This window comes from Variovorax sp. F042 (genome assembly GCF_057814215.1).
The window spans coordinates 227675-282971 of sequence record NZ_JBVASX010000003.1; the positions used below are offsets into that span (position 1 = coordinate 227675).

The 55297-nt window shown below is 67.2% G+C and carries 55 protein-coding genes (2 of these 55 cut by a window edge); 18 read left to right on the forward strand and 37 right to left on the reverse strand.

Annotated features, from left to right (window positions below; translation table 11 throughout):
* From ACZYSP_RS13880 to ACZYSP_RS13895, 4 genes are all read right to left on the reverse strand, one after another.
* Positions 1-311, reverse strand: partial view of an ExbD/TolR family protein gene (locus ACZYSP_RS13880; protein WP_093076949.1) — the 5' portion only. It extends 160 nt beyond the left edge of the window; 311 of the gene's 471 nt are visible here — the first part of the coding sequence; it begins with the start codon at positions 309-311; its stop codon lies off the left edge, out of view.
* A gap of 12 nt (positions 312-323) precedes the next feature.
* Positions 324-1019: a MotA/TolQ/ExbB proton channel family protein gene (locus ACZYSP_RS13885; RefSeq protein WP_093076948.1), complete on the reverse strand. Its 696-nt coding sequence runs from the start codon at positions 1017-1019 to the stop codon at positions 324-326.
* A 15-nt stretch (positions 1020-1034) separates the two neighbouring features.
* Entirely contained in the window at positions 1035-1877 is an 843-nt protein-coding gene (dapB, locus tag ACZYSP_RS13890) for a 4-hydroxy-tetrahydrodipicolinate reductase (RefSeq protein ID WP_093076946.1), read from the reverse strand.
* A gap of 104 nt (positions 1878-1981) precedes the next feature.
* A complete protein-coding gene (locus ACZYSP_RS13895) occupies positions 1982-2545 on the reverse strand; it encodes an outer membrane protein assembly factor BamE (RefSeq protein ID WP_093053987.1) in 564 nt (187 codons plus the stop codon).
* Between the two features lie 94 nt (positions 2546-2639).
* On the opposite strand from ACZYSP_RS13895, the gene fur reads away from it, so the two are divergent.
* Positions 2640-3059, forward strand: coding sequence for a ferric iron uptake transcriptional regulator (fur, locus tag ACZYSP_RS13900; RefSeq protein WP_019655576.1), 420 nt, complete (start codon positions 2640-2642; stop codon positions 3057-3059).
* Positions 3060-3075: 16 nt separating this feature from the next.
* Here the strand turns inward: fur and hprK are convergent, their stop codons facing one another.
* The 4 genes from hprK to ACZYSP_RS13920 all read right to left on the reverse strand — a co-directional run bounded on the left by hprK (position 3076) and on the right by ACZYSP_RS13920 (position 7565).
* The gene (gene hprK / locus ACZYSP_RS13905; protein ID WP_093053985.1) at positions 3076-4035 is read right to left on the reverse strand and encodes an HPr(Ser) kinase/phosphatase; all 960 of its coding nucleotides are present in this window, start codon (positions 4033-4035) and stop codon (positions 3076-3078) included.
* Between the two features lie 95 nt (positions 4036-4130).
* Positions 4131-4598: a PTS sugar transporter subunit IIA gene (locus tag ACZYSP_RS13910; RefSeq protein WP_093053983.1), complete on the reverse strand. Its 468-nt coding sequence runs from the start codon at positions 4596-4598 to the stop codon at positions 4131-4133.
* A gap of 185 nt (positions 4599-4783) precedes the next feature.
* On the reverse strand, positions 4784-5113 hold the full coding sequence (gene hpf / locus ACZYSP_RS13915; RefSeq protein WP_056515121.1) for a ribosome hibernation-promoting factor, HPF/YfiA family: 330 nt from the start codon (positions 5111-5113) through the stop codon (positions 4784-4786).
* Positions 5114-5444: 331 nt separating this feature from the next.
* Positions 5445-7565, reverse strand: coding sequence for an ATP-dependent helicase (locus ACZYSP_RS13920; RefSeq protein WP_093076945.1), 2121 nt, complete (start codon positions 7563-7565; stop codon positions 5445-5447).
* Positions 7566-7792: 227 nt separating this feature from the next.
* Here ACZYSP_RS13920 and corA point away from each other — a divergent pair, with 227 nt between their 5' ends.
* The 3 genes from corA to ACZYSP_RS13935 all read left to right on the forward strand — a co-directional run bounded on the left by corA (position 7793) and on the right by ACZYSP_RS13935 (position 12065).
* Positions 7793-8779, forward strand: coding sequence for a magnesium/cobalt transporter CorA (corA, locus tag ACZYSP_RS13925; protein WP_093053979.1), 987 nt, complete (start codon positions 7793-7795; stop codon positions 8777-8779).
* Positions 8780-8899: 120 nt separating this feature from the next.
* The gene (locus tag ACZYSP_RS13930) at positions 8900-11272 is read left to right on the forward strand and encodes a phosphoketolase family protein (RefSeq protein ID WP_093076943.1); all 2373 of its coding nucleotides are present in this window, start codon (positions 8900-8902) and stop codon (positions 11270-11272) included.
* Between the two features lie 40 nt (positions 11273-11312).
* Positions 11313-12065: a YoaK family protein gene (locus ACZYSP_RS13935; protein WP_093076942.1), complete on the forward strand. Its 753-nt coding sequence runs from the start codon at positions 11313-11315 to the stop codon at positions 12063-12065.
* A gap of 1 nt (position 12066) precedes the next feature.
* Here the strand turns inward: ACZYSP_RS13935 and ACZYSP_RS13940 are convergent, their stop codons facing one another.
* From ACZYSP_RS13940 to ACZYSP_RS13985, 10 genes are all read right to left on the reverse strand, one after another.
* Positions 12067-12837 (reverse strand): 5'-methylthioadenosine/adenosylhomocysteine nucleosidase, encoded by a 771-nt coding sequence (locus ACZYSP_RS13940; RefSeq protein WP_093076940.1) that lies wholly within the window; start codon positions 12835-12837, stop codon positions 12067-12069.
* 3 nt (positions 12838-12840) lie between these two features.
* On the reverse strand, positions 12841-14472 hold the full coding sequence (locus ACZYSP_RS13945; RefSeq protein WP_093076939.1) for an ABC transporter substrate-binding protein: 1632 nt from the start codon (positions 14470-14472) through the stop codon (positions 12841-12843).
* A 35-nt stretch (positions 14473-14507) separates the two neighbouring features.
* Entirely contained in the window at positions 14508-15545 is a 1038-nt protein-coding gene (locus tag ACZYSP_RS13950) for a dipeptide ABC transporter ATP-binding protein (RefSeq protein WP_093053969.1), read from the reverse strand.
* Entirely contained in the window at positions 15542-16567 is a 1026-nt protein-coding gene (locus tag ACZYSP_RS13955; protein WP_093076937.1) for an ABC transporter ATP-binding protein, read from the reverse strand. The genes ACZYSP_RS13950 and ACZYSP_RS13955 overlap by 4 nt, the downstream gene beginning before the upstream one ends.
* A gap of 17 nt (positions 16568-16584) precedes the next feature.
* Entirely contained in the window at positions 16585-17490 is a 906-nt protein-coding gene (locus ACZYSP_RS13960) for an ABC transporter permease subunit (protein WP_093053965.1), read from the reverse strand.
* 4 nt (positions 17491-17494) lie between these two features.
* Entirely contained in the window at positions 17495-18499 is a 1005-nt protein-coding gene (locus ACZYSP_RS13965; RefSeq protein ID WP_093053963.1) for an ABC transporter permease subunit, read from the reverse strand.
* 63 nt (positions 18500-18562) lie between these two features.
* Positions 18563-20242, reverse strand: coding sequence for a long-chain-fatty-acid--CoA ligase (locus ACZYSP_RS13970; protein WP_093076935.1), 1680 nt, complete (start codon positions 20240-20242; stop codon positions 18563-18565).
* Between the two features lie 102 nt (positions 20243-20344).
* A complete protein-coding gene (locus tag ACZYSP_RS13975; protein WP_093076933.1) occupies positions 20345-21769 on the reverse strand; it encodes an NAD(P)(+) transhydrogenase (Re/Si-specific) subunit beta in 1425 nt (474 codons plus the stop codon).
* Complete coding sequence (locus ACZYSP_RS13980; RefSeq protein ID WP_093053957.1) at positions 21766-22098, reverse strand: NAD(P) transhydrogenase subunit alpha part 2; 333 nt, start codon at positions 22096-22098, stop codon at positions 21766-21768. The genes ACZYSP_RS13975 and ACZYSP_RS13980 overlap by 4 nt, the downstream gene beginning before the upstream one ends.
* A gap of 20 nt (positions 22099-22118) precedes the next feature.
* Positions 22119-23249 (reverse strand): Re/Si-specific NAD(P)(+) transhydrogenase subunit alpha, encoded by a 1131-nt coding sequence (locus tag ACZYSP_RS13985; protein ID WP_093076932.1) that lies wholly within the window; start codon positions 23247-23249, stop codon positions 22119-22121.
* Positions 23250-23690: 441 nt separating this feature from the next.
* On the opposite strand from ACZYSP_RS13985, the gene ACZYSP_RS13990 reads away from it, so the two are divergent.
* The 3 genes from ACZYSP_RS13990 (at position 23691) to ACZYSP_RS14000 (ending at position 25427) form a co-directional block, all read left to right on the forward strand.
* Entirely contained in the window at positions 23691-24404 is a 714-nt protein-coding gene (locus ACZYSP_RS13990; protein WP_093053953.1) for a response regulator transcription factor, read from the forward strand.
* Between the two features lie 76 nt (positions 24405-24480).
* Positions 24481-24915 carry a DUF4019 domain-containing protein gene (locus ACZYSP_RS13995; protein WP_093076930.1) on the forward strand — a complete coding sequence of 145 codons (435 nt, stop codon included), beginning with the start codon at positions 24481-24483 and terminating at the stop codon, positions 24913-24915.
* A 23-nt stretch (positions 24916-24938) separates the two neighbouring features.
* Positions 24939-25427, forward strand: a complete 489-nt coding sequence (locus ACZYSP_RS14000; protein WP_093076929.1) for an NUDIX hydrolase — start codon at positions 24939-24941, stop codon at positions 25425-25427.
* Positions 25428-25431: 4 nt separating this feature from the next.
* Here the strand turns inward: ACZYSP_RS14000 and mnmA are convergent, their stop codons facing one another.
* Complete coding sequence (gene mnmA / locus ACZYSP_RS14005; RefSeq protein ID WP_093076927.1) at positions 25432-26532, reverse strand: tRNA 2-thiouridine(34) synthase MnmA; 1101 nt, start codon at positions 26530-26532, stop codon at positions 25432-25434.
* A gap of 145 nt (positions 26533-26677) precedes the next feature.
* Between mnmA and ACZYSP_RS14010 the strand changes: the two genes are divergently transcribed.
* Positions 26678-28405, forward strand: a complete 1728-nt coding sequence (locus ACZYSP_RS14010) for a long-chain-fatty-acid--CoA ligase (protein ID WP_093076926.1) — start codon at positions 26678-26680, stop codon at positions 28403-28405.
* 3 nt (positions 28406-28408) lie between these two features.
* Here the strand turns inward: ACZYSP_RS14010 and ACZYSP_RS14015 are convergent, their stop codons facing one another.
* From ACZYSP_RS14015 to ACZYSP_RS14035, 5 genes are read right to left on the reverse strand one after another with little or no spacing between them, the layout of a single operon-like run.
* Entirely contained in the window at positions 28409-29404 is a 996-nt protein-coding gene (locus tag ACZYSP_RS14015) for an LLM class flavin-dependent oxidoreductase (protein WP_093054262.1), read from the reverse strand.
* A gap of 45 nt (positions 29405-29449) precedes the next feature.
* Positions 29450-31132: an FxLYD domain-containing protein gene (locus tag ACZYSP_RS14020; protein WP_093076924.1), complete on the reverse strand. Its 1683-nt coding sequence runs from the start codon at positions 31130-31132 to the stop codon at positions 29450-29452.
* 45 nt (positions 31133-31177) lie between these two features.
* Positions 31178-31774 carry a hypothetical protein gene (locus tag ACZYSP_RS14025; protein ID WP_093076923.1) on the reverse strand — a complete coding sequence of 199 codons (597 nt, stop codon included), beginning with the start codon at positions 31772-31774 and terminating at the stop codon, positions 31178-31180.
* A gap of 13 nt (positions 31775-31787) precedes the next feature.
* Positions 31788-33581 (reverse strand): VanW family protein, encoded by a 1794-nt coding sequence (locus ACZYSP_RS14030; RefSeq protein ID WP_256216759.1) that lies wholly within the window; start codon positions 33579-33581, stop codon positions 31788-31790.
* Positions 33578-34183 (reverse strand): DUF6891 domain-containing protein, encoded by a 606-nt coding sequence (locus ACZYSP_RS14035; RefSeq protein ID WP_093053937.1) that lies wholly within the window; start codon positions 34181-34183, stop codon positions 33578-33580. Before ACZYSP_RS14035 ends, ACZYSP_RS14030 begins: the two co-directional genes overlap by 4 nt.
* Positions 34184-34389: 206 nt before the next feature.
* On the opposite strand from ACZYSP_RS14035, the gene ACZYSP_RS14040 reads away from it, so the two are divergent.
* Positions 34390-35151, forward strand: a complete 762-nt coding sequence (locus ACZYSP_RS14040; RefSeq protein ID WP_256216758.1) for a hypothetical protein — start codon at positions 34390-34392, stop codon at positions 35149-35151.
* Positions 35152-35236: 85 nt separating this feature from the next.
* On the opposite strand, the gene ACZYSP_RS14045 is transcribed toward ACZYSP_RS14040, so the two are convergent.
* Positions 35237-35617: a helicase SNF2 gene (locus ACZYSP_RS14045; RefSeq protein ID WP_093076920.1), complete on the reverse strand. Its 381-nt coding sequence runs from the start codon at positions 35615-35617 to the stop codon at positions 35237-35239.
* Between the two features lie 251 nt (positions 35618-35868).
* Between ACZYSP_RS14045 and ACZYSP_RS14050 the strand changes: the two genes are divergently transcribed.
* Positions 35869-36345, forward strand: coding sequence for a DUF6314 family protein (locus ACZYSP_RS14050; RefSeq protein WP_093076918.1), 477 nt, complete (start codon positions 35869-35871; stop codon positions 36343-36345).
* Between the two features lies 1 nt (position 36346).
* Here the strand turns inward: ACZYSP_RS14050 and ACZYSP_RS14055 are convergent, their stop codons facing one another.
* From ACZYSP_RS14055 to ACZYSP_RS14075, 5 genes are all read right to left on the reverse strand, one after another.
* Positions 36347-36940, reverse strand: coding sequence for a biotin transporter BioY (locus ACZYSP_RS14055; protein WP_093076917.1), 594 nt, complete (start codon positions 36938-36940; stop codon positions 36347-36349).
* Between the two features lie 31 nt (positions 36941-36971).
* Positions 36972-37565: an energy-coupling factor transporter transmembrane component T family protein gene (locus ACZYSP_RS14060; protein WP_093076915.1), complete on the reverse strand. Its 594-nt coding sequence runs from the start codon at positions 37563-37565 to the stop codon at positions 36972-36974.
* Complete coding sequence (locus ACZYSP_RS14065) at positions 37558-38304, reverse strand: energy-coupling factor ABC transporter ATP-binding protein (RefSeq protein WP_093076914.1); 747 nt, start codon at positions 38302-38304, stop codon at positions 37558-37560. Before ACZYSP_RS14065 ends, ACZYSP_RS14060 begins: the two co-directional genes overlap by 8 nt.
* Before the next feature lie 42 nt (positions 38305-38346).
* Positions 38347-39183, reverse strand: a complete 837-nt coding sequence (locus ACZYSP_RS14070) for an isocitrate lyase/PEP mutase family protein (RefSeq protein WP_093076912.1) — start codon at positions 39181-39183, stop codon at positions 38347-38349.
* A gap of 95 nt (positions 39184-39278) precedes the next feature.
* On the reverse strand, positions 39279-40982 hold the full coding sequence (locus ACZYSP_RS14075; protein WP_093076911.1) for a M14 family zinc carboxypeptidase: 1704 nt from the start codon (positions 40980-40982) through the stop codon (positions 39279-39281).
* 112 nt (positions 40983-41094) lie between these two features.
* Here ACZYSP_RS14075 and ACZYSP_RS14080 point away from each other — a divergent pair, with 112 nt between their 5' ends.
* The 4 genes from ACZYSP_RS14080 to ACZYSP_RS14095 all read left to right on the forward strand — a co-directional run bounded on the left by ACZYSP_RS14080 (position 41095) and on the right by ACZYSP_RS14095 (position 43425).
* The gene (locus ACZYSP_RS14080) at positions 41095-41808 is read left to right on the forward strand and encodes a YebC/PmpR family DNA-binding transcriptional regulator (protein WP_093076909.1); all 714 of its coding nucleotides are present in this window, start codon (positions 41095-41097) and stop codon (positions 41806-41808) included.
* Between the two features lie 21 nt (positions 41809-41829).
* Positions 41830-42228, forward strand: a complete 399-nt coding sequence (locus tag ACZYSP_RS14085; protein ID WP_093076908.1) for a GFA family protein — start codon at positions 41830-41832, stop codon at positions 42226-42228.
* 139 nt (positions 42229-42367) lie between these two features.
* Positions 42368-43066, forward strand: coding sequence for an HAD-IA family hydrolase (locus ACZYSP_RS14090; protein WP_093076906.1), 699 nt, complete (start codon positions 42368-42370; stop codon positions 43064-43066).
* 5 nt (positions 43067-43071) lie between these two features.
* The gene (locus tag ACZYSP_RS14095) at positions 43072-43425 is read left to right on the forward strand and encodes a cupin domain-containing protein (RefSeq protein ID WP_093076905.1); all 354 of its coding nucleotides are present in this window, start codon (positions 43072-43074) and stop codon (positions 43423-43425) included.
* Positions 43426-43440: 15 nt separating this feature from the next.
* Here the strand turns inward: ACZYSP_RS14095 and ACZYSP_RS14100 are convergent, their stop codons facing one another.
* The 7 genes from ACZYSP_RS14100 to ACZYSP_RS14130 form a co-directional block, all read right to left on the reverse strand.
* On the reverse strand, positions 43441-44598 hold the full coding sequence (locus ACZYSP_RS14100; RefSeq protein ID WP_093076903.1) for an NAD(P)/FAD-dependent oxidoreductase: 1158 nt from the start codon (positions 44596-44598) through the stop codon (positions 43441-43443).
* A complete protein-coding gene (locus tag ACZYSP_RS14105) occupies positions 44595-46010 on the reverse strand; it encodes an FAD/NAD(P)-dependent oxidoreductase (RefSeq protein WP_489014730.1) in 1416 nt (471 codons plus the stop codon). The genes ACZYSP_RS14100 and ACZYSP_RS14105 overlap by 4 nt, the downstream gene beginning before the upstream one ends.
* Complete coding sequence (locus ACZYSP_RS14110) at positions 46007-46387, reverse strand: (2Fe-2S)-binding protein (protein WP_093076901.1); 381 nt, start codon at positions 46385-46387, stop codon at positions 46007-46009. Before ACZYSP_RS14110 ends, ACZYSP_RS14105 begins: the two co-directional genes overlap by 4 nt.
* A gap of 19 nt (positions 46388-46406) precedes the next feature.
* Positions 46407-46901, reverse strand: a complete 495-nt coding sequence (locus ACZYSP_RS14115) for an Lrp/AsnC family transcriptional regulator (RefSeq protein WP_007828485.1) — start codon at positions 46899-46901, stop codon at positions 46407-46409.
* Positions 46902-46979: 78 nt separating this feature from the next.
* The gene (locus tag ACZYSP_RS14120) at positions 46980-48383 is read right to left on the reverse strand and encodes an aspartate aminotransferase family protein (protein ID WP_093076900.1); all 1404 of its coding nucleotides are present in this window, start codon (positions 48381-48383) and stop codon (positions 46980-46982) included.
* Positions 48384-48545: 162 nt separating this feature from the next.
* On the reverse strand, positions 48546-49478 hold the full coding sequence (locus ACZYSP_RS14125) for a 2-hydroxyacid dehydrogenase (RefSeq protein ID WP_093076898.1): 933 nt from the start codon (positions 49476-49478) through the stop codon (positions 48546-48548).
* Positions 49479-49571: 93 nt separating this feature from the next.
* Positions 49572-50450, reverse strand: a complete 879-nt coding sequence (locus ACZYSP_RS14130) for a GNAT family N-acetyltransferase (protein ID WP_093076896.1) — start codon at positions 50448-50450, stop codon at positions 49572-49574.
* Between the two features lie 222 nt (positions 50451-50672).
* On the opposite strand from ACZYSP_RS14130, the gene ACZYSP_RS14135 reads away from it, so the two are divergent.
* From ACZYSP_RS14135 to ACZYSP_RS14150, 4 genes are all read left to right on the forward strand, one after another.
* On the forward strand, positions 50673-52154 hold the full coding sequence (locus ACZYSP_RS14135; protein WP_093076895.1) for an aldehyde dehydrogenase family protein: 1482 nt from the start codon (positions 50673-50675) through the stop codon (positions 52152-52154).
* 216 nt (positions 52155-52370) lie between these two features.
* Positions 52371-53036, forward strand: a complete 666-nt coding sequence (locus tag ACZYSP_RS14140; RefSeq protein ID WP_093076893.1) for a haloacid dehalogenase type II — start codon at positions 52371-52373, stop codon at positions 53034-53036.
* Positions 53037-53067: 31 nt separating this feature from the next.
* Positions 53068-54360 carry an NAD(P)/FAD-dependent oxidoreductase gene (locus ACZYSP_RS14145; RefSeq protein WP_093076892.1) on the forward strand — a complete coding sequence of 431 codons (1293 nt, stop codon included), beginning with the start codon at positions 53068-53070 and terminating at the stop codon, positions 54358-54360.
* 71 nt (positions 54361-54431) lie between these two features.
* On the forward strand, positions 54432-55297 hold the 5' portion of the coding sequence (locus tag ACZYSP_RS14150) for an ABC transporter substrate-binding protein (RefSeq protein WP_093076890.1). It continues 757 nt past the right edge of the window; the window shows 866 of its 1623 coding nt (coding positions 1-866); its start codon is at positions 54432-54434; the stop codon falls past the right edge of the window.

The following is a 55297-nucleotide window of genomic DNA, read 5'->3' on the forward strand; positions in this document are numbered from 1 at the left end:
TTTTCGAGGCGGGTGGCCAGTTCTTCGTCGGTCACGGCCTGGTCGTTCAGGAAGACCTTGCCCGAGGCATCGACGGACAGGCTCACGAACTTGGGCGCGTCGTTGGGCTGGCCGGCGTCGGTCTGCGGCAGGTCGAGCTTGATCGAGCTGGCCATCAGCGGCGCGGTGATGATGAAGATCACCAGCAGCACCAGCATCACGTCGACCAGCGGCGTGACGTTGATGTCGGACAGCGGCCGCTGCGCGCCCGCTCCCATGGCACGTCCACCGCCGCCGGCGCTGCTACCCAGTGAAGTGCGACCGAAGGCCATGGTGCTGAGTGCTCAGACCGGCAGTGGCCGCGCGGGCGGCGGTGCAGCGGGCTCGGGCGGGGCGCCGAAGCTGCCCAGCAGGTCATGCGCGAAGCCTTCGAGCTCGGCCTCGATGCGGCCGATGACGCGGCCGAAGACGTTGTAGGCCAGCACGGCCGGAATGGCCACGGCCAGGCCGAAGGCCGTCATGATGAGCGCCTCACCGACCGGTCCGGCCACCTTGTCGATGGTGAAGCCGCCGGTCTGGCCGGCAATGCCCGTCAACGCGCCGTAAATGCCCCAGACCGTGCCCAGCAATCCGACGAAGGGCGCGGTGGCGCCGACCGTGGCGAGCAGGATCTGCCCCGCCTGCAGCCGGCGCAGCGCGCCGTGCAGGGCGTCGCGCAGAACGCGCGTGAGCCGCTGGTTGCGGTCGACCGTGGCGCCCAGCGTGCCGGCCGGCGCACCGGCGGCCACGCTCTTGATGGCCGACACGGCGGGCGACACGAGCGTCGCGCGGTCGAAGGCTTTGAGCTTCTGCTCGGCGTCGACCAGCGTGGACGACTGCCAGAACGCCGCGATGCTGCGCAGCACGTCGCGCGTGCCGCCGCGCAGCAGCCACGCCTTCCAGAGAATGATGACCCAGCTCGCGATCGACATCGCCAGCAGCAGCGCCGCCACCGAACGGCTGACGCCGTCGCCATGGGTCAGCAGATCGAGCACGCTCATCGGCGGTCCTTTTGGTTAGCGCAAGCCCAGCACGTCGTACATGTCGAACAAGCCGGCGCGCTGTTCGGCCAGGAAGCGCACCGCGCGCAGGCTGCCCTGGGCGTAGGTGGTGCGGCTCGACGACTTGTGGGTGATCTCGATGCGCTCGCCGGTGCCCGCGAACAGCACGGTGTGGTCGCCCACGATGTCGCCGCCGCGGATGGCCGAGAAGCCGATGGTGGAAGGGTCGCGCTCGCCGGTGATGCCTTCGCGGGCGTACACGGCGCAGTCCTTGAGGTCGCGGCCCAGCGCATCGGCAATCACTTCGCCCATCTTGAGCGCGGTGCCCGAGGGCGCGTCGACCTTGTGGCGGTGGTGCGCCTCGATGATTTCGATGTCGTAGCCCGTCGACATGGCCTTGGCCGCCATTTCGAGCAGCTTGAAGGTGACGTTGACGCCCACGCTCATGTTGGGCGCCATCATGATCGCGATGTCTTTCGCAATCTCGGCGATCTCGGCCTTCTGCTCGTCGCTGAAGCCGGTGGTGCCGATGACGGCCTGCACGCCAAGTTCGCGGCAGACCGCGAGGTGCGCGAGCGTGCCTTCGGGGCGGGTGAAGTCGATGAGCACCTGCGCGTCCTTCAGGCCAGTGCGCAGGTCGGACACGATGGACACGCCGCTGTCGAAGCCCAGGAAGGCGCCGGCATCGGTGCCGAGGGCCGGGCTGCCCGCGATGTCGAGTGCGCCGGCCAGTCGCAGGTCGGGCGCGTTGCGCACGGCCTCGATCAGCATGTGGCCCATGCGGCCCGACGCCCCGGCGACGGCGACACGGCGCGGCGCAGTGGAGGAACTGGAAGGAGTGGTGGTGGATTCAGTCACGCGGATTCAGTCTTCGAAATTTCGAAACGGCCAATGGCATGCATGGACACGGGACGGACGCCGCCTGACTCGGCGGGCGCCGCCCGCTGCTGCTTGTGCTGCGCTCAGCGCGCGGCTTCGAGCGGGGGGTAGGCGGCCGGCAGCGGCGGCAGGGAGGCCGACGTGCCTGCGGCGGCGTCGGCTTTTTTATCGTCCTTGGCGGGTGCGAATTTCTTGAGCTCGTCTTCCGAGGCCTCGAGCGTCGGCACCTTGCCCGATTTCTTGCGGGTGTCGAGCGTGGCGACGAATTCCTCTTCGCTGGGCATTTCATCGCCCTCGAAGCGGTCCAAGAGCTCGCCATTGAAGAACACGGTCAGGTGGCGCTCCTGCGGATCGACGCCCTGGCGGCGGATCGTGAACACGTAGTCCCAGCGGTTGGCGTGGAATACGTCGTTCAGCAGCGAGGTGCCGAGGATTTCACGCACCTGCTGGCGCGACATGCCCGGCTTGAGCGCCGCGACTTGTTCCTTCGACACGAAATTGCCCTGCACCACTTCGACTTTGTAAGGTGTAACAGCGGCCAGCGCGCCACGCGTGCGATCGCTGAAACCGCTGCAGGCACCAAGGCAGAGCGTTGCGGCAACGGCAGCAACCAGCAGCCAGGGACGGCGTTGGAGAATGGCAGGCATGGGAGGAAAAAGGGGGTAGCGATATGATCGGCCATTGTAGCGGCTGGCCTTTTTCGGGGCCTTTTTGCCGCAGCCCCAGGGCGCAGGAACCAACATGGCCAACATCGACGAACTGAAGAACACCGGCCTCAAGGCCACTCTACCGCGCCTGAAGATCCTCGAGATCTTCCAGACCGGCAGCCAACGGCACATGACGGCGGAAGACGTGTTTCGCGTGCTGCTGAACGAACATTCCGACATCGGCCTGGCCACCGTCTACCGGGTGCTGACGCAGTTCGAGCAGGCCGGCATCCTCGAGCGCAGCCACTTCGAAAGCGGCAAGGCCGTATACGAGCTGAACGAAGGCACGCACCACGATCACCTGATCTGCACCTCCTGCGGCAAGGTCGAGGAGTTCTACGACGCCGAGATCGAACGCCGCCAGCAGATGATCGCCAAGGACAAGGGCTGGATCCTGCAGGACCACGCCATGTCGCTCTACGGCCTGTGCGGAGACTGCGCAAAGAAGCGCTGATCCGTCTCCCTCGTTTTCAGTCCCCGTCGCGGGAGTTTTCCATCGCCTTGTGGTGTCGCGCCACGAAGTCGGCGTACGTGTCGATGCCGCGCAGCTGCAGGATCGAATTGCGCACCGCCGCTTCCACCAGCACGGCGATATTGCGCCCCGCCACCACCTGGATGATGACCTTGCGCACCGGGATGCCCAGCACGTCCTGCGTGAGCGGCGCCGAGGGCATGCGCTCGTAGTCGCGCTCGAAGCTGTCGCGCCGCACGAGGTGCACGATGAGCTTCAGCCGCATCTTCCGGCGCACCGCCGTCTCACCGAAGATCGCGCGGATGTCCAGCAGGCCGATGCCGCGAACTTCGAGCAGGTTCAGCAGCAGGTCGGGGCAGCGGCCTTCGATGGTGTTCTGGTTGATGCGGAACAGGTCGACCGCATCGTCGGCCACAAGGCCATTGCCGCGCGAGATCAGCTCCAGTCCCAGCTCGCTCTTGCCCAGGCCCGACTCGCCCGTGATCATCACGCCCATGCCCAGGATGTCCATGAACACGCCATGCATCGAGGTGCGCTCGGCAAAGTGCTTGGACAGGTAGGCGCGCAGCAGGTCGATCACGAAGGCCGACGACTCGCGCGTGGCGAACAGCGGCAACTGGGCGCGCTCGCAGATCGACAGCAGCTCGTCGGGCGCAGCCTGGCCGTCGGCCAGCACCAGCATCGGTGGCTCCAGCGTGACGATGCGGGCGATGCGCCGCGCGCAGTCTTCCTCGCTGCCGCGCGTCAGGTAGGCCACCTCACGGGCGCCGAGGATCTGCACGCGGTACGGGTGGATGTAGTTGAGATAGCCAACAAGGTCGGCCGCCGACTGGGCGCGGCTGATGACTTCCGGGTCGAACTGGCGCTCTGAAGCACCGAGCCCCGCGAGCCATTCCCAGCGGAGCGAACCGCGGAACTCCTCGAACATGGCATCGGCGCTGATGACGGTCGGCTTCATGCGTTCAGGAGACGGCGCCCGGCGCCGGCATTGGATGAGTGACGGGAAGAAGTGCCGCGCAGCTTATCAGCAGCCGCACGCGCCGACACATGCGCTCAGGCGACTTGGGTCGACTGCCAGCCGGCAATGAGGCCGTGCAATGCAGAAGCGTCGGTGCTGGACTTGATCTGTTCGCGCAGGCTGGCGTCGCTCAGCAGTTCGGCGATTTCAGAGAGGATTTCGAGGTGCTTCTGCGTGGCCGCTTCGGGCACCAGCAGGAAGATCAGCAGCGCGACGGGTTGCTCGTCGGGTGCGTCGAAGCCGATGGGGTTGGCCAGCTGGAACACCGCGGCCATCGGCGCCTTGAGACCCTTGATGCGGCCATGCGGAATGGCAACGCCGTGGCCCAAACCGGTGGAGCCGAGGCGCTCGCGGGCAAACAGGCTGTCGGTGATGAGGGCACGGCCCAGACCGTGAAGGCTTTCGAACAGCAGGCCGGCTTCTTCGAAAGCACGTTTCTTGCTAGTAGCGTCAACGCTCACAAGCACTTGAGCGGGCGGCAGGATGGACGCGAGGCGATTCATGGTGGGTGCAGAGCGGGGGCGATTATGCACCCGCTTGGTAAAAACCCCCAGTCCCCCTATTTACTTTCTGTCTACATGTTGTCCTGAGGCCTCGTGCTTCCCTCTGGGGGCTTGCCAAAGCCCTACCGCAACAGTCGGAAAACAAAAAGCCGCCCGAAGGCGGCCTTGATGCGAGCCGGGGGCTCTTACATCACGCGCTTGGGCGCCGCGTGATGGTGGTCCTGCAGGCGATCCTTGTGGCGCACCACCTGGCGGTCGAGCTTGTCGACCAGTTCATCGACCGCAGCGTAGAGATCAGCGTGGCTCGACTCCGCGAACATGTCATTGCCCTTGACGTGAATGTTGCACTCCGCCCTTTGGCGGCGTTCCTTTTCCTTCTGCTTTTCCACCGTGAGGATCACCTTCACATCGACAACCTGGTCGAAATGTCGGGTGATCCGGTCCAGCTTGCTCGTGACGTAGGTGCGCAAGGCAGGGGTGACGTCGAGGTGATGACCGCTGATCGTCAAATTCATGAATGACCTCCTGGAATTGACGGTTGGGGAAATGACCGCGCTACGGAATGCAGCGTGGCCGGCGAAAAACGGGAGTTTTGAGAGGGGGAACGGGAGGAAGGGAAGAAGAGGAAAGAGGGGTGGGTCGATTCACTATGCCCAAGCTGTCACGGTATTGCAATACCTGAGTTGCCCGGGGTTTTGCGGCTTCGTGCGCAGCTTTTCACACGCTAGCGAATCAATAGCAGCTGGCGCTCATGGGGCAGGCGATGCAGCGCTTCGAGAACAAATGTTTCAGCCCCGGTCCACGTGTGACCCTGCCACCGGAAGGGCCAGCAGCCCGCTCAGCGATTCAGCGCCAGGCCGCGCGCATCCGGTTGCGCAGGTCGATCACCGCGCTCGGCGGCGGCACGGCCGGCGGGCGTACCGGCGGAGGCGGCCAGGTCTGCTGCTCGAAGCCTTCGAGATCGGCATCGGCGATGAAGCGCGTGCGGTTGGCATACAAGTGCCGGTCGCCGCGCGCCGCTTGCTGCGTGATGTGGAAGCGCTGCGGTATCAGCAGGTGCAGGTGGTCGCGCGCCCGGGTCATTGCCACGTACAGCAGCCGGCGCTCTTCTTCCAGCTCGTGCGCGCTCTGCGCTACGTCGGCCGGCAGGCAGCCGTCGACCACGTTGAGCACGTGCACCGAATTCCACTCCTGCCCCTTGGCCGAATGGATGGTCGAGAGGATCAGGTAGTCCTCGTCGAGCAGCGGCGGGCCCGGACGGTCACTGGTGGCTTCGGGCGGGTCGAGCGTGAGTTCGGTGAGGAAGCGTTCGCGCGAGGCATATCCGGCCGCGAGCCGCGCCAGTTGCTCCACGTCTGCGCGCCGCACGCCGGAGGTGTCTTCGTACAGCCGCTCAAGGTGCGGCAGATACCAGTCCATTGCCAGCTCGACATCGGCCGGCCACTTCAGCGCGGGTGCGCGCAAGGCGGCGTAGGCCTCGGCAAAGTCGGCCCACTGCGCGCGTGCCGCGGAAGGCGGCACGAAGTCGCGCACCGCCGCAGCGGGGTCGGCCGCCTGGTCCATCGCATCGAGCAGGCGCGCGCCCGTGACAGGGCCGATGCCCGGGATCAGCTGCGTCACGCGAAAGCCCGCCATGCGACCGCGCGGGTTCTGCGCAAAGCGCAGCACCGCGAGCAGGTCCTTCACGTGCGAAGCCTCGAGAAACTTGAGCCCGCCGAACTTCACGAACGGGATGTTGCGCCGCGCCAGTTCGAGTTCGAGCGCCGCGCTGTGCGTCGAAGTGCGGAACAGCACCGCCTGCGACTTCAGCGCGAGCCCGCCCTCGCGGTGCGCCAGCACCTTGTCGGCCACCCAGCGCGCCTGCCCCGCTTCGTCGGGCACGAGCACCAGCAGCGGCTTGCCGGCCGAGGGCTTGTCGGTCCACAGCGTCTTGGCATGCCGCTCGGCCGCATGCGCGATCACGCGGTTCGAGACATCGAGGATCGGTTGCGTCGAACGGTAGTTGCGCTCCAGCGTGACCACGCGCGCGGCCTGCGTGAACTGCGACGGAAAGTCGAGGATGTTGCGCACCGTCGCGCCGCGAAAGGAATAGATCGACTGCGCGTCATCGCCCACCACTGTCACACCGCGCCCGTCGGGCTTGATCGCGAGCAGGATCGAAGCCTGCAGCAGATTGGTGTCCTGGTACTCGTCGACCAGCACGTGGTCGAAGCGCTCACCGATGTGCGCAGCCAGCGCGGGCTCGGCGGCCATCTCGGCCCAGTAGAGCAGCAGGTCGTCGTAGTCGAGCACGTTCTGCCGCTGCTTGGCCTCTACGTAGGCGCCGAACAGCTTCTTCAGTTCGGCCTCCCATTCGCCGCACCAGGGAAAGGCCTCCTTCAGCACATCGGCCAGCGGCGCGCGCGTGTTCACGCAGCGCGAGTAGATCGACAGGCAGGTGCCCTTGCGCGGAAAACGATTGACGGTGGAAGACAGGCCCAGCTCGTGGCGCATCAGCCCCATCAGGTCTTCGGCATCGCCGCGGTCGTGGATGGTGAAGTTCTCGTCGAGCCCGATCTGCGGCGCGTACTCGCGCAACAGCCGCGCGCCAATGCCGTGGAAGGTGCCGGCCCAAGGCAGCGCGGGCGGGGCTTCGGACTTCAGGCCGAGCACGCGTGCCAGCACCTGGCCTGCGCGGCGCTCCATCTCCTGCGCGGCACGGCGCGAGAAGGTCAGCAGCAGCAGGCGCTGCGGATCGACACCGCCGGCAATGAGGTGTGCGACACGGTGCGCCAGCGTGCTGGTCTTGCCCGAACCTGCGCCGGCGATCACGAGCAGTGGCCGATCGTCACGCTCGGCAATGGCTGCTCCCACCCCATGTTCGACCGCCGCGCGCTGCGCGTCGTTGAGCGTGGCCAACGCGGCGGCCAGGCGCTCGGCCTGGGTCTTCGCGGCAGCGGAAAAAACGGGGAGCGCAGCGGTCTGCATGGGCACGACTTTACTGTATGCCCGTCCAGTCCAGCCACCGTGCTGCCATGTGGCCGGTGACATAATCGCGCCTCGCTGCAACCGGAGATTCTTCCCAATGGAAACCGCCCCGTCTCGGCAGCTTTCAACTCCCTTTCACTGACGCGTTTTTCTTAGCGCACGTCGGGCCCGGGAATTGAAAGCGCCCCTCCCTCGCCCATCGTTCAGTCATTCCCGGGAGTGAGCCAATGCTCAACATCTTCACGCTCGCCAACGGCCGCCTCGTTCAGGAAGAAATCGAGGCGCTCGAAGAGCTCTCCAAGTTCCAGCCGATCTGGGTCGACCTCGAGTCGCCCACGCTCGAAGAAAAGCGCTGGATCAAGCAGTACTACGGCCTGTCCATTCCCGAAGACGCGATGGACGAGGACATCGAGGAGTCGGCCCGCTTCTACGAAGAAGACAACGGCGAGCTGCACATCCGCTCCGACTTCTTGATCGACGACGACGAAGACCCGCGCACCGTGCGGGTGGCCTTCATCCTCAACCAGCACAACACCGACCTGCGCAGTCGCGGCGTGCTGTTCTCGATCCACGACGAAGACGTGCCCGTGTTCCGCCTGCTGCGCATGCGTGCGCGCCGCGCACCGGGGCTGATCGAAGACGCCAAGGAAGTGATGCTCAAGCTCTTCGACGCCGACGCCGAATACTCGGCCGACACGCTGGAGAACATCTACGACGAGCTCGAAGTGGCCGGCAAGAAGGTGCTCTCGGGCAATGTCAGCGACGAGCTGGCCGGCGAAGTGCTCGGCGCCATCGCGCGGCAGGAAGACTTGAACGGCCGCATCCGCCGCAACGTGATGGACACGCGCCGCGCGGTCAGCTTCATGATGCGCAGCAAGATGCTCAACGCCGAGCAGTTCGAGGAAGCCCGGCAGATCCTGCGCGACATCGAGTCGCTCGACAACCACACGGCCTTCCTCTTCGACAAGATCAACTTCCTGATGGATGCGACCGTCGGTTTCATCAACATCAACCAGAACAAGACCATCAAGATCTTCTCGGTGGCCAGCGTCGCGCTGCTGCCGCCCACGCTGATCGCCAGCATCTACGGCATGAACTTCAAGTTCATGCCGGAGCTCGACTGGGCCATGGGCTATCCGTATGCCATCGTGCTGATGGCGGCCAGCGCGCTGGTGCCGATGTGGTACTTCCGCCGGCGCGGCTGGCTCAAGTAGCCTGAGCGGGGCGCGCCGGCGCGCGCAGCCTCACGGGCGCTTTCCTGACAGGGCGGTGCGCATGCGCGCCGCATGATGGTCCGATGGCCGGCGCCGCTTCGGTCCATCGGAGCCGTCCCCATGCCACATTCCCCCTCCCCTGCCATCCCCGCGCGCTTCGCGTTGCTCGACGCCTGGTGGCGCGCCGCCAACTACCTGTCCGCGGGGCAGATCTACCTGATGGGCAACCCGCTGCTGCGGGAGCCGCTGGCCCTCGAGCACATCAAGCCGCGCCTGCTCGGGCACTGGGGAACCACGCCGGGGCTCAACTTCATCTACGCCCACATGAACCGCGCCATCAACGCGCGCGACCTCGATGCCATCTTCATCGCCGGCCCCGGCCACGGCGGGCCGGGCGTGGTGGCCAGCACCTACCTCGAAGGCACCTACACCGAGGTCTACCCGCACATCTCGCGCGACACCGAAGGCCTGAAGCGGCTGTTCACGCAGTTCTCGTTTCCGGGCGGCATCCCGAGCCATGTGTCGCCGGAAACGCCGGGGTCGATCCATGAGGGCGGCGAGCTCGGCTATTCGCTGCTGCATGCGTACGGCGCGGTGTTCGACAACCCCGAGCTGCTGGCCTGCTGCGTCATCGGCGACGGCGAGGCCGAAACCGGCGCGCTCGCGGCCAGCTGGCATTCCAACAAGTTCCTCAACCCCGCGCGCGACGGCGCGGTGCTGCCGATCCTGCATCTCAACGGCTACAAGATCGCCGGCCCAACCGTGCTCGCGCGAGTCGGCGACGAGCAGCTCACGCAGCTGATGCGCGGCCACGGCTACGAACCGCGCTTCGTGTCGGGCCACGACCCCGCGCTGATGCACGGCCTGATGGCGGACGCACTCGACGCTTCGCTCGATGCGATCCGTGCAATCCAGGTGGAGGCGCGCTCGGACGGCTTCGGACAGCGGCATCGCTGGCCGATGATCGTGCTGCGCTCGCCCAAGGGCTGGACCGGGCCGAAGACGGTGGACGGCGTGCGCATCGAAGGCACGCAGCGCGCGCACCAGGTGCCGCTGACCGGCTTTGCCGAGAAGCCGGCCCACATCGCGCTGCTGCAGGAATGGATGCAGAGCTATCGCCCCGAAGAACTGTTCGATGCCGACGGCGCCCTGCGCGCCGACATCGCCGCCCTCGCGCCTCGAGGCACGCGCCGCATGAGCGCGAACCCGCACACCAACGGTGGCCTGCTGCTCAAGAACCTCAAGCTGCCCGACTTCCGCGACTACGCCGTGGCGGTGCCGAAGCCAGGCGCCGTCGACGCCGAGGCCACGCGCGTCACCGGCGAGTTCCTGCGCGACGTGATGCGGCTCAACGCCGGCGAGCGCAATTTCCGGATCATGGGCCCGGACGAGACCACGTCGAACCGCCTGGGCGCGGTCTTCGAGGCGACCGACCGCATGTCGAGCGCCGAGATCCTGCCGGGCGACGACCACGTGGCACCCGACGGCCGCGTGATGGAAGTGCTCAGCGAACACCTCTGCCAAGGCTGGCTCGAAGGCTACCTGCTGACCGGACGGCACGGTTTCTTCTCGTGCTACGAGGCCTTCATCCACATCGTCGACTCCATGTTCAACCAGCATGCGAAGTGGCTGAAGGTGACGCGCAACATCCCCTGGCGGCGCCCCGTCGCGTCGCTGAACTACCTGCTGACCAGCCATGTCTGGCGCCAGGACCACAACGGCTTCAGCCACCAGGACCCGGGCTTCATCGACCACGTCGTCAACAAGAAGGCCGAGGTCGTGCGGGTCTACCTGCCGCCCGACGCCAACACGCTGCTGTCGGTGACGGACCATTGCCTGCGCAGCCGCAACTACGTCAACGTGATCGTGGCGGGCAAGCAGCCCGAGGCGCAGTGGCTCGACATCGCCGCGGCCGAGCGCCACTGCAGCGTGGGCCTGGGCATCTGGGACTGGGCCAGCAACGACAACGGCGTGGCGCCCGACGTGGTGATGGCCTGCGCCGGCGACGTGCCCACGCTGGAGACCATGGCGGCGGTGGACCTCCTGCGGACGCTGCTGCCGGACCTCAAGGTGCGGGTGGTGAACGTGGTCGACCTGATGGCGCTCGAATCACCCTCGGGGCATCCGCACGGCCTGCCCGATGCGGTCTTCGACTCGATCTTCAGCACCGACGCACCGGTGATCTTCGCCTTTCACGGCTATCCCGCCCTGGTCCACCGGCTGACCTACAAGCGGCGCAATCACGGCAACTTTCATGTGCACGGCTACCTGGAAGAAGGCACGACCACCACGCCCTTCGACATGACGGTGCTGAACCGGCTCGACCGCTTCCACCTCGCGGCCGATGCCATCGATCGCGTGCCCCGCATCCGCGACACGGCGGGCCACGTGCAGCAGCACCTGCGCGACCGGCTGCTCGAGCACCGGGCCTACATCACCCGGCACGGGCAGGACATGCCCGATATCGCCGACTGGCGCTGGGTGCGACACTGAGCGCTTGCGGGGCCGACCGACACCGCCCCGGGAGACCACCGTGCGCAGACTTCGTTTCCTCACCAACCGCCATCGAGCGCCGTCTACCAACACCGCGCTCGGCCTGCTGCTGGCCTTCAATGCCGGGGCCGTCAACGCGGGCGGATTCCTTGTGCTGCACATGTACACCTCGCACATGACCGGCTTCGCGTCGCAGCTCGCGGACGGCATGGTGCTGGGCAACGCCACGCTGCTGCTGAACGCGCTGGGCGCGATCCTGGCGTTCCTGAGCGGCGCCGCGGTGTGCGCGGTGCTGGTGAACTGGGCGCGGCAGCACCGGCTGCACGGCGTCTATGCGCTGCCTCTGCTGCTGGAAGCCGCGCTGATGTTTCCGTTCGGACTCGCGGGAGCCATCACGCTGACCTGGCCAACGCCGTTCGCGGTGCCGCTCACGGTGCTGCTGCTGTCGTTCATCATGGGCCTGCAGAACGCCGTGGCGTCGAAGACCTCGGGCGGCAGCACGCGCACCACCCACATGACCGGCAACATCACCGACATGGGGATCGAGCTGGGCAAGATGCTCTACTGGAACCGGCGCATGCCGTCGACACCCCTGCCGGTGCGCCACGACCGCAGCAGGTTGCGCCGCTGCGGCGGGCTGGTCGGCATGTTCGTGCTTGGGGGAACGGTGGGCGCGCTCGGCTTCAAGCACGTGGGGTTCGTCTGCGTCGTGCCGCTGGCCGCCCTGCTGCTGGTGCTGTCGATCCCGCCCCTGCTTCGCGACCTTCCGCATTGGCGGCGGGCCACGCCTTAGCTCAGGCCCTTTTCGCGTCCCGGCCGGCCAGCCACGCGTTCACGAGCGCGAGGCTGTAGCGGCTCGCGACCTCAGCCACGAACCGTGCGAAGTCGCCATGCGCCTCATCGTCCGCGCGATCCGAGATCGTCCGCATGGCCGCGAAAGGCACGCCGTAGTCATGGCAAACCTGCGCCACAGCGGCGCCTTCCATCTCGACCGCGAGCGCGTCGGGCAAGCCGAGGCGCAGCGCTTCGCTTTCGGCGGCGGTCGAGACGAAGCGATCTCCACTCACCAGCAGGCCGCGATGCACCTTGGGCGACTGGAGGCCGAACTCGTCGACCGCCTCTTGCCCCACCAGGGCCACCGGATCACGCAGCGTCATTTCGGCCACACCCGCCAATGCGTCGCTGATCGCCGCATCGGCCGTGAAGCGCGAAAGGCCCAGCAGGGGCACTTCGTATTTCGGAAAGATGGGCGAGGCATCGAGGTCGTGCTGCAGCAACTGCGTGGCAACAACCACGTCGCCGACATTCACGCCCGGCGCGAGTCCGCCCGCGACACCGGTGAAGACGATGGCCCCGACGGCGAATCGCTCGAGCAGCATCGTGGCCGTCACCGCCGCCGCGACCTTGCCGATGCGCGACAGCACCGCGACCACAGGCTGGCCATGCAGATGGCCGACCCAGAAGTCGCGCCCGGCGATGCGCACGCGCTGCTCGTCAGGCATCTGCGCGAGGAGCGCACTCAGCTCCTCGTGCATTGCCGCGACGATGGCGATGGGCGCAGCCACCTGCTACTTGATGTCCACGCCGTAGAAGGTGTGGCGGCCGAAGGGGCTGAGCTTGAAGTCGACCACTTCCTTGCGCACCGGCTTCAGCTGCACCGCATGCGCGATCGTGAACCACGGCGCCTGCTCCTTGAAGATCAGCTGGGCCTTCTTGTAGAGCGCGTCGCGGTCGGCCTGCTTGGTCGTGCTCTTGGCCTTCACCACAAGGTCTTCATACGGCTGGTAGCAGAACTTCGAAATGTTGCTGCCGCTGGCCGACTTGGCCGAGGCGCAGCCCAGCAGCGTGTACATGAAGTTGTCCGGGTCGCCGTTGTCGCCGGTCCAGCCCAGCATGCCCATCTGGTGCTCGCCGGCCTGCAGGCGCTTGCGGTACTCGCCCCACTCGAAGCTCTTGATCTCGGCCTTGACGTTGATCTTGGCGAGGTCTGCCTGCATCAGCTCGGCAATGCGCTTGGCGTTCGGGTTGTACGGGCGCTGCACCGGCATGGCCCACAGGTCGGTCGAGAAGCCGTCGGGGAAGCCGGCCTGCGCCAGCAGCTTCTTGGCGGCTTCGGGATCGTACGGGTCGTCCTTCACGGCATCGTTGTAGGACCACATGGTGGGCGGAATCGGGTTCTTCGCGGCCACGCCGGTGGAGAGGTACACGCCGTCGATGATGGCCTTCTTGTTGATTGCCATGTTGATGGCCTTGCGCACGCGCACGTCGTCGAAGGGCTTCTTCGTGGTGTTGTACGAGAGGTAGCCGACGTTCAGGCCGGGCTGCTCCAGCAGCTGCACGTTCGGGTCCTTGCGGATCGCGTCGAGGTCGGCCGGGTTCGGGTAGGGCATGACGTGGCATTCGCCCTTTTGCAGCTTGGCCCAGCGCACCGAGGCATCGGGCGTGATGGCGAACACGAGGTCGTCGATCTTCGCCTTGCCGCCCCAGTACTGCGGGAAGGCCTTGAAGCGGATGATCGCGTCCTTCTGGTACTGCACGAGGTAGAAGGGGCCGGTGCCGATCGGGTCCTGGTCGACCTTCTCGGGCGTGCCGGCCTTCAGCATGGCAATGGCGTATTCCTTCGACTGGATGCCCGCATACTGCATGGCCAGGTTCGCGAGGAACGGCGCCTCGGGCTGGTTGAGCACGATCTTCACCGTGTAGTCGTCGATGCGGTCCACCGTCTTCAGCAGCTTGGGCATGCCCATGTCGTTGAAGTAGGAGTGGTTCTGGCTCGTGACCTTGAAGAAGGGATCGCTCTCCTTCCACTGGCGCTCGAGCATGAAGATGAAGTCGTCGGCGTTGAAGTCGCGCGTGGGCTTGAAGCTCTTGCTCGTGGTGTGCCACTTCACGCCCTTGCGCAGGTGGAAGGTGTAGACCGTGCCATCGGCGGAGATGTCCCACTTCTCGGCCAGACCCGGCACGACCTTTGTGCCGCCGCGCTCGAACTCGACGATGGTGTTGTAGACCTGCGTGGTCACGTCGAACGAGGTGCCGGTGGTGTTCATCCCCGGGTAGAAGTTCTCGGGGCTGCCTTCCGAGCAATACACCAGCGTCTTGGCAGACACTGCGCCACAGGCCAGGGTAAGGGCCGCAAGCGCTGTCGGTGCCAGGAGCGCCAGGCTTCGTGAGCGGCGCGAAACGGTGGGCTGGGTCTTCATGTGGACTCCTTGAGACACGGTTGAAAAAGCGAACGTTAAGGGTTCGTCGCCATCGCGATGGCGGCGGAGGGAACATCGGCGCGCACGAGCGGCGCACCGTCGAGAAACTTCTCGGAGAAGTGGCAGGCCACCAGCCGCTCGTCGAGCATGCGCAGCAGCGGCCGCTCTTCGTGGCAGCGCGGCGCCACGTGCGGGCAGCGCGTGCTGAACACGCAGCCCGAAGGCGGATTCAGCGGCGACGGCAGCTCGCCCTTGAGCACGATGCGCTGACTGCTCAGGCCCGGCGTCGAGGCCAGCAGCGCCTGCGTGTACGGATGCAGCGGCCGCGCGAAGATGCGCGACTTGGGGCCCTGCTCCACCGCGTGCCCGAGGTACATCACGAGCACGTCGTGCGCGATGTGCCGCACCACGCCGAGGTCGTGCGAGATGAAGAGGTACGCCAGGCCCAGCTCGGCCTGCAGGTCGGCCAGCAGGTTCAGCACCTGCGCCTGGATCGACACGTCGAGCGCCGACACCGGCTCGTCGGCCACCAGCAGGCGCGGGCTCAGCATCAGCGCGCGCGCAATGGCGATGCGCTGGCGCTGGCCGCCCGAGAACATGTGCGGATAGCGGTTGGCGTACTCGGGCCGCAGGCCCACGCGCGCGAGCATGTCGCGGGCCTTGGCGGCGCGCTCCGACTTGCCCATGGTGGTGTTGATGGCCAGCGGATCTTCGAGCACCGTCGAGATCTTCTTGCGCGGATTGAGCGAGCCGTACGGGTTCTGGAACACCAGCTGCACAGCCTGCCGCAACTCGCGCTTGCGCTCTGGCGGCGGGTTCACCGCGTCGGCGCCGACCAGCGTGAGCTGGCCTGCCGTGGGCTTCTCGATCAGCGCGACCATGCGCGCCAGGGTCGACTTGCCGCAGCCCGATTCGCCGACCACGGCCAGCGTGCGCCCGCGCTCGATGCGGAACGAGATGTCGCCCACCGCGCGCAGATGCGACGGCGCGCGGAACAGACCGCGGCGGATGTCGTAGGTGCGCTGGAGGTTGTTCGCCTCGACAACCACTTCAGTCGATGTGCTCTCGCTCATGACAGCACCTCGGCCGCTTGCTGCTTCGGCGGATCGCTCTCTATGGCCGCCTTGCGCCCCGGCTCGCCGAGCGGAAAGTGGCAGCGCACCTCGGCGCTCTGCCACTCGCGCAGCGCGGGCCGCACCTGGCAGGCACGTTCGGTGACGTAGCTGCAACGCGGCGCGAACAGGCAGCCTGCGGGCCTGTCGTGCACGCCGGGCACCACGCCGCTGATGGTGGCGAGCCGACCCTCGGGCGCGGCGCGCTCGGGCAGCGCAGCAAGCAGCGCCTCGGTGTACGGATGCTGCGGCGACGCGAAGAGCCGGTCGACGCGCTGGTGCTCCATCACCTGCCCCGCGTACATCACGGCAATGCGCTGCGCCATTTCGCTGACCACGCCCATGTTGTGCGTGATGAGCACCAGCGCCATGCCGCGCTCCTTCTGCAGGTCGCGCAGCAGGTCGAGGATCTGCGCCTGGATGGTCACGTCGAGCGCGGTGGTCGGCTCGTCGGCGATCAGCAGGCGCGGGTTGCAGGCGATGGCCATGGCGATCATCACGCGCTGGTTCATGCCGCCCGAGAGCTGGTGCGGATAGCTGCCCAGGCGCGACGACGCGGCCGGGATGCCCACCTGCTCGAGCAGCTCGGTCGCGCGCTTCTTCGCCTCGCGCTTGTCGAGCTTCAGGTGCAGCCGCAGCGTCTCCATCAGCTGGAAGCCGATGGTGAAGCAGGGGTTGAGGCTGGTGGTCGGCTCCTGGAAGATCATCGCGACCTCCTTGCCGACCAGCGCACGGCGCGCCTTGTCAGAAATGCCGAGCAGTTCCTTTCCCGCAAAGCGCATGTGGTCCGCGCGCACGCGGCCCGGAAAGCCGACAAGGCCCATCAGCGCCATCATCGTGACGCTCTTGCCCGAGCCCGATTCGCCGACGATGCCTAGCACCTCGCCTTCTTCGAGCGTGAGACTCACGCCGTCGACCGCATGCAGCACGCCGCCCTGGGTGGGGAACTCGACGTGCAAATTCTTTATTTCAAGCAAAGGCATCTTTTCTTTCCTTTGCTTCAGCGCTTGAGCTTCGGGTCGAGTGCATCACGCAGACCGTCGCCCAGAAGATTGAAAGCCAGCACCGCCGCGAGGATCGCCATGCCCGGGAAGGTAACGACCCACCACGCGCGCAGCACGAACTCGCGCGCATCGGCCAGCATGGTTCCCCACTCGGGTGAGGGCGGCTGCGCGCCGAGCCCGAGGAAGCCGAGCGCCGCCGCATCGAGGATGGCGGTCGAGATGCCGAGCGAGGCCTGCACGATCAGCGGTGCGGCGCAGTTGGGCAGCACCTCGCTGAACATCAGGCGCAGCGTGCCGGCGCCGCTCACGCGCGCGGCGGTCACGTAGTCGCGCGAGACCTCGGCGATGACGGCAGCGCGCGTGATGCGCACATAGTGCGGCAGCACCACGATGGCCACCGCGAGCATTGCGTTGACCAGCCCCGGCCCGAGGATCGCGACGATCACGATGGCCAGCAGCAGGCTCGGCAGCGTGAGCACGATGTCCATCAGCCGCATGATCGCGATCTCGAGCACGCCGCGGAAGAAGCCCGCGATCAGCCCGAGCACCACGCCCACGACCACCGACAGCGCCACCACCGCGACGCCGATCGACAGCGACAGCCGCGCGCCGTACATCAGCCGCGAAAGAATGTCGCGCCCGATCGCGTCGGTGCCCAGCAGGTAGCTGACGGAGCCGCCCTGCTGCCACGCCGGCGGCTGCAGGAAGACGGCGCTGTTGGTTTCGTTCGGCGCGTGCGGTGCGATCCACGGCGCGAACAGCGCAACCAGCAGCAGGAAGACGATGGTGGCGAGCCCGATGACCGCGCCGCGGTTGGCCGAGAACGCCGTCCAGAACTCGCGCCACGGACCGGGAGGGGCGGTGCTTTTCGCACCGGTGGAAATGGTTTGTGTCGAGGCCATGAGCTCAGCGCCGGATGCGGGGATTGATGACGCCGTAAGCCACGTCGACGAGCAGGTTCACCAGCATCACGATGCCGCCGAGCAGCAGCATGCCGCCCTGCAGCACCGGATAGTCGCGCCGGCCGATGGCCTCGATGAGCCACTTTCCGACGCCGGGCCAGGAGAAGATGGTCTCGGTGAGGATCGCGCCCGTGAAGAGCACGCCCACCTGCAGCCCGATGACGGTCACGACCGGGATCAACGCATTGCGCAGCGCATGCAGCCCCACCACGCGAAAGCGCGACAGGCCCTTGGCGCGCGCGGTGCGGATGTAGTCCTCGCCCAGCACTTCGAGCATGGCCGAGCGCGTCATGCGCGCAATGACCGCAAGCGGCACCGTGCCGAGCACGATGGCCGGCAAGATGAGGTGATGCAGCGCCGACCAGAAGGCATCGACGTCGCCGGCACGCAGCGAGTCGATCAGCAGGAAGCCGGTGTCGGGCTCGATGTAGTACTGCACCGCGATGCGCCCCGACACGGGCGTCCATCCGAGCTGTACCGAGAAGAACAGGATGAGCAGCAGTCCCCACCAGAAGATCGGCATCGAATAGCCGGTGAGCGATGTGGCCATCACGCCGTGGTCGAAGATGGAATTGCGCCGCACCGCCGCGAGAATGCCGGCCGGCAACCCCAGCAGCAGCGCGAAAAGAATGGCGCAGACCGCAAGCTCGACAGTGGCCGGAAAGAGCGCGAGGAACTCGCTCATCACCGTGTCCTGCGTGATGAGCGACTTGCCGAGGTCGCCGTGCAGCACGCGGCCGATGTAGATGCCGTACTGCACGATCACCGGCTTGTCGAAGCCGTAGGCGGTGCGCAGTTCGGCATGGCGCGCGGGGTCGATCCCGCGCTCGCCGGCCATGGTTTCAATGGGGTCTCCCGGCACGAGCCGGATGAGGAAGAAGGCGAGCAGTGTCATGCCGATGAAGGTCGGCACCAGCAGGCTCACACGGGTCAGTAGGAATCGAAACATCGACCCGCGAATATGCAAGATCGATGCCGTGGCCCTACCCGGGCCGAACCCTTACTTCAGCGCTTACTTCTTGGCGTCGCGCAGCTCGCGGCGAAGGATCTTGCCGACCGGCGTCTTCGGCATGTCGCTACGAAACTCTACGATTCGCGGCTGCTTGTAACCCGTAAGGTTTGCTCTGCAGTATTCGCGCACCTGCGCCTCGGTGAGCGAAGGGTCTTTCTTCACGATCACGAGCTTCACGGCCTCGCCGGTCTTGTCGTCGGACACGCCGACCGCCGCGCATTCGAGCACGCCCGGAATCAGTGCAACCACGTCTTCGATCTCGTTCGGGTACACGTTGAAGCCCGACACCAGGATCATGTCCTTCTTGCGGTCGACCACCTTGAAGTAGCCGCGCTCGTCGACCACGCCGATGTCGCCGCTCTTGAAGTAGCCGTCGGGCGTCATGACCTTGGCGGTCTCGTCAGGGCGCTGCCAGTAGCCGGCCATCACCTGCGGGCCCTTGATGGCGATTTCGCCGCGCTCGCCGGCCGGCACTTCGTTGCCGTCGTCGTCGAGCAGCTTGAGCCAGGTGCTCGGCAGCGGCAGGCCGATGGTGCCGGTGTAGGCGGTGCTGTTGGTCGGGTTGCAGGTGGTGGACGGCGAGGTTTCCGACAGGCCGTAGCCTTCGCAGATCGGGCAGCCGGTTTTCTCGAGCCAGAGCTTCGCGACCGCGGCCTGCACCGCCATGCCGCCGCCGACCGAGACCTTGAGGTTCTTCCAGTTGACGGTGTTGAAGTCGGGGTGGTTCGCCAGCCCGTTGAACAGCGTGTTGACGGCAGGGAAGCTGTGGATGGTGTGCTTCGACAGCTCCTTCAGCACGCCGGGAATGTCGCGCGGATTCGGAATCAGGATCAGCTTGCCGCCCGTGCGCATGTTCAGCATCATGCCGACCGTGAACGCGAAGATGTGATACAGCGGCAGCGCGCACACGCTGGTGGGCTGCTCGTTGGCCGGCACCTTGTTCATGACCGGCTCGTTCCAGGCCTCGGACTGCAGCACGTTGGCGATCACGTTGCGATGCAGCAGCACCGCGCCCTTCGACACGCCGGTGGTGCCGCCGGTGTACTGCAGCACCGCCACGTCGTCGGGGCCGATGGCCACGGGCTTGAGCGATGCGCTCGCGCCCTTGTCGAGCGCGTCGTTGAAGCGCACCGCGCCCGGCAGGTTGAACTGGGGCACCATCTTCTTGACGTTGCGCACCACGTAGTTGACGAGCGCGCCCTTCAGGAAGCCGAGGCGGTCCCCCATGGAGGCCAGCACGATGTGCTTGACCGGCGTGGCCCCGATGCATTGCTGCAGCGTGGTGCCGAAGTTCTCCATGATGATGATCGCCTTCGCGCCGGAGTCCTTGAGCTGGTGCTCGAGTTCGCGCGGCGTGTACAGCGGGTTCACGTTGACCAGGATCAGCCCGGCGCGCAGGATGCCCGCAACCGAGATCGGGTACTGCGGGCAGTTGGGCATCATGACCGCCACGCGGTCGCCCTTGGCGAGGCCCAGGCCCTGCAGGTAGCCCGCGAAGGCCTTGCTCTGCCTGTCGGTCTCCGCGTAGCTGATGTCCTTGCCCATGAAGCTGTAGGCCGTGCGGTCTGCGTACTTCGTGAAGCTCTCTTCCATGAGCGCGACCAGCGAGGGGTACTGCGAGGCATCGATATCGGCGGGCACACCCTGCGGGTAGCTGCTGAGCCAGGGACGATCGGTCATTGGATTTGTCTCCTCCGGGAAGTCGGACTTGTTGAAAACGAAAACGGCGCTCGAAGTGGCGCCGCGAAGAACTCGCCCGCCGTGCGGGCAGGGACCTTCGGCCTATTCGATGGCCTTGCCCATATCTTCCACTACTTTTTTAGCATCGCCAAAGACCATCATGGTCTTGTCCATGTAGAAGAGCTCGTTGTCCAGCCCGGCATAACCGGCGGCCATGGAGCGCTTGTTCACGATGACGGTCTTCGCCTTGTAGGCCTCCAGGATCGGCATGCCGTAGATCGGGCTGCCCTTGGTGTGCGCGGCGGGGTTCACCACGTCATTGGCGCCCAGGATGATCGCCACGTCGGCCTGGCCGAACTCGCCGTTGATGTCTTCCATCTCGAACACCTGGTCGTAGGGCACTTCGGCCTCCGCCAGCAGCACGTTCATGTGGCCGGGCATGCGGCCCGCCACCGGGTGGATCGCGTACTTCACGGTGATGCCCTTCTCGGTGAGCTTGGCCGCAAGTTCCTTCACCGCATGCTGCGCGCGTGCGACTGCAAGGCCGTAGCCCGGCACGATCACCACCGTCTCGGCATTGCCGAGCACGAAGGCCGCATCGTCGGCGCTGCCGGTCTTCACCGGGCGCTGCTCCTTGGCCGCGCCGCCGGCCGTGGCCGCCTCGCCGCCGAAGCCGCCCAGGATCACGTTGAAGAACGAGCGGTTCATGGCCTTGCACATGATGTAGCTCAGGATCGCACCCGAAGAGCCCACCAGCGAACCGGCCACGATCAGCATCGCGTTGTTCAGGCTGAAGCCGATGCCCGCGGCCGCCCACCCCGAGTAGCTGTTGAGCATCGACACCACCACCGGCATGTCGGCGCCGCCGATCGGGATGATGATGAGCACGCCCATCACGAAGGCCAGCGCCAGCATCGCGAAGAAGGCCGGCCAGCTTTCGGTGAAGACGAACACCAGGCCCAGGCCGATGGTGGCCAGGCCCAGAACGAGGTTCAGCATGTGCTGGCCCGCGAACTGCACCGGCGCGCCCTGGAACAGGCGGAACTTGTACTTGCCCGAGAGCTTGCCGAAGGCGATGACCGAGCCGCTGAAAGTAACGGCGCCGATGGCCGCGCCCAGGAACAGCTCGAGCCGGTTGCCGCTCGGGATCGGGTCGCCCTTGATCGCGATGCCGAAGGCATGCGGCTCGGCCACTGCGGCCACCGCGATGAACACCGCGGCCAGGCCGATCATGCTGTGCATGAAGGCGACCAGCTCGGGCATCTTGGTCATCTCGACCTTGTTGGCCATGTAGGCGCCGAGGCCGCCGCCGAGCACCAGCGCGACCAGCACGTAGGCCAGGCCGTTGAGGTTGCCGCTGGCGAGCTTGTAGATCAGCGCGCCGGTGGTCAGCACGGCGATTGCCATGCCAGTCATGCCGAAGATGTTGCCGCGGATCGAGGTGGTCGGATGGCTCAGGCCCTTGAGGGCCTGGATGAAGCAGATGCTGGCAACGAGGTACAGCAGCGTGACGAGGTTCATGCTCACTTGGCGGCTCCCTCTTCAGCCTTCGGTGCGACGGCCTTCTTTTCTTTCTTCTTGAACATCTCCAGCATCCGCCGCGTGACGAGGAAGCCGCCGAAGACGTTCACCGCGGCCAGCGCCACGGCCAGCACGCCCATGGTCTTGCCCAGCGGCGTGTCGGTGAGTGCGGCCGCCAGCATGGCGCCCACGATCACGATGGCCGAGATGGCGTTGGTCACTGCCATCAGCGGCGTGTGCAGCGCTGGCGTGACGGTCCACACGACGTGGTAGCCGACGTAGATGGCCAGCACGAAGATGATCAGGTTGATGACTGTGTGCGAAACGATGTCCATGTTCTTCTCCTCGGCGGGCGTTATTTCTTCGTGACCTGGCCGTCTTGCGTGACGCGGCAGGCGGCGACGATGTCGTCCTCGAGGTCGATCTTCAGCGCGCCCTCCTTGGTGACGATGAGCTTGAGAAAGTCGAGCACGTTGCGCGCGTAGAGCGCCGAGGCATCGGCCGCCACGAGCGCCGCGAGGTTGGTTTCACCGACGATGGTCACGCCGTGCTTCACCACCGTCCTGTCGGCTTCCGACAGCGGGCAGTTGCCGCCCACGCCGCCCGCGCCCTTGCCTGCGGCGATGTCGACGATCACCGAACCCGGCTTCATCGACTTGACCATGTCCTCGGTGATGAGGGTCGGCGCGGCACGGCCCGGAATGAGGGCAGTGCTGATGACGACGTCGGCCAGCGCCACGCGCTTGGCGACTTCGACCTGCTGGCGCGCGAGCCAGCTCGGGGGCATCGGCTTGGCATAGCCGCCGACGCCGACCGCGGCTTCTTTTTCTTCATCGGTGTCGTACGAGACTTCGATGAACTTGCCGCCGAGCGATTCGATCTGCTCCTTGACGCTGGGGCGCACGTCGGATGCCTCGATGACAGCGCCCAGGCGCTTGGCCGTGGCGATGGCCTGCAGGCCCGCCACGCCCACGCCGAGGATGACGACGCGCGCGGCCTTCACCGTGCCGGCCGCCGTCATGAGCATCGGGAAGAAGCGCTGGTACTTGTCGGCCGCGATCATCACGGCCTTGTAGCCGGCGATGTTGGCCTGCGACGAGAGCACGTCCATGCTCTGGGCGCGGGTGGTACGCGGTGCGGCTTCGAGCGCGAACCCGACGACGCCTGCAGCCGCCAGGCGCTGCAGGCCGGCCGCGTCGAAGGGATTGAGCATGCCGATGACCACGGCGCCGGACTTCAGCAGCGCGGTTTCGGCATCGGTGGGCGTGCGCACCTTGAGCACCATGTCGGCGGAGAAGGCCCCGGCCTGGTCGGTGATCTCGGCGCCTGCGGCCTGGTACGCGGCATCGGTGACGCTGGCTGCAACGCCGGCCCCCGACTGCACCCGTATGGAGTGCCCTGAGGCGACCAGTTTTTTCACCGTCTCAGGTGTAACAGCCACGCGGGTTTCGCCAGCCAGTGTCTCGGCGGGCACGCCTATCAGCATAGAGATCTCCTCAGAGCAAGGGGGCACAGGGAATGCGGGCAGAGCTTACAGCAAGATTACAGCCGCCCGCCGTCGCCAAAACGCTCTGTGGTTTTGACCCCAAAGTGCCGATGAATGCTGTCGGCATCGCTATTCAATTGATAGCAAATTCGGGTATTCGATAGCCGCCTCGCGAAGACCGCGGCACGTGTCCAACCTCGCGCAGGCCGGACTCCAGGCGGTTTGTCCAGCGAGCAGTTGTCGATGTCCACCCATAACGCCTTCCACTCAGGATCTCGATTTGTATTCAACTGCCGTTAACTTCGTTAACAAGTGAACTGAAAACCTCGATTTGCGTGCATTAGTTGCAATTCAAAAACTTTACGTTAGTCGCAGATAGATACACTTCAGCCCAATCGCCAGTTCACAGAGACTGACGAAGGGGAGGAAGAAGGGGATGGAATGCGAATCGCGGTACTCAATGACGGTGTAGATCAATTCAAGCGAATCAATCGAACCATGGCGGCACTCGAGCACGAGTGCCATCCCTACACGGAAGGAAAAGCGCTGTTGCAGGCAATGCGCCGGCAGACCTTCGACCTGCTGATACTCGACTGGAACCTGTCCGACATGGAGGGCCCGGACGTGGTGAGGTCCATCCGTCACGAACTCAACAGCCGGCTTCCCATTCTTTTCGTGACCGACAAGCGTGACGAGGCGGACATGGTCGAAGGCCTCAACGCGGGCGCGGACGACTTCATGGTCAAGCCCACCCGTGCCGGCGAACTCGAAGCGCGTGTGAACGCGCTGCTGCGCCGGTCCTACCCGGCCCAGCACGAGATGGAACTGGTCTTCGGCCCTTACCACTTCTATCCGCCCTCGCGCGTTCTGAAGGTTCGCGGCGTGCAGGTCGAGCTGAAGAACCGGGAGTACGAGCTCGCGCTGTTCCTGTTCCAGAACGTCGGGCGACTGCTTTCGCGGGAGCACCTGCACGAGGCCGTCTGGGGCCTGGGCATCGAGGCGCTGTCGCGCTCGCTCGACACCCATGTCTCGCGCCTGCGAACCAAGCTCGACCTGCGCCCCGCAAACGGCTTCCTGCTGCTGGCCATCTACGGCCTGGGCTACCGGCTGGAAACAATCGAAGCCGATGCCCTGTCCAGCATCAGCGCGCGCTGAGTCGGGAATCTCCGGCACGCTACAGTCTCCAACGGCACCCCGCCGTCATGTGCTTGCGCCACAAGGAATGAGACGAATGAATTCGATGATCCGGTTGCTGCTCGCCGCCACGTTGTTCTGGAGCTGGTTCAGCCCGGCCGCTGCGCAGGAGGTCGAAGCCAGCGACATGGTGCGCGGCGGCATGCTGGCGATCCAGATGATCGACCAGGGCAAGGCCGGCGAACTGTGGGACGGCGCCACCCCGGCCACCCGCAAGCGCGTGACGCGCGCCGACTTCACCAGCCAAGTCGCCAGGAGCCGCGCCCCAATTGGCGCACCGCAGATGCGCACCTGGGTGGCAGTCAATCGCCAGGTCGTGGCCGACGCGGACAGCGAGACGGCCGGCCAGTACGTCAGCGTCGAATACGAGACCCGCTTCACGAACAAGCCTGACGGCACGCTGCGCGAACTCGTGAGCTTTCACCTCGACAGCGACCGCGTCTGGCGCTTCAGCGGCTACGTGCTGAAATAAGCGCCCAAAACACGGTAACTCCCATGGCAAGCCCGCGCTGGAAACCCAACGTCACCGTGGCTGCGGTAATCGAGCGCGACGGGCACTTCCTGCTGGTCGAGGAGCAGACCAGCGACGGCCTGCGGCTCAACACTCCCGCAGGCCACCTGGACCCCGGCGAATCCCCGGCCGAGGGCTGTGCGCGCGAAACCCTCGAAGAAACCGCCCACCATTTCACGCCAACAGCGCTCATCGGTGTCTATATGGCGCGTTCCCGCCCGCTGGCCGAGCGCGGCGAAGACACCACCTACATGCGCTTCGCCTTCACAGGCATCCTGGGTGCATTCGAAGAAGGCCGACCGCTCGACGAAGGCATCGTGCGCACCATCTGGATGACGGCGGACGAAATCCGCGCCAGCGTGGCGCGGCATCGCAGCCCGCTGCTGCTGCAGTGCATCGAAGACCATCTGGCCGGCAAACGCCACCCGCTGGATCTAGTCCACGTCGACGAATCGGTGCGGTCAGCGCCCTGAATAGTCAGACGATGACGCCACCGCCAAGGCAGCGTTCGCCGTCATAGAGCACGGCCGACTGCCCCGGCGTCACAGCCCACTGCGGCTCGCCGAAGCGCAAGCCGAACGCAGCGGCATCACCAGCATCCATCTCGCAAGCCGCATCGGCCTGCCGGTAGCGCGCCTTCGAGCCGTAGCCGCCCGGCACCGGCGCCTCGCCGGAGACCCAGCTCGCATCGTCCGCCTTCAGCACCGACGACAGCAGCCACGGATGGTCGTGCCCCTGCACCACCCACAGCGTGTTCTTCTCGACGTCCTTGCGCGCCACGAACCACGGCGAGTGGTCGCCCGAGCCGCGCTGCGCGCCCTTCTCCTTCACACCGCCAATGCCCAGCCCCTGCCGCTGCCCCAGCGTGTAGAAGCTCAGCCCCTGGTGCTCGCCCAGCTTGCGGCCGCGGTCGTCCTTGATCGGGCCCGGCTCCTTGGAGATGTAGCGGTTGAGGAAATCGCGGAACGGCCGCTCGCCGATGAAGCAGATGCCAGTCGAGTCCTTCTTCTTCGCGTTGGGCAGGCCGATTTCCTCGGCGATGCGGCGCACCTCGGTCTTGTGCAGCTCGCCCACCGGGAACAGCGTCTTCGACAGCTGCGCCTGGTTCAGGCGGTGCAGGAAGTAGCTCTGGTCTTTCGAGGGATCGAGCCCCTTCAGCAGCTCGTGCTTGCCGGTGGCCTCGTTCAGGCGCACGCGCGCATAGTGCCCGGTGGCGATCTTCTCAGCGCCCAGCCGCATGGCGTGGTCGAGAAAAGCCTTGAACTTGATCTCGGCGTTGCACAGCACGTCGGGGTTCGGCGTGCGGCCGGCCTTGTATTCGCGCAGGAACTCGGCGAACACGCGGTCCTTGTAGTCGGCCGCGAAGTTGACGTGCTCGATCTCGATGCCCAGCACGTCGGCCACGCTGGCGGCGTCCACGAAGTCGATGTTCGACGAGCAGTATTCGCTGTCGTCGTCGTCTTCCCAGTTCTTCATGAAGATGCCGACCACCTCGTGCCCCTGCTGCTTGAGCAGGTGCGCCGTGACCGCGGAGTCCACTCCGCCGCTCAGTCCCACCACGATCCGTTGCTTTGCCATAAGCCCGCCATTGTCCCAGCCCGGCGGTAGGGGCTTCCCGTGTGTGGGAAATCGGGAAAACCCCTGTCGCCGGCTTGTCAGCTACCGCCCCACGATGCGAAAGGCCGGCGCTAAAGTGCCGCAAAGCACAGCGGAGACAAGACGCATGGCCACCCCCTCCCCCGCCGCCCTTTCCGGCGACAACACCCCCTGGACACGCGCCTACCCGCCCGGCATGCGCTGGGACGCCGAACTGCCCGTGAAGCCGGTGCAGCAGATGCTCGACGAGGCCGTCGAGCGCTGGCCCGACCACTCCGCCGTCGAGTTCATGGGCCAGGCCATCACCTACCGCCAGCTCGGCGCCGCGGTCGACCGTGCCGCCAAGGGCCTGCAAGACCTGGGCGTGAAGCCTGGCGTGCACGTCGGCCTCTACCTGCCCAACACGCCTCACTACCCGATCGCCTTCTTCGCCGTGCTCAAGGCCGGCGGCACGGTGGTGAACTACTCGCCACTCGACGCCGAGCGCGTGCTGGCCCACAAGATCGAGGACAGCCGCACCGACATCCTCATTACGCTGGACCTCGTCAACCTGTACCCGCAGATGGCGCGCCTGCTCGACAACTCGCGCCTGCAAAAGCTCGTGGTCGGCAGCCTCGGCGACTACGGCGCGATGGGCGACAAGGTGCAGGCCCAGCTGCAGGGCGCAGGCCAGATCGCTCCCGTGCCCACCGACGACCGGCATGTGCGCTTCACCGAGCTGCTGAAAAGCGAAGGCACGCACAAGACCCACCCGATTGGCGACCTCGCCGAAGAAATCGTGGTGCTGCAGTACACCGGCGGCACCACCGGCCTGCCCAAGGGCGCGATGCTCACGCACGCCAACCTCACGTCGGCCTCGGCGCAGTACTACGAGTCGACCAAGGGCGACCCGCCCATCCTGGCCGAAGGGGCGGAACGCTTCCTGGTCGTGCTGCCGCTCTTTCACATCTTCGCGCTCAGCGCCGCGATGCTGCTCGGCGTGCGCCTGGGCGCGGCGCTGGTGCTGCACACGCGCTTCGATGTCGACGCGGTGATGAACGAGCTCGCGGCCAGCAAGATCAGCGTGTTCCCCGGCGTGCCGACGATGTACACCGCGATCCTCGCGCACCCCAAGGCCAAGGAGATGGACCTGCGCTCGCTCAAGTTCTGCGGCTCTGGCGGCGCGCCGCTGCCGGTGGAGGTGGAGCAGCGCTTCTTCGAGCTCACCGGCTGCCACCTCAACGAAGGCTGGGGCATGACCGAGACCTCGCCCGTGGGCACCTTCACGCCCGCACGCGGCGTGCGCAAGGCGGGCTCGTGCGGCATGCCGCTGCCGCAGGTGCGCATCAAGCTCGTGAGCCTGGACGATCCGGCGAAGGACGTCACCGCGTTCGGCGAGCCGGGCGAACTGTGCATCAAGGGCCCGAACGTGATGAAGGGCTACTGGAACAACCCGAAGGCAACCGCCGAGTCGATGACGGCCGACGGCTATTTCCGCAGCGGCGACGTCGCGAAGATGGACGCCGACGGCTACTTCTACATCGTCGACCGCACCAAGGACATGCTGCTGTGCGGCGGCTACAACGTCTACCCGCGCGTGCTGGAAGAGGCGGTGTACGAGCACCCCTCGGTGGCCGAGGTGTGCGTCATCGGCATCCCCGACGAGTACCGCGGCCAGTCGCCCAAGGCCTTCGTGAAGCTGAAGGAAGGCGCGAGCGAACTGACGCTCGATGCGCTCAAGGCCTTCCTGAAGGACCGCCTCGGCAAGCACGAGATGATCGGCGCGCTGGAGATCCGGCCTGAGCTGCCCAAGACCGCCGTGGGCAAGCTCTCGAAGAAGGACCTCGTGGACGAGGAAGCCCGCAAGCGGGCCTGAGCTTTACTGCTTCGGCGCCTGTCCGAACGCGTTGGCCAGCAGCTCATAAGAGCGCAGCCGGGCAGCGTGGTCGAACACCTGCGAGGTGATCATGAGTTCGTCGGCACCGGTGCGCGCGACGAACGCTTCCACGCCCTTCTTCACCGTCTCGACCGAACCCACCGCGGAGCACGACAGCACCGAGTCGAGCAGCGCGTTCTCCGCGGGCCCGACCTTCTGACGATAGTTTTCCACCGGCGGCGGCAGGCGCCCCGGCCGGCCGCTGCGCAGGTTCACGAAGGCCTGCTGCCACGAGGTGGCGCGGAACTCGGCCTCTTCATCGGTGTCGGCCGCGAACACATTGAAGCCCAGCATCACATACGGTTTCTGCAGCTGTGCCGACGGCTTGAAGGTCTCGCGATAGATCTGGATGGCCTGCATGATCTGCTGCGGCGCGAAGTGCGAGGCAAAGGCGTAGGGCAGCCCCAGGTGCGCCGCGAGCTGCGCGCCGAAGGTGCTGGAGCCGAGGATCCACACCGGCACTTCGAGCCCCGCGCCGGGCACGGCCCGCACTGGCTGCTGCGGCGTCTTCGACATGAAGTCCATCAGCTCGATCACGTCCTGCGGAAACTGGTCCGCGTCCGATTCGAGGTTGCGCCGCAAGGCCCGCGCGGTGCGCTGGTCGGAGCCGGGCGCGCGCCCCAGGCCCAGATCGATGCGCCCCGGGTACAGCGATTCCAGCGTGCCGAACTGCTCGGCAATCACCAGCGGCGAATGGTTCGGCAGCATCACGCCGCCTGCACCGATGCGGATGGTGGAAGTGCCCGCCCCCACGTGCGACAGCAGCACGGCAGTGGCCGCGCTCGCAATGCCCGGCATGCCGTGGTGCTCGGCCAGCCAGTAGCGCGTGTAGCCCAGCTTCTCGCCATGCTGCGCCAGCGAGAGCGAGTTGCGGAACGACTGCGCGGCGTCGCTGCCCTCGGTGATCGGTGAAAGGTCGAGGATCGATAACGGAATCATGGGCGCGATCATGGCGCGAACCGCCCAACGCCGTCGCCCGAGGGGCTATTCGGTTTGGTATAGCGTCGTCACGCTCGCGAAGTCGCGGCCGTTCTGCTCCACGTTCACCTGGAACGGCACGCTCTCGCCCGGCGCGATGGCCGGCAGGTTCTCCACCAGCTTGAAGCCCGTGAGCTGCCCGTTGCGGTCGCGCAGGCTGACCCACAGCCGCACCTTGCCGACGATGCCCGTGCCCGGGTTCTTCACGCTGCCCGTGACTTCCACGCTCTTGTAGTTGAAGCGCTGGCTGAAGTTGAGCAGCACGCTGCCGGTTTCGGCCTTGGTGCCCGTCACCTTCACCTCCAGCGGCTTGCGCGGACCCGGCAATGCCGCGCGGCGCATCGGCTTCCATTCGATGCGAGTCGCGGTGATGCGCTCCATGTCCTCGGGCTCGAGGAAGATCGGAAAGCGCTCGCCCGGATAGAGATACGCCAGCCCCGCGATGTTGGTCGTGCCATGCGCCTTGCTGCCGCTGAAGCGCGAGATCACGCCGCCCGGCGCGAGCACCACTGCATCGGTGCTGCGGTTCACCAGCTCGCCCAGGAACAGCCGCTGCTGGATGTTGTTGCGCCCGTCCACCAGCGGCAGCAGTTCGAGCTGCTTGTCGTCGAAGCGCTCGCTGTCGTCGGCCAGCAGGTCGTCGGTGCCCAGGCGCAGCTCGGGGTTGAAGGACTCGGGGCCGCCCACCGTGCGGATCACGCGGTCGGCGTTCAGCACCGGCGTGCGCGTGCCCGACGACTCGACCGTGCTGTAGCCGATGCGGTAGTCCCATGCCGCAATGGCCGTCGCGCGGCCGAAGCGCGCGATGCTCACGTCCATCGAAGTCCGCGTGCCCGGCTGGATCTCGTTGGCCTGCCCGTAGCCGTGGCCGAAGCCGATCACCTGCCCCGCGTCGTCGTACAGCGTGACCAGCACCTCGAAGCCGCCGAGCACCGTGGCGTCCTTGCGGTCGTTGGCGATGCGGCCCACCAGCCGCACGCGCTCGCCCTGCTGGATGAGCCGCACGCGCGAGAAGGCCATGCGCGGCCCCTGCACCGCGCTGTAGGGCTCGGCCAGCTTCTGCACGCGCAGCTCCTGCCGAGTGACGTTCTTGCCGCTGGGCATGTCGATCAACACGGGCGCACTTTCGCCGGGCTCCAGCACGGACACCGGCAGCATCTCGCTGCGCTCGTCGAGCTTGCTGTCGCCGTCGTAGTACGTGGCGCGAATGCCCGCGCGCGACAGCGACTTGCCGGTTTCGTTGCGCGCCACCACCAGCAGCTTGGGCATGGCCGAACTGCCGCTGCCCACCAGCACCTGGCGCGGCTCGTTGAGCTTCAGGCCATCGACGGGAATGGTGCGGTCGACCGCAGCGGCCACCACGGACCGCGGTGCACCGGACGCGGCGTCGCGGGAGTCGAAGAGAAACAGCCCGACCACGCGAAACACCAGCACCACGCCCAGCAGGATGGCTATGGCTATGCCGACCTTGCGCAGCATCAGCTTCTGCCTCAGAGCCTCTTCAGCCGCGAGCCGGCGGCCGGCTTCATTCTTCACCTGGTTGAGCACGCGCTCCAGCCGGTCGGACACGTTGTCTTCCACCAGCGTGACCGAGCCGCAGTGGTCGCAGGTGTATTCGTTGAGGCCGGTGCGCTTGAGCACGCTGCTGCCGCATTCGCCGCACTTGAGCGTCTGGAGGTCGATGGTCATTGAAGTGCTGCTCCCGTATTGTTTTTCCTGCGGCGCGCCAGCTGACTACCAGTCGAACAGGTCCGCGATGTCGCCGGCCTCGCTGGCGCCAATCAGCGGCGTGAGCCGCTCGATCAGGCGCGCGCGGTGCACCGGGTTGACGGAATCGTCGTCCATGAAGATGTCCTCGCCCGCCTCGTCCCACACGTGGCCGATAGTGCCGAGGCACGCGGCCATCTCGAGGATGTCGGCAAAGATCGGTGCATCGTCTTTCCACACACCCTCGCCATGCCGGGCGAACTGTATCGCGCCTGTGTTCAGGTCGAAGATGAAGGGGTCCGCGCCCTGGTCGGCCACCACCAGCCAGTGATCGGGCCAGTCGGCAATGCGCTCGCCGGTGATGCCGTGCCAGCGGTAGCCGGCCTGCAGCTCCCACAGGCGCGCGAGCGTCGGAATGCTGAAGGGGTTGCCAGCGGTCGGCACCGTGAGGCCCGCATGGCCCACGCGGTCGTTGATCCACTCGCCGAGCGGGCCGACCTGTGCGTAGAAGGTTTCGATGGCGGCCGGCAGAGGGATCTCTCCGCGCCAATGCTCGGCGGCGGATTGCGGCGCCAGCGCGCCATGGGAAGCCAGCGCCGCGCGGGCCTGTTCGATCGATGCCATCTGTCCTCTCCGTTCAGGGGATGCAAGCAGCCTGCAATGCGGCGCGCAGGGCCTTGACGTCGCCCGGTGCTACCTCGCGCACGCCGGTCGAGCCTGCGAGGCCGCATGCGGTCGAGGCCACCACGGGCACCCCGGCCGCCACGGCGCGCAGCACCGCGCGCGGTGCGTGCTCGACGTGCGCGGGCAGCACGACGACGCTGGCGCCGGCCAGCCAGTCGCCTTGCCAGTTCATGTGTTCGATGTGCGCGATGCCGCGCCAGAGCTGCGCGTCATCCGAAGGCGAGCCCAGCACGCGCAGCCGGTACGGCCAGCCTTGCAGCGCCGCGGCAAGTTCGCGCGCGCCCTTGCGTGCCAGTGCGCTTGCGGCGAACACGACGAGCGGCGGCCCCCTGCGTTCGATGAAAGCAGCAGCCTTGACCGGGGGCAGCATCCAGTCGAACCGCGTCAATGCTGCTTGCGGTGCCAGCTTGGCGAGCTGCCGGGCGACATCTGCATGCGGCGTGACCACGGCCTTCGCGCGGGCAAGCGCCAGCGTCTCGGCGCGCACCAGCGACGGATCTGCGCGGAAGTCGCGCAGCGTTCCGTCACCGGGCCAGTGCCGGGCCGCGGCATCGAGCCGATGTTCGATTTCGGCCATCGGCAACGCGCTGGCCAGCACGGTGACGCGGCGCCCGTCGAGCGCACCGATGCGCTGCAGGTGCGGCAGCAGAGCCTGCTCGACCACCAGTTCGGTGTGCTCCGGCGTCAGTCGGCTTGCCAAGGCTTGCGCGAGCCAGCGCTGGCCGTCGATCAGGCTCGCCTGCCTCCGGCCTGCATGCCGCGCCCAGAGCCGCTGCCACAGCGCGCGACGCAAGCTCACGGCCCACAGTGTCTGCGCGGGCACTGCTGTCTCACGGTGCCAGCCGGTCGCGGGCAGACGCCAGAACGCAAGCCGCAGCGGCGCCGGCTGCAGGCGCTGCGCGTGTGGATGTTCCTCTCGCAGGTAGCGAGCGAACTCCGGCGTCCAGCCATCGACCAACACCGCCGCGCGGCCCTCGGGGCCGACGTCGACCTGGGGACGATGGCGAAAGCAGGAGGTCTGTTCGCAACTCAGGCAACCGCGCGCCAATGGCAGTGCTGCGCCCGCGTCGTCATACGTTCGGCGCAGCACGACTGGCGCAGCCGGTGCCGCCAGCGCAGAACGCGCGCGGATGCGCAGCACCAGCTCGCTGTCGGTCAATTCCACTTCGAGCCGCCACGCATGCTTTGCGCGCAGCTTGAGATCGACGTAGTTCCAGAACACCGTCGCATCGACCGCGTCACCGTCGGCCGCGCCGGCCTGCTCGATGCGCGCCGTGTGCCCGTGGCGCTCGACCAGCTCGAAGCCCGCGCGCACCGCCACGGTGGCGAGCGCGTTCGACAGCTGGCAGAGCCCGCCGGCCAGCGTCGGCACCACGCAGCCGCCGCGCAGCTCGCGGCCCTGCACGAAGCCGCGCCATGCGCCCGGCCGCCCCAGCTGGCGCCAGAAGCTCAGCACTTCGCCTGCCGGCACCTCGATGGCATCGAAGGCACGGCGCGCCACGCGCAGGTTCTGCACCTTGCCGGCCACGAGCGGAAATTCTTCGGCGCGGCCGTCGGACCACAAGGGAGTGCGGTATTGCGCGAGCACCGGCGCGTCGGCCAGTGCGCTGTCGCCGCCGTGCCAGCGCCGGGCCGAAGGCCGCAGTGTCTCGCGCAACGCATGGGCCGTGGCCAGCAGCCGCGAGCGCAGCCAGAAATCGATCGCGTCGATGCGGCGCGGCGGCTGCCAGGCCTGTTGCACGCTCACGCGGAGGGGCCGCGCTTGCGCCATTGGCCGAGGTCGGCTTCGATGCGCTGGTCGATGTTGCCGCTCCATTGCACGCCGAAGCCGGCCGCACGCAGCAGCTCGGCGATGCGGTGGCCCACCACCACGGTGTTGGCTTCGCGCTGCTCGATCTCGGGGATCATGCCGCCGCTGAAGGCCAGGTGCAGGCGGCCGGTGCGCACCGCCGCATCGAGGTCTTGCGCGTGATAGAAGCAGCAGCCGCGAATACCCGAGTCCATGCGGCCCGCGGCGCGCCATTGCTCGCGCACGTCGTCGTGGCCATCGGCGAGCGTGTTGCCTGCGCGATGCAGCGCAATGATCTTTTCGCTGCGCAGCTGCGCGAACACGGCTTCGAGCCGGTCGTATTCGGTCTGCGCGGGCCACCCGGCCTCGGCCGCGCGCTTGGCGGCGCATGCACTTGCGGCCTCGGCCTTGACCCAGGCCCGGTCTTCGGCGGTGATCTCATCGGGATCGAGGTACTCGTCGGTGATCAGCCATTCGACATCGGCGTCGGGATAAAAGCCGCTCCACACCAGGTCGTGGATGCGTCCGCGCGTGTCTTCGGGGTCGAGAGTAAGGGCCATGCGTGTTGGGTTGCCGCCTCGGCTGCAACGGGATCATGCTTTCTTTTTTCCTTACGGAAGCGTGCTCGTATTTTCACCCGGCCGCACCACGATGACGCACTAATGCGAAAGCATGAAGTCTTGCGGCCACCCCTTCCGCGCCGCGCAATCATGAAGGATGCGCCGTGGCAAGGCAATGCGCCTTTTGGCGAAGGCAGCTCCGCCACATGGCCGGGGGCCGCACCGGCGTGGTGCTGCCTGCTTGCTGCGCGACTGGCTATGCTCGGCGGCTCTTCATGCTGCAGCGCCATTCATCCATCGACCCGATCGCCCAGCCGGACGACGAAAGGCTGCCCACCGAATGGACCTCGCGCGCGCCGCAGGCCACGGAGCGCGCGCCGAAGTCGGCCGCCGACTGGGCCGCATGGCTGGTCGCGCTCGCGGTGCTGGTGTTCATGGCGGTCTTCGGCTTCCAGGCAATGACCTGGGCGCTGGCCGGTGGCTGGCAATGGCTCTGGCTGGCGGTGGGTCTGCCGTTCTTCGGGGTCTTCTCGGTGTCGGCGGTGCTGCTCGTCGTCACGAGGCTGCGCGAGCGCCGCCGGGTGCGCGTGGCGCTGGAGAACATATCGCTGGAGCGCGGGGAAGGCTTTCGCGTCGGCGAGCCGTTCGAACTGCGGCTGCGCGCGACGGTGCCCATTGCGCGGGAAGGCGAACGCACGGTGGCGCCGGAACGCATCGTCATGCGGCTGATGCGACGGTCCCTCGTCGATGCGCCCGATGGCACGGGGTCGCTGGTCGATGAGTGCTGCGATGAAGCCATCGCGTCCCGGGAGGATGCGCGGGCAGGGCGGCTGCTCTATGCCTGCGAACTCAGCGCAGGCTCCGGATACGGCAACGCCGCGCAATGGTTCGTCGAACTGCACGACCCGACCGACGACGACAACGCGCCTTTCCTCATCGCCGCGCTGCGGCCGCTGCCCGCGCGCTGACCAGGCGCAGCAAGCCAGACGCAAAAAGGCCGGGCCATGCATCGCATGGCCCGGCCTTTTGTCTCAGCCCCTGTCGGGGGAGTGATTACAGCGGCAGTGCGTCACCGCGAGCGGCAGCGCGGGCTGCGGCACGCACCGCGGCGCGGTCGACCGTGCTTGCCACGACCGGTGCGACACCAGCGGCAGCGCCTTCGGCATAAGGGTCAGCGCTGTGTGCAGCGGCAACTGCATCGGCGCGAACGGCGGCACGGCTGGTCGTCGAGACGGTCACGCGAGCGGGGCCTGCGTCGGCGCCGGTGGCATAGGGGTTGGCGCTATGGGCTGCAACCACGGCCTGGCCGGCAACGTCGGCGCGGCTGGCGGCCGAGGTCACTTGGTGCACGCCTTCATACGTTTCAGCGTGTGCGGCACCGGCAGCGGCCAGCAGGGCGATGGAGATAGCGGAGAGGAGCTTAGAGGCGGTCATTTGGATGTCCTTCAATTCGTTTCAGTTCTTTGGATGATTTCGAACCGGTCTTGGGTGGGTCACCGTCCCTCCGGGGGCGGCCACCTCGCTCGGGGCCCTGTTCACCCAGATCGGCTTTGGGGCCGGTCTGTGAGATGAATTGTGCGCCGTTGTCTAAGTAAAAACCCTTAGAGAAAAGAACCACGGCGTTCACGAAGTGGAAACAATCAGCTGCTCCAAAGGGAGATCAGGGCTTGTCGTAGAGTCTTTGCATGAGCGCGCCGGCCCCTGCCTTTCCACCCCCGCCCCCCTGGGGCACTGCGGACACTGTCTTCGACAGGCTGGTGGGTGCATGGGACCTGGAACGAACCATCGAGGGCCAGGCCTCCATGACCGGCACAGCCGTGCTCACGCCGCTCGAGACAGGGATGCTGAAGTACCGCGAAGAGGGCCGGATCCGCCTTGCCGACGGCAAGGAATTCGACGGCCACCGCGAATACCTCTTCGAGCGCGCCCCGGGCGGCTTCGTGGTGCACTTTGCCGAAACCCCGCCGCGCCTGTTCCACGCCATCGGCATCATGCGCGACGGCGATGCGCTCGCCGGTTCGGCCACGCACCTGTGCACGCCCGACACCTACGACAGCAGCTACCGCTTTCTGGCGGACGGCTCCTTCGCCATCCGCCACACGGTCCACGGCCCGCGCAAGGACTACCTCTCGGCCACCGTGTTCAGGCGACGCGGCAAGTAGCTCAGTCGCGGTCGAGCCGCCAGCCCGGCATGCCGCGCATCACCGTCTGCACGAGCATCGCGCAGATGCCGCACTTGATCAGGTCGCCGGGAATGAACACCAGCATGGCCAGCGCGGCCTGCGGCAGCGACATATGGGCGATCAACGAAAGCCCGACGATGCCGAAGCCGTAGACCACGACGATCCCGCCGACCACCGACGACACAAAAGCCCCAACCAGCAGCCCCACGCCCGTGGCCCCGGCCATGCGACGCACGGCAAGGCGCATCAGCAAGCCGCAGGCAAGGGCCCCGAACATCCAGCCGAACAGGAAGCCCCCGGCCGGCGCCACGAACACGCTCAGGCCGCCGCGGCCGCCGGGCAGCAGCGGCAGGCCCAGTGCCACCGCGAGCAGGAACAGCGCAATCGCCAGGAACCCACGGCGCGGCCCGAGCAGGCAGCCCGCCAGCATCACGCCCAGCGACTGCAGCGTGATCGGCACGCCGAACGGCAGGTCGATCTTCGGGATCAGGCCGAACACCGCCATCAGCGCTGCGAACAGCGCGATGTACGACAGGGAGCGGGACGAAGTGAGGGAGCCTGAAGTGGTGGTCATGGCAATCGCTATCTAGGAAAAGGAAGGAAGCTCAGCGCCCGAGCCGCGCGGCCAGCGCATCGGCCACGCGCTCCGCCGTCTGCAGCGTGCGGATGGTCAGCGGCGCCAGCAGCCGCAGGCCGCCGCCGTGGCCTGAACGCGCGCGGTAGGCGTCGTCGAGGCGCTGCCACTGCACATAGAAATTTTCGGCGAAGCGCAGCATCAGGCCAAGGCCCAGTGCGATCCGCTCGGTCGGCACGCCAAGGCGCTGCAGCGGATGCAGCACCGCTTCGAGCACCGCCAGCAGGTCTTCGAAGCGCGTGGTCAGCGTGAGCATCAGCGCGAGCGTGGCCGCGCTGGCAAGGCGCAATGCGCTGGCCACGCCGAGCGGGGTCGTGCCCATCGCCCAGTGGAAGCCGACGATCAGCCCGCCAGCGACCGCCACGCCGACCAGCATGCGCACCCGGCGCCACGCAGGTGGCCCGAGCGAGACGAAGATCAGCAGCACCACCGCACAGGCAACGGCCAGATGCACCGGCCGCTCGACCAGCACCAGCAGCGTGCCGCACACCGACAGCACCGCGAGCTTGACCCACGCCGCAATCGCATGCATCCACGTCGGCTGCTCCGAATAGAGGCTACGCATGGCGACCCCGCTCTGCCGCAGCGCGCTCGCGCACGTTCTCGGCATAGGCCTCGCACACTTCGCGGCCCGGCCCGTCGGCGCGCACCTTGCCTTGTTCGAGCCACAGCACGCGTTCGAAGTCGTAGACGTGTTCGAGCAGGTGCGTGGACACGAGGATCTGGTGGTCGCTCGCCTCGAGCTGCGCGGCCAATCGCGCCTGGCTCAGCAGGTCGAGGCTGGCAAAGGGCTCGTCGAGCAGCAGCGTGGCGGGCTCGCTGATCTGCAAGGCCAGCAGGCACACCTGCTGGCGCTGCCCCTGGCTCAGCTCGCCCACGGCGCGCCCGGCCCAGGCTTCGAGCCCGCGCTGCGCAAGAAAATCGCGCGCCTGCTGCCGCGCCGCCTGCCGTGTTTCACCGCGCGCCGTGAGGCTGAACGCCAGTTCCTCGGCCACGGTCGGAAAGATGATCTGGTCGTCGGGGTTCTGGAACATCAGCCCCACGTGCTTCGACAGCTGCCTGCGGTCGGCCTGCGTGTCGCAGCCATGCACGACCACGCGCCCCTGCTGCGGCTGATCGAGTCCGCTGATGAGGCGGAACAGGCTGCTCTTGCCGGCTCCGTTGTCGCCGATCAGGCCAATGCGCGTCTCCTGCAGGCTGAGCGTCAGCCCCTCGAAGACATGCTGGTTGCCGCGCACCAGCGTCACCGCCTCGAGGCGGATGCTGTGCGGGGAACTGGTTTCGGGCGGGGTCGGCTGCGGCAAGGGGCGCCCACTGTACCCGAACGCGCCATGGGGCCAAGGAGCTCAGGCAGTGGCGGCAAAAAGCCCGTTGATCTCGCCAACCGACAGCATGCCCTCGCCCATCGTGCCGAAGCGGCCATGCTCGAAGGCCTCCTTGGCGATGCGGTCCACAAGCCCCAGCGCCGACTGCAGCGGGCCGCAGCCCAGGCTGATGCGCCGTGCACCGGCGCGTGCCAGGCCATCGGCCGAGGGTGCGCCGGCATAGCCCGCGTACACGTTCACAGGCAGGCTCAGCGCGCCAGACAGCCGCTCGATTTCTTCAAGATTGGACATGCCGGGCACGAAAACGCCGTCCGCGCCCGCCGCCGCGTAAAGCTGTGCGCGGCGCAGCGCCTCTTCGAATCGTGCCACCGGGTCGTTCCAGGGCACGAAGTAGACGTCGGTGCGCGCGTTGATGAAAAAGCGCGCATCGAGCTTGCGGATGGCGGCGATGCGCTCGCACATCACCTCGGGCGCCGCCAGCTCGCGCGTGCCCGGCCGTGTGCCGTCCTCGATGTTGATGCCGGCCGCGCCCATGCCGATCAGCGCGCTTGCCACGTCGCCCACCGCCTGCGTGCTGTCGCCGTAACCCTGTTCGATGTCCACGCTCACCGGCACTCCCGTCACGCGGCAGATGCGCTCGCAGGCTGCGATCAGCTCGCTGACGGGCATGCGCTCGCCGTCCGCGTAGCCAAGCGACCAGGCCATGCCCGCGCTGGTGGTTCCGATGGCGCTTGCGCCGGCGCGCTCGACGATGCGGGCGCTGGCGGCGTCCCAGGCGTTCACGAGAACCAATGGATCAGGGCCGGCGTGCAGCCGGTGAAAGGCATCTGTCTTCTGTTGCGCGTCGCTGGATCGCATGTCTGGTCGTTCCAAAGGAGTTGAAGGATGACCGCAGCCTAGACGCAATGCGCCGCCGGGACTTGGAAAAAACTGCTGTCCGCGCCGCGACCTGCCTACATCAGCCCGACCACCGGATAGCGCCGCCACCCCGGCTCCGCATGGCGCCGGCCGTGCGCAAAGAGAAAGCCCAGCACAGCCTGCTGGTCAGACAGCTTCTCGGGGTTGTCCGCCTTCCACTGCTCGAACTGGCGCTTCAGCGCGGGCTCGTCCTCCAGCATGCGCAGCGCGGTGTCCTCGAAGACATAGGCCGAGAAGTTCTCCTTCTTCTCCAGCACGCTATTAAAGAAGCCCCAGCGGAAGAAGCTGTCGTGGGCTTCGGGCTCCAGCGTCTCGACCGCGTAGCGGGCGTTGGGTTGGTCCAGTGGCACCAGCACGTCGCCCACGCGCGCCTGGAAGCGCTCGGTGTGCGTGGCGAGCACCAGCTGGTCATGGAACATGTGGCCTTCGTAGGCGCTCGCGCGCGAGGTCACGCTCTGCACGCGGTACACCCGGGCTGCATCGAACAACTGGTCCGCTTCCAGGCGCCGCAGCTCGACGCCGTTCCATTGCAGGCGCTCGATCACTTCGCGCCAGGCCTGGGGCACCAGGTAGGCCTTGGGCGCCGCGACCGCCAGGTCTTCCACGCAGCGATCGAAGTGCACGATGTCTTTCTCCCAGGGCTGGCTGCGGTCGTAGGCCAGGCGCTCGTAGTTCCCGAGCCGGCTCGGCGTGCGAACCGCGCGATAGCCCTTGAAGCGAAGGCTCGCCGGCCGGCTGCGGTCGTTGCGCCATGTCAGCGGCCAGCGCGCCTGCTGCGCTGCAGCAGCCTTGGCGTCGCGGCGCAGATTCTGAATCTGCGCCGCATGCGCGACGGTGAATTCCAGCACCACATCGACCAGCGTCCGCATGGAAGCCACGCGGTCGGCAAAGGGCTTGAGCATGTGGGTCTCGGGCATGAAGCCGATGGTGTGGTGCAGCGCCGCATAGCCGGTGGAAAAGCGCGGCAGGTCGAGGAAGTCCTCGATGCCGTCGTCGGGCGTCTCGGCCAGCAGGTTCATGTACGGGCAGGTGAGCCAGCCGCGTTGCGCCATATCGCCGTAGATCGCAGGCAGCATGCTTTCGCGCAGGAACTGCCCGAGCCCGCCGCCCAGCTTGTCGGGCTGGGTCGGGATCAGCGTCATGGTGTAGCTGTAGTCCGCGCCGTTGGAGGTGTGGGTGTCGACCATCACATCCGGGTCCCACGCGGTGAAGAAGCGGTTGAACACCTGCGCGGCCAGGCTGTCGCACTTGATGAAGTCGCGGTTCAGGTCCAGGTGCCGGCCGTTGCCGCGGAAGCCGAAAGATTCGGGCCCGAGCTGGTTCACGCGCGAGGTGTTCTGCCGGTTGATACAGCCGTCCACGTTGTAGACGGGAATGAACAAAAACACCGTGTCGCCCAGCGCCGCCAACCGCCCGGGCTGCGTGCAGAAATCGCGCACCAGCGCCATGCAGGCGTCGATGCCCTCGGGCTCGCCGGGGTGGATGCCGTTGTTATTGAAGAACACCGGGCGGCGCTGCTGCTTGAGCGTGTCGCGATCGAACACGCCGTCGGCAGTGACCACGCCGGCGTGAAGGGGAACGCCGGTGTCCGACACGCCGATCTCGCCCCAGCGCAGCACGCCGGGAAATTGCCCGGCCAGCCGCTCGTAGAAGGCGATGCATTCGGCCCAGGTGGTGGTCTGGTTGCCGTTGCCGGACTCGAACGGCGTGGGGTACTGGTTTTCGTGTGCAGCAGTCATGGGAAGAAGGCTACAGTAGTCGCCCCGATCCGGTCATCCAGCCCTTCTTTCTGCAAAGCCAGGAGCCTGCCAGACACGGCCGCACGCACAACACACATTCAAGGAAACAGACATGGGCGCCCAATGGAAAGCGAAACACAAGGATCTGGCGGCCAATGCCAAGGGCCGGCTATTCAGCAAGCTCGCCAAGGAAATCATGATGGCCGCGCGCAACGGCGCCGATCCGGCCTCCAACTCGCGTCTTCGGCTGGTCGTGGAGCAGGCGCGCAAGGCCTCGATGCCCAAGGACACGCTCGACCGCGCCATCAAGAAAGGCGCGGGCCTCACTGGCGAGGCCGTGCATTTCGAGCATGTGATGTACGAAGGCTTCGCGCCGCACCGCGTGCCGGTGATGGTCGAGTGCCTGACCGACAACGTGAACCGCACCGCGCCTGAAATGCGCGTGCTGTTCCGCAAGGGCCAGCTGGGCACCTCGGGCTCGGTGTCGTGGGACTTCGACCACGTCGGCATGATCGAAGCCGAACCCGCCAAACCCGACGCCGACCCCGAAGTGGCCGCCATCGAAGCCGGCGCCCAAGACTTCGAACCGGTCAGCGAAGGCCACCCCGCGGTCTTCCTGACAGACCCCACCGACCTCGACCTCGTGAGCCGCGCGCTGCCGGCCCAGGGCTTCACCGTGCTATCGGCCAAGCTGGGCTACAAGCCCAAGAACCCGGTCGATCCGGCGAGCCTGAGCGCGACAGACCTGGAAGAAGTCGAAACCTTCCTGGCGGCCATCGACGCGAACGACGACGTGCAGAACGTGTTCGTGGGCCTGGCGGGCTGAGGCAGCTTCTTCATCGGCCGCATGCTCGCGGGAAAGTGCCTCTGCGGCGCCGTCCACTACAAGGTGGCGGATGAATTCGCCTACGCCCTGAACTGCCACTGCTCGGACTGCCGGCGCGCGACCGGCTCGGCCTTCAAGCCCTTCGCGGGCATCGAGCGCGGCAAGCTCGCCATTACGCAGGGCGAAGACGCGGTGATGATCTACGGCAAGAAGGACGCGGGCGATATTCACTGCGCAAAGTGTGGCTCGCTGCTCTATTCGGTGGTGCGCGACGGCCAGTTCGTGCACGTCACCCTGGGCACGCTGGTCGATGCGCCAGCGATTCGCCCGACCGCGCACATCTTCGTCGACTCGAAGGCGCCGTGGTTCACGATCACGGACGACCTGCCGCAGCACAAGGGCCACGTCGGCGAGAACTGAGCGCTGCCGCGCAAGAAGATGCCACCGCGGCGCCGACAACCGCATCCTGTGCCGTGACGCGGCCCAAGTTCGGGCCCGCGCCCGCAGGGTGCGCACCTATGCTCGATGAAGTCCTCTTCTTCATCCTCGGAGCTTTTCCATGTCCCTGCAAGATTTCAAGGTCCTCACCTTCGACGTCGTCGGCACGCTGATCGATTTCGAGGGCGGCATGCTCGCCTACCTGCGCAGCGCGGCGCCCGATGCCGACGTGAGCGACGACGACTTCCTCGCCGCCTACCGGCGCGCGCGTGCCGACGGCAATGCCGGCTGGTACCCCGACGACCTGGAGCGCTGCTGGCACGCCGTCGCGCCGGCGCTTGGCTTGCCCGACACCGACGCCATCGCGCAGGGCCTGCGCGACTCGGTCGCGCAATGGCCGGCGTTCCCCGATTCGGTGGAAGCGCTGAAGCGGCTCGGCAAGCGCTTCAAGCTGGTGACGATGACCAATGCGCAAGCCTGGGCACTGGCGCATTTCGACAAGACCCTGGGCTCGCCCTTCGACATGCTGCTGAGCTGCGACGACGCGCTGTGCGAGAAGCCCGACGCGCGCTACTTCGCCTATGCCCGCGGCCGCTTCGAAGGCGCTTGGGGCTACAAGCAGGCCGACAACCTGCACGTGGCGCAAAGCCAGTACCACGACATCGGCATCTCCAAGCAATTGGGCATCACCACCTGCTGGATCGAGCGACGGCATGCACAAAAGGGTTCGGGCGGCACCATCGAGTCGAAGCACACCGTGCCCGACTACCACTTCCACACGCTGGCCGAACTGGCCGATGCGGTCGAGGCCGGACGTTGAGCACCATGGGCATCACCATCCTTCGCCAGTCGGCCACCATCGGCGGCCTGCAAGACCAGGGCACGCCCGCACGCCCCCTGAGTCAGCCACCCTGCCGGCTGAGCGGCATCGACGTCGAGCTCGCCGGCGCAGGTGACAACAAGAGCGGCATCTGGCAATGCGAGCCCGGCCGCTTCGAGCGCCAGCTGGCCAACGCCGAGGTCATGCACATCCTCGCCGGTGCCTGCACATTCACGCCGACCGATGGCGCCGCGCTGGAGATTCGCGCGGGCGACACGCTGTTCTTTCCGGCGCACACCACCGGCGAGTGGCATGTGCACGAGACCCTGCGCAAAGTCTTCGTCGTGATGGCGCAGTAGCGGGCAGCAGCGGCCTCAGGCCGCCTGCTTCGTCAGCTCATTCGCGAACCGGCCGATAGAGAAGCTCTCGATCGGCGTCGACGTCTGGCCGGTTGCGATCAGCTCGGCCATCGTCTCGCCCACGCCCGGGCTGATCGCAAAGCCCTCGCCATTGAAGCCGAAGGCATAGTGCAGGCCCGGCACGCGGGCACTCGGGCCCATCACGGGTTGCCAGTCGGCGGTGTAGCCCTCGATGCCGCTCCACACGCGGATCAGTTGCACGTGCTCGAAGGCCGGCACGAAGCGGCGCAGCTCGCGCAACTGGCGCAGCACGTTGTCGGGCTTCACGTAGGCGCGGATGTGCTGCGCATGCGCCGGCCCCTTGAGCCCGCCGCCGAAGACGATGTTGCCGCGCGCGATCTGCCGGAAGTACAGGCCCTCGTGCTCGATGGGCGAAGAGATGCCGATCGACGGCCCGATGGCGTAGGGCAGCGGCTCCGTCACGCCCATCTGCGGCCCGCGCGCATCCATCGGCACGGCTTCGCCGAACTGTTCGGCCATGCGGTTCGACCACGCGCCGCAGGCTACAAAAAGCTGCGCCGCGCGAAAGCGCCGGCCGTCCGCCGTGTGGGCGACGAAGCCCGCGCCATCGCGCTCGACCTGCATCACCTCGGCCTGCTCGACGATGTTCGCGCCCGCGCGCCGCGCGGCGCGTGCGAAGGCCGGGCCGGCCAGGCGCGGGTTGGCGTGGCCGTCGTTCGGCGACAGCGATCCGCTCACGATGCCGGGCGCGAAGATGCCCCAGCGCCGGCGCAGATGCTCCGCATCGAATAGTTCGAGATCGAGGCCGAGCGGCCTCACGTCTTTCGCGTGCTGCTCCAGCACCGCAGCCTGCTGCTCTGTGTAGCAGACGCGCAGGTGGCCGTAGGGCACGAACTCCAGGTCTTCGCCGAGCAGTTCCTTCACGCGGCCCCAGACGGCGCGCGCACGGTTGGCCAGCGGCATCTGCGCCAGCGCGCGGCCCTGCCTGCGCACATTGCCGAAGTTGGTGCCGCTGGCCTGGCGGCCCACGAGCTCGCGTTCGAGCAGCGTGACCGACAGGCCATGCTGGCGGCGCAGGAAGAAGGCGGCGGTGGTGCCCATCAGGCCGCCGCCGAGCACCAGCACGTCGGTGGTGGTCGTCGTATCGCTCATGCCTGCACCTCGCGCGTGTTCATCATCAGCGGCTTGACGGGTGCCTGCGAGCGCAAACGCCCCACCAGTTGCACCGGCACGCCGCTGGCCTGCGCCACGATCTCGGCCGAGGCGTGGCCGCAGAAGCGGCCCTGGCAGCGCCCCATGCCGACGCGGCTGAAGGCCTTGGCGCGGTTGACTTCATGGCTGTCCATCTCGTTGACGCAGCGGCGCAGTTCGCCTGCCGTCACCGCCTCGCAGCGGCACACGACCGCGTCGTCGGGCAGTGCCGCAGCCTGTGCATGCGGCCATGGAAAGGCACGCGCCAGGCCTTCGCGGAAGCGATTCATCTGCGCCAGCGTGCGACGCAACGCGGCGGACTCGGCGTCGTAGAGCGCACGGCCCGGTGCATGGCCGAGATCGGCCAGCGCGGCGAGCGCTGCCAGTCGGCCGGCCGCTTCGGCACCATCGGCGCCGAGGATGCGAACGCCGTCGCCCGCCAGGTACACGCCCTTGGTGCTGCTGCGGCCATCGGCGTCGATGCGCGGCAGCCACTGCCGGCTCAGCGGCTCGAATTCGAAGTCGCAGCGCGCAATGTCGGCCAGCTGCGTTTCGGCGCGCAGGTGCCAGCCGAGGCCCACGGCATCGCACTCGAAGCGCTGCTCGCGCCCCTGGGCATCGCGCACGGCCACGGCCTGCACGCCCAGGCTGTCGTCGCCGTCGATGCGCTGCGGCGCCACGCCTTGCAGCACCGGCACGCCCGCGCGGCGCAGGCCGCGAATCAGCGCGAGCCCGCGCAGTGCCAACCGCGGTCTTGCAAGCAAACCGGCCACGGCGCCCCAGGGCTTGGCGGCCGGTGCGGTGTCGAGCACCGCTGCCACCCGCGCGCCGGCCTGCACGTACTGCGAGGCCACGAGGTACAGCAGCGGGCCGCTGCCCATGAAGACGACGCGCGAACCAATGGCGCAGGCCTGCGCCTTCAGCGCGATCTGCGAAGCGCCAAGGCTGTAGCAACCGGCGCGGTGCCAGCCCGCCACGGGCATCAGGCGATCGGTCGCGCCGCTGCACACCAGCAAGGCATCGAAGGGCAGCGTCTGCGGCTCGCCGGCATGCACGACATGCAGCGCGCCTTCGCTCACATTCCAGGCCAGCGTGTCGCCGCGGTAGTCGATGTGGTCGCGCAGCGCGTCGAAGTCGCTGTGCAGCGCCTGCGCTTTTTCGGCCTCGGTGCCGTAGAGCTTGGCATAGGGCCGCTTGAAGCCCTCGGGCTGGCGGCGGTAGATCTGGCCGCCGTCGCGCCGGCTTTCATCGACGACGATGGGCCGCACGCCGGCGCGCACCAGCGCCTGCGCGGCGCGCACGCCGGCGGGGCCGGTGCCCACAACGACGATGCGTGGCGAAGCAGAAGGAAAAGAAGGAGGCGCCCCGCTCATGCCCCACCCTCCGGCGCATGGCGAGCCAGCGACTGCTGCAGGTCCGGTGTCGGCAACCAGTGGTCCGCCGGCGGGCGCGTGAACACCGACATGCCCTCTTCCACCGGCGTCGAGCAGGCGCGCAGGCGCTCGCCGGCCGGTGTCCACACCCAGCAGTCCTGGCAGGCGCCCATCAGGCAGAAGCCGGCGCGCGGCCCGTCGCCGAACTCGCTGTCGCGCACGCGTCGTCCGTTGCTCAGCAGCGCCACCAGCAGCGTGTCGCCGGCCAGCGCGGTGCGGGCTTCGCCGTCGATGTGCAGGGTCAGCGCGGGCCGGTCGGTTTCCGCGAGCCGCACGAAGCGGGCTGGCGGCTGGAAGCGAGGCTTTGGTTCAGGCATGGACGGTCGAAGGCGCCGGTCAGCGCTCGTGAGGAAAAAGCCGTTCGATCGGACAGTGCGTCTTGATGAACGGCGACTTGATGACGATGTAGCTGAAGTACTTCGCGATGCCGATGTTGCGTTCGAGCAGCCCTTCGATCACTTCCTGGTAGTGATTCACGCCGCGGGTGAGAAAGCGCAACAGGTAGTCGTAGCCGCCGCTGACCAGGTGGCATTCGAGTACCTCGTCGACCTCGCGGATCGCAGCCTCGAAGCGCACGAAGTCCTCGCGGTGGTGGTCAGACAGCGTGACCTCGGTGAACACGGTCAGCGTGTCGCCGAGTTTCTCGAGCCGAAGGTGCGCGCCGTAGCCGGCGATGTAGCCGGCCTGCTCCAGCCGCTTCACGCGAATGAGGCAGGGGCTGGGCGAGAGCCCCACCGCATCCGCCAGGTCGACGTTGGTCATGCGTCCGTTCTTCTGCAACTGGGCCAGGATGCGAAGGTCGAGTCGGTCGATCTTGAAAGCTTCTGACATGGCGGTGCCTGATAACGAGAGAAAGCCCGATTCTGCGTCGTTGGCCGCCGGTCTTGCGGGCTTTGCGTGCCTGTTCGCTCAGGCCGCCATCGCGGCGCGGACGTCGGGTGCTTCCAGCACTTCGTCGAGCGTCTTCTTCAGCCGCGCGAACATCTGCGCAAACTCGTCCTCGGTGAAGGTGAGCGCAGGCGCAAAGCCGAGGATGTGGTCGCCGAATGAGCGGAACACCAGGCCGTTGCGGTAGCCGGCGGCGAAGATGCGGTCGGACAGCCCCAGCGCCGCATCGAAACGGCGCTTGCTGGCCTTGTCGCTCACCAGCTCCAGCGCGCCCAGCAGGCCGCGGTGGCGCGAATCGCCCACCAGCGGATGCGCGAGCAGCGCATCGAGCCCGGCGGCAAAGTGCGCCGCGCCGCGCTGGCCGTTGGCAAGGATGCCGCCTTCCTCGTAGAGCCGCAGCACTTCGAGCGCAACAGCGGCGCCGACCGGGTGCGCCGAATAGGTCGCGCCGTGGCCGACGGAGGCGCCCTCGGGCGCGCCGTCGGCGATGCCGGCGTAGACCTTCTCCGACATCATGGTCGCGCCCATCGGCACGTAGCCGGCCGTGAGGCCCTTGGCCATGGTCATCAGGTCGGGCTCCACGCCTTCGGCTTCGCAGGCGAACATGGGACCGGTGCGGCCGAAGCCGGTGATGACTTCGTCCACGACGAAGAGGATGTCGAGCTCGCGCGCGGCCTCGCGCATGGCCTTCAGCCAGCCCTTGGGCGGCACGATGACGCCGCCCGAGCCTTGGATGGGTTCGCAGAAGAAGGCAGCCACGTTGTCCGCGCCCAGCTCGGCCACCTTGGCGCGCAAGGCCGCGACCGACGAGGCGATCAGCGCCTGCGGGTCGGCGCCGTCGGCATGGCGATAGGCGTAGGGCGACGCAATGTAGTGCTGCGTGGGCAGCGGCAGGTCGAAGCCGCGATGAAAGGCCGGCAGCGCCGTGAGGCCCGCGCCGGTGGACGACGAGCCGTGGTAGCCGCGCTCCAGCGAAATGAACTGCTTTTTCGACGGCCGGCCGGTCGCGTTGTAGTACTGCACGATGAAGCGCACGGCGGCATCGACCGCCTCGGAGCCACCCAGCGTGAGGTACACGCGGGTCAGCGAGGCGGGCGTGATCTGCACCAGTTTTTCAGCAAGGCGGATGGCCGGCTCGCTGCTGAAGTGGAAGTAGCCGGTCGCGTACGGCAGCTTGCGCATCTGCTCGGTGGCGGCCTGCACCACGCTCTCCTGCCCGTAGCCCACGTTCACGCACCACAGGCCCGCAAAGGCGTCGAGCAGTTCGTGGCCGTTGCCATCGGTCAGCCAGGCACCACGGCCCGAAGACAGCACGGTGGGGCCGCGCTGCTCGTGCACGCGCCAGGGCGAGACGGGGTGGATGAGATGCGCGCGGTCGATTGCGTCGAGCGCGGCTTGGTGGGGCAATGCGGTGGGGTGCGTCATGGCAGTGTTGGAGGGAGCGAGAGCGAAGGAGCTTTCGATGCCCTCAGCTTAGGCGGCGCACCGCACGAGGTGGTGCTGCTTTGGGGGTGCCGCACAAAGCAGGCTGCGGTTGTGTGCATGGCACGCAGCAGATCGTGCGGTCGGTCTTCCTTCTTCCCGTCTTCAATACCCACGCGCGCGATCGACCAGCCCGAGCATCGGCTCGCCGGCTTCGAAGCGCTCGAGGTTGTCGAGCACCACTTCCGCCGCGCTCAGCGGCTGCGTCATGCTCGCGATGTGCGGCGTGAGCTGGATGCGCGGATGGCGCCAGAAGGCGTGCTCCAGCGGCAGCGGCTCGGGGTCGGTCACGTCGAGCACCGCATCGCCGATCTGCCCGCTTGCGAGCGCGGCCAGCAGGTCGGCATCCACAAGCTGCGGCCCGCGCCCCACATGCACCAGCCCGGCGCCCGTGGGCAGCAACGAAAACAGCCGCGCATCGAGAAAGCCGCGTGTCGAATCGGTCAGAGGCAGCAGGCACACGAGGATGTCGGTGCGCGCCAGAAAGGCCGGCAGCTCATCGGCGCCGGCATGGCATTGCACGCCGTCGACCTCGTGCCGCGAACGGCTCCACCCTGCGCAGTCGAAGCCCAGCGCAACAAGCTGCGCCAGCACGGCCTGCCCGAGCGAGCCCAATCCGAGCACGCCGATGCGCCGTTCACCAGCGGGCCGCACGGGCAGCGGCCTCCACAGGCCCTCCTGCTGCTGGCGCCGGTATTGCGGCATGTCGCGATGCAGGCCAAGCACAGCATGCGTCACGTACTCGACCATGCCGCGCACGATGCCGGGCTCCACCATGCGCACGATTGGCAACGAGGCCGGAAGCGCTGCGAAGTCGAACTGGTCGACGCCCGCGCCGGAAGAAAACAGCACTTCCAGATTGGGAAAGCGCGTTGCCAGATCTTCCGGCGGCTCCCAGGCTGCGAGGAAGCGCACCTGCGCTGGGTCGCCGATGTCGGGCCAGATGCGGAAGTCGATGTCGGGGGCGCGGCGGCTGAACACTTCGGCCCACAGGCGGCCTCTTGCCGGGTCGGATTTGTAGAGGAAGGTAGTTTTCATGATTGACTGGACTCAGCTGGGAACACGTTCAGGGTGCGTGCGAATGACACCGGGTACTCCCGTCGGCGTGATCGCACCCCGAACAGCAAGCGCTCATCCAACAGCCTGAGTAACGATGGCAAAGAGCGAAGGACCACCCGCCGGAGTGACAAGCGGCGCACCACGCACCATCGTCGTAGGCGCATCCACACGCAGCAGCCCGATGCTCTCCAGGCACTCAGACAGCCCACTGTCGAAGTCGATGTCGATGCGCGTGAAGTGCCCGGCATTCACACTGGCCAGATGCGCGACCAACGCCTTCGCACCGTCGACATCAGGCGCAACCACCGGCCCGATCGAATGCCCGCGCCCGAAGCGACGCAGCATCGCAAAGCCGCGCGGTTCGTTGTCATGGTCGAGCACCACGCAGGCATCGGCGGTGGACAGCAGGTCGGCAATCAATGCATCGCGCGGCATGCCACGCGCCGCCGCGTCGAGGGCCTGCAGCGCTGCTGCCTCGTGAACACCGGCAGGCCGCAGACGCCAGCCTGGCTGCAAGGCCACCAGCGGCGCCGACTGCGCGATGCCCTGGTGCTGCCGCAATTCGCCGGTGCGCACGAACCCCAGCCGCTCGTAGAGGCCGCGACCTTCGGCGGTGGCATGCAGCAGCACCGTGCGGTCTTCCAGGCCGTCGAGCAGTGCGCTCATCAGGCGATGCCCGATGCGCCGCCCCTGGCAGGCTGGCGTCACGACCACGAGGCCGAGGGTGGCGTGGCGTTCGCCCCAGAGCCAGCGCAGGGCACAGCCGATGATCTCGCCGTCGCGCTCGGCCACGATGCCCTCGGCATGCGCGAACACCTGCGCCCAGTCCGCCAGCCGATGCGGCCAGCGCAACAGGTCGGTCAGCGCCTGTGCGAACGGCAGGTCGGCAGGCGTCATCGGTCTCAGCACCACGCCGTCTCCGGTGGGTGCATTCGGGGTCTGATCGGGCATTGAAAGGTCTCGGTAGCGAAGAGGATGTTCCTTCCATCTTGGACGACATCGGCGCACGGTGCCAGACCGAAATCGACGTTCACTGCAACTTGCAAGCTTCGGCTGCAACGTGCCCGGGTTTTGCAATTCGCTGCGGTGCGGTGCCTGCGTACGCATACAAATGCTGTGCCAACCTGCCTAGGATCGATCGCCGCTCTTGCGGTGTTCTCGCAACCTACGCCCATGCAAGCCTTCGACCCGCGACAGATCCACGTGCCTTCGGGCCATTTCATCGGTGGGCGCCTCGTGCCCGACGCCGGCCGTATCGTGGTGCACAGGCCCTCCGATGCGCAGGCGCATGCCGAGCTTCCACTGGCCGACGCCGACACGGTGGACGCCGCCGTGCGCGACGCATGGAATGCCTGGCGCCACAGCGACTGGGCACGCCGTGCACCGCGTGAACGCGCTCGCGTGATGCGCCGCTGGGCTGAACTGATCGAGGCCGATGCGGCAAATCTCGGCCCGCTGGAAGCCGTGTGCTCCACGCGGCCGGTGCGCGACGCCATCGCGTGGGACGTTCCATTCACGGCCGAGGGCCTGCGCTTTTTCGCCGAGTACGCGGACAAGCTCGGCGGCGAGGTCGCGGCAACGCGCCACGACCACCTCGGCATGGTGGTGGCCGAGCCCTACGGCGTCATCGGTGCGATCACGCCGTGGAATTTTCCGCTGGTCATGGTGTCGTGGAAGGTCGGCGCGGCGCTCGCGGCCGGCAATGCGGTGGTGCTCAAGCCATCGGAGCTCACGCCCTGGTCGGCGCTGCGGCTGGCCGAGCTGGCCATCGAGGCCGGCGTGCCGTCCGGGCTCTTCAACGTCGTGCAGGGTGATGGCCGCATCACTGGAGACGCGCTCTCGCGGCACCCGCTGATATCGAAGATGACCTTCACCGGCTCCACCCGCACCGGCGCCGCCATCATGGCCGCTTGCGCCATGACCGGCCCCAAGCCGGTAACGCTGGAACTCGGCGGCAAGAGCCCGCAACTGGTGTTCGACGATGCACCCGACATCGACCGCCTGGCCGGCATGATCGCCGGCGCCATCACCGGCAACGCGGGGCAGGTGTGCGTGGCCGGGTCGCGGCTGATCGTGCAGCGCGGCATTGCCGAGGCGCTGGTGGAGCGCATCGCGGCGCGCTTCGCGGCGATGCGCCCGGGTGCGACCTGGGACGACACGGCCACGCTGCCGCCCATCATCTCGACGCCGCAGGCCGGCCGCATCCTGGAGATCGTCGATCGCGCGCGCGACGCCGGGGCCACCGTGCGCTGCGGCGGCGGCCTGTTCGACGGCGGGCCGGGCGGCGCCTACTTCCAGCCCACGCTGATCGAGGGCGTTGACGGCGCCAACCCCGCGGTGCGCGAAGAGATCTTCGGACCGGTGCTCACGGTGCAGACCTTCGCCGACGAAGAAGAAGGCCTGGCGCTTGCCGCGCACGAGCACTACGGGCTGGCCAGCGGCGTGCACACCGCCGACATCGGCCGCGCGCTGAGGGCGATGCGCGGCATCAGTGCCGGCACGGTCTGGATCAACCGCTACGGCCGCAGCGCCGACTTCGTGATTCCCACCGGGGGTTATCACCAATCGGGCATCGGCAAGGACCTGGGGCGCCAGGCGGTCGAGGCCAACCTGCGCTTCAAAAGCGTGCTCATCGACTTCGCCGCGACGCACTGAGGTGCGCCGCCGCACGCATGGAGGGCAGACCGCATGGCATGCCGCCACGCCCCCTTCAAACCGCAGCTTTGTCGCGGCGGGCAACGTTTTTCCCTACAACTCCGGAGCGGCTGCGTGCTGCAATCAATTCGTAATGAGCTTGTCGCAATTGCCATCCAAAGCAAGCGACCCGACCCGGCCGGCGACCGGTTTGAATGAACCCAAGGATTCGAGACCATGACCTTCAAGCCCAAGTACGTGACCTTCGACTGCTACGGAACGCTGACGCGCTTCCGCATGAAAGAGATGTCGCATGATCTCTTCGCCGATCGCATTCCGGCCGAGCACATGGAGCAGTTCATCGCCGACTTCGCGGCCTACCGCTTCGACGAGGTGCTGGGCGCCTGGCAGCCCTACGAGGTGGTGCTGAAGAACGCAGTGCGCCGTCTGTGCCGCAAGTGGAAGATCCAGTACTTCGACCTGGACGCGCAGAAGATCTACGACGCGGTGCCCACCTGGGGCCCGCACGCCGACGTGGCCGCCGGCCTGGCCAAGGTCGCGAAGGAAATCCCGCTGGTGATTCTGTCGAACGCATCGGACGACCAGATCCAGAAGAACGTCGCGATGCTCGGCGCTCCCTTCCACCGCGTCTACACCGCGCAGCAGGCCCAGGCCTACAAGCCGCGCCTGACCGCCTTCGAATACATGCTCGATTCGCTCGGCTGCAACCCGGAAGACGTGCTGCACGTGTCGTCCAGCCTGCGCTACGACCTGATGTCGGCGGACGACCTGGGCATCGTCAACAAGGTGTTCGTGAATCGCGGCCATGGGCCGGGCAACCCGGCGTACCGCTACACGGAGATCCAGGACATCGGCGGCCTGCCCGGCGTCGTCGGCCTCTGATCTTTCTTTCTTGCAGCACCAGCTCCACGCCATGAAGCTCGACTCCTACTGGACCGATTCGGCGCCAGCCTTCGCCCCCGAGGCACATGAGTTGCCGGCGCAGGTCGACGTAGCCATCGTCGGCGGCGGCTTCACCGGCCTGTCGGCGGCGCTGGCACTGGCCCGGCGTGGTGCCCGCGTCGCGGTACTGGAGGCCGGTGAGCGCGTGGCGGCAGAAGCCTCGGGGCGCAACGGCGGGCACGTCAACAACGGGCTGGCCGTCGACTACGCCGATGTGGCGGCCAAGGTCGGCGTCGAGCGCGCGCGCGGCTGGTATCACGCTTATGACGCGGCAGTCGATACGGTGGCGCGGCTGGTGCGCGACGAGGCCATCGACTGCGACTTCATGCGCCACGGCAAACTCAAGCTCGCCACGCGGGCGAACCAGATGGCCGCGCTCGAACACAGCGCCCGACGCCTGGTCGACGACGGCGTGGACTGCGACGTCGAACTGCTCGACGCGGCGCGCGTGCGCGCCGAGGTGCAGAGCGAACGCTTCCACGGCGGCCTGCTCTACAAGCGCAGCGGCCAGATGCACATGGGCCGCTTCGCGCACGGACTGGCGACGGCCGCGCAGCGCAACGGCGCACAGATTCACACCGCCACCGAGGTCAGCCGCATCGAACGCATCGGCCAGGGCCATGCACACCGGTTGCACACCGGGCGCGGCGTGGTCACGGCGCAGCAGGTGCTGCTGGCCACGGGCGCGACGCGCCATGGCGGCTACGGCAGCTTCGGCTGGCTGCGCCGGCGCATCGTGCCGATCGGCAGCTTCATCGTCGTCACCGAGCCGCTGGGCGCCGAGCGTGCGCAGGCGCTGCTCGCGGCGCGGCGCACCTACACGACCATCGCGAACATCCACCACTACTTCAGGCTCACGGCCGACCACCGGCTGGTGTTCGGCGGGCGCGCGCGCTTCGCGGTCTCCAGCCCGCAGTCGGATGCCGCGAGCGGCGACATCCTGCGCGCGGGGCTGGCCGAGACATTTCCGCAGCTCGGCGCGGTGCGGCTCGACTATTGCTGGGGCGGACTGGTCGACATGACACAAGACCGCCTGCCGCACGCCGGCGAACGCGACGGCCTCTACTACGCCATGGGCTACAGCGGCCACGGCACGCAGATGTCGGTGCACATGGGTGAACGCATGGCCGCCGTGATGGGCGGCAATGCGGGCGCCAACCCCTGGCAGGGCCGCGAGTGGCCCGCCATTCCCGGCCACTTCGGCCCGCCGTGGTTCCTGCCGGCGGTGGGCTTCTATTACCGGCTCAAGGACAGACTGGCCTGAGGGCTTGCAGTCATCTCTTTCGTTCGTTTCCGATTTTTCTTCCACCCCACGGCCCCTCAGGAGCACCCACCATGAGCGACAGCAGCAACAAGAGCTTCGAAAACCTCGTCGGCCCAGACGAAAGCCTTCGCGTGATGGCATCGCTGCGACGCGGCGCCTCTCGGCGCGACATCCTGACGATGCTGATGGCCGGCGGCATGCAGGCCACGCTGGCCGGCAGCCTGGCGGGCATGGCGGTGTCGGCCCATGCGCAGACGCCGCGGCGCGGCGGGCGCATCCGGGTGGCGGGGGCCACCGCTGCCGCGACCGACACGCTCGATCCGGCCAAGCAGTCGAACCAGACCGACTACTCGCGCTGCAACATGATCTACAACGGCCTGACGACGCTCGACGGCAGCCTGACGCCGCAGCCCGCGCTGGCCGAATCATTCACCACCAAGGATGCCAAGACCTGGGTGTTCACGCTGCGCAAGGGCGTGCTGTTCCACGACGGCAAGGCGCTCTCGCCCGCCGACGTTGTCTTCTCGGTGATGCGCCACAAAGACCCGGCCGCGGCCTCCAAGGCCAAGGTGCTCGCCGACCAGATCGAGAGCGTGAAGGCCACGGGCCCGAACGAAGTGACGGTGGTGCTGAGCGCGCCCAACGCCGACCTGCCGGTGATCCTGGGCACCTTCCACTTCCACATCGTCAAGGACGGCACCACCGACTTCAACACCGGCATCGGCACCGGCCCCTACAAGCTCAAGGAGTTCAAGCCCGGCATCCGCTCGCTGGTGGTGCGCAACGAGGCCTACTGGAAACCCGGCAAGCCGTACCTCGACGAGATCGAGTTCGTCGGCATCGGCGACGAGAGCGCCCGCGTCAACGCGCTGCTGTCGGGCGGCATGGACCTGGTGGGCTCGGTCAACCCGCGCTCGGTGGAACGCGTGAAGGGCAC

Bases quoted from the DNA above. Each gene is read 5' to 3' on its own strand.
- ACZYSP_RS13885 (WP_093076948.1), bottom strand. From the start codon at position 1,019: ATGAGCGTGCTCGATCTGCTGACCCATGGCGACGGCGTCAGCCGTTCG.
- ACZYSP_RS13895 (WP_093053987.1), bottom strand. From the start codon at position 2,545: ATGCCTGCCATTCTCCAACGCCGTCCCTGGCTGCTGGTTGCTGCCGTT.
- fur (WP_019655576.1), top strand. From the start codon at position 2,640: ATGGCCAACATCGACGAACTGAAGAACACCGGCCTCAAGGCCACTCTA.
- hprK (WP_093053985.1), bottom strand. From the start codon at position 4,035: ATGAAGCCGACCGTCATCAGCGCCGATGCCATGTTCGAGGAGTTCCGC.
- ACZYSP_RS13910 (WP_093053983.1), bottom strand. From the start codon at position 4,598: ATGAATCGCCTCGCGTCCATCCTGCCGCCCGCTCAAGTGCTTGTGAGC.
- hpf (WP_056515121.1), bottom strand. From the start codon at position 5,113: ATGAATTTGACGATCAGCGGTCATCACCTCGACGTCACCCCTGCCTTG.
- ACZYSP_RS13920 (WP_093076945.1), bottom strand. From the start codon at position 7,565: ATGCAGACCGCTGCGCTCCCCGTTTTTTCCGCTGCCGCGAAGACCCAG.
- corA (WP_093053979.1), top strand. From the start codon at position 7,793: ATGCTCAACATCTTCACGCTCGCCAACGGCCGCCTCGTTCAGGAAGAA.
- ACZYSP_RS13930 (WP_093076943.1), top strand. From the start codon at position 8,900: ATGCCACATTCCCCCTCCCCTGCCATCCCCGCGCGCTTCGCGTTGCTC.
- ACZYSP_RS13945 (WP_093076939.1), bottom strand. From the start codon at position 14,472: ATGAAGACCCAGCCCACCGTTTCGCGCCGCTCACGAAGCCTGGCGCTC.
- ACZYSP_RS13950 (WP_093053969.1), bottom strand. From the start codon at position 15,545: ATGAGCGAGAGCACATCGACTGAAGTGGTTGTCGAGGCGAACAACCTC.
- ACZYSP_RS13955 (WP_093076937.1), bottom strand. From the start codon at position 16,567: ATGCCTTTGCTTGAAATAAAGAATTTGCACGTCGAGTTCCCCACCCAG.
- ACZYSP_RS13960 (WP_093053965.1), bottom strand. From the start codon at position 17,490: ATGGCCTCGACACAAACCATTTCCACCGGTGCGAAAAGCACCGCCCCT.
- ACZYSP_RS13965 (WP_093053963.1), bottom strand. From the start codon at position 18,499: ATGTTTCGATTCCTACTGACCCGTGTGAGCCTGCTGGTGCCGACCTTC.
- ACZYSP_RS13970 (WP_093076935.1), bottom strand. From the start codon at position 20,242: ATGACCGATCGTCCCTGGCTCAGCAGCTACCCGCAGGGTGTGCCCGCC.
- ACZYSP_RS13980 (WP_093053957.1), bottom strand. From the start codon at position 22,098: ATGGACATCGTTTCGCACACAGTCATCAACCTGATCATCTTCGTGCTG.
- ACZYSP_RS13985 (WP_093076932.1), bottom strand. From the start codon at position 23,249: ATGCTGATAGGCGTGCCCGCCGAGACACTGGCTGGCGAAACCCGCGTG.
- ACZYSP_RS13990 (WP_093053953.1), top strand. From the start codon at position 23,691: ATGCGAATCGCGGTACTCAATGACGGTGTAGATCAATTCAAGCGAATC.
- ACZYSP_RS13995 (WP_093076930.1), top strand. From the start codon at position 24,481: ATGAATTCGATGATCCGGTTGCTGCTCGCCGCCACGTTGTTCTGGAGC.
- ACZYSP_RS14000 (WP_093076929.1), top strand. From the start codon at position 24,939: ATGGCAAGCCCGCGCTGGAAACCCAACGTCACCGTGGCTGCGGTAATC.
- mnmA (WP_093076927.1), bottom strand. From the start codon at position 26,532: ATGGCAAAGCAACGGATCGTGGTGGGACTGAGCGGCGGAGTGGACTCC.
- ACZYSP_RS14010 (WP_093076926.1), top strand. From the start codon at position 26,678: ATGGCCACCCCCTCCCCCGCCGCCCTTTCCGGCGACAACACCCCCTGG.
- ACZYSP_RS14015 (WP_093054262.1), bottom strand. From the start codon at position 29,404: ATGATTCCGTTATCGATCCTCGACCTTTCACCGATCACCGAGGGCAGC.
- ACZYSP_RS14020 (WP_093076924.1), bottom strand. From the start codon at position 31,132: ATGACCATCGACCTCCAGACGCTCAAGTGCGGCGAATGCGGCAGCAGC.
- ACZYSP_RS14025 (WP_093076923.1), bottom strand. From the start codon at position 31,774: ATGGCATCGATCGAACAGGCCCGCGCGGCGCTGGCTTCCCATGGCGCG.
- ACZYSP_RS14035 (WP_093053937.1), bottom strand. From the start codon at position 34,183: ATGGCCCTTACTCTCGACCCCGAAGACACGCGCGGACGCATCCACGAC.
- ACZYSP_RS14040 (WP_256216758.1), top strand. From the start codon at position 34,390: ATGGCCGGGGGCCGCACCGGCGTGGTGCTGCCTGCTTGCTGCGCGACT.
- ACZYSP_RS14045 (WP_093076920.1), bottom strand. From the start codon at position 35,617: ATGACCGCCTCTAAGCTCCTCTCCGCTATCTCCATCGCCCTGCTGGCC.
- ACZYSP_RS14050 (WP_093076918.1), top strand. From the start codon at position 35,869: ATGAGCGCGCCGGCCCCTGCCTTTCCACCCCCGCCCCCCTGGGGCACT.
- ACZYSP_RS14055 (WP_093076917.1), bottom strand. From the start codon at position 36,940: ATGACCACCACTTCAGGCTCCCTCACTTCGTCCCGCTCCCTGTCGTAC.
- ACZYSP_RS14060 (WP_093076915.1), bottom strand. From the start codon at position 37,565: ATGCGTAGCCTCTATTCGGAGCAGCCGACGTGGATGCATGCGATTGCG.
- ACZYSP_RS14070 (WP_093076912.1), bottom strand. From the start codon at position 39,183: ATGCGATCCAGCGACGCGCAACAGAAGACAGATGCCTTTCACCGGCTG.
- ACZYSP_RS14075 (WP_093076911.1), bottom strand. From the start codon at position 40,982: ATGACTGCTGCACACGAAAACCAGTACCCCACGCCGTTCGAGTCCGGC.
- ACZYSP_RS14080 (WP_093076909.1), top strand. From the start codon at position 41,095: ATGGGCGCCCAATGGAAAGCGAAACACAAGGATCTGGCGGCCAATGCC.
- ACZYSP_RS14085 (WP_093076908.1), top strand. From the start codon at position 41,830: ATGCTCGCGGGAAAGTGCCTCTGCGGCGCCGTCCACTACAAGGTGGCG.
- ACZYSP_RS14090 (WP_093076906.1), top strand. From the start codon at position 42,368: ATGTCCCTGCAAGATTTCAAGGTCCTCACCTTCGACGTCGTCGGCACG.
- ACZYSP_RS14095 (WP_093076905.1), top strand. From the start codon at position 43,072: ATGGGCATCACCATCCTTCGCCAGTCGGCCACCATCGGCGGCCTGCAA.
- ACZYSP_RS14100 (WP_093076903.1), bottom strand. From the start codon at position 44,598: ATGAGCGATACGACGACCACCACCGACGTGCTGGTGCTCGGCGGCGGC.
- ACZYSP_RS14105 (WP_489014730.1), bottom strand. From the start codon at position 46,010: ATGAGCGGGGCGCCTCCTTCTTTTCCTTCTGCTTCGCCACGCATCGTC.
- ACZYSP_RS14110 (WP_093076901.1), bottom strand. From the start codon at position 46,387: ATGCCTGAACCAAAGCCTCGCTTCCAGCCGCCAGCCCGCTTCGTGCGG.
- ACZYSP_RS14115 (WP_007828485.1), bottom strand. From the start codon at position 46,901: ATGTCAGAAGCTTTCAAGATCGACCGACTCGACCTTCGCATCCTGGCC.
- ACZYSP_RS14120 (WP_093076900.1), bottom strand. From the start codon at position 48,383: ATGACGCACCCCACCGCATTGCCCCACCAAGCCGCGCTCGACGCAATC.
- ACZYSP_RS14125 (WP_093076898.1), bottom strand. From the start codon at position 49,478: ATGAAAACTACCTTCCTCTACAAATCCGACCCGGCAAGAGGCCGCCTG.
- ACZYSP_RS14130 (WP_093076896.1), bottom strand. From the start codon at position 50,450: ATGCCCGATCAGACCCCGAATGCACCCACCGGAGACGGCGTGGTGCTG.
- ACZYSP_RS14135 (WP_093076895.1), top strand. From the start codon at position 50,673: ATGCAAGCCTTCGACCCGCGACAGATCCACGTGCCTTCGGGCCATTTC.
- ACZYSP_RS14140 (WP_093076893.1), top strand. From the start codon at position 52,371: ATGACCTTCAAGCCCAAGTACGTGACCTTCGACTGCTACGGAACGCTG.
- ACZYSP_RS14145 (WP_093076892.1), top strand. From the start codon at position 53,068: ATGAAGCTCGACTCCTACTGGACCGATTCGGCGCCAGCCTTCGCCCCC.